35 protein-coding genes, 11 pseudogenes and 3 other annotated features are annotated in these 48,946 nt (G+C 42.1%); of the genes and pseudogenes, 19 read left to right on the forward strand and 27 right to left on the reverse strand.

Annotated features, from left to right (window positions below; genetic code table 11):
• From purU (F972_RS00495) to F972_RS00505, 3 genes are all read right to left on the reverse strand, one after another.
• Positions 1 to 791 (reverse strand): formyltetrahydrofolate deformylase (gene purU / locus F972_RS00495; RefSeq protein WP_004763065.1); only part of this gene is annotated, 791 nt, incomplete at its 3' end.
• 231 nt (positions 792 to 1,022) lie between these two features.
• A complete protein-coding gene (locus tag F972_RS00500) occupies positions 1,023 to 1,256 on the reverse strand; it encodes a hypothetical protein (protein ID WP_004763067.1) in 234 nt (77 codons plus the stop codon).
• A 170-nt stretch (positions 1,257 to 1,426) separates the two neighbouring features.
• A complete protein-coding gene (locus F972_RS00505; RefSeq protein WP_004763069.1) occupies positions 1,427 to 1,747 on the reverse strand; it encodes a DMT family transporter in 321 nt (106 codons plus the stop codon).
• Between the two features lie 254 nt (positions 1,748 to 2,001).
• Here F972_RS00505 and purU (F972_RS00510) point away from each other — a divergent pair, with 254 nt between their 5' ends.
• Together purU (F972_RS00510) and F972_RS00515 are read left to right on the forward strand one after the other, a co-directional pair.
• Positions 2,002 to 2,868 (forward strand): formyltetrahydrofolate deformylase, encoded by an 867-nt coding sequence (gene purU, locus F972_RS00510; RefSeq protein WP_004704301.1) that lies wholly within the window; start codon positions 2,002 to 2,004, stop codon positions 2,866 to 2,868.
• Positions 2,869 to 3,054: 186 nt separating this feature from the next.
• Positions 3,055 to 3,393, forward strand: a complete 339-nt coding sequence (locus F972_RS00515) for a P-II family nitrogen regulator (RefSeq protein WP_004763071.1) — start codon at positions 3,055 to 3,057, stop codon at positions 3,391 to 3,393.
• Positions 3,394 to 3,828: 435 nt separating this feature from the next.
• Here F972_RS00515 and F972_RS00520 read toward each other — a convergent pair whose 3' ends face one another.
• The 8 genes from F972_RS00520 to F972_RS00555 form a co-directional block, all read right to left on the reverse strand.
• Positions 3,829 to 4,959 carry an aminomethyl transferase family protein gene (locus tag F972_RS00520; protein ID WP_004763073.1) on the reverse strand — a complete coding sequence of 377 codons (1,131 nt, stop codon included), beginning with the start codon at positions 4,957 to 4,959 and terminating at the stop codon, positions 3,829 to 3,831.
• 62 nt (positions 4,960 to 5,021) lie between these two features.
• Positions 5,022 to 6,041, reverse strand: coding sequence for a heme-dependent oxidative N-demethylase family protein (locus F972_RS00525; RefSeq protein WP_004763074.1), 1,020 nt, complete (start codon positions 6,039 to 6,041; stop codon positions 5,022 to 5,024).
• A 15-nt stretch (positions 6,042 to 6,056) separates the two neighbouring features.
• On the reverse strand, positions 6,057 to 7,001 hold the full coding sequence (locus F972_RS00530) for a PDR/VanB family oxidoreductase (RefSeq protein ID WP_004763075.1): 945 nt from the start codon (positions 6,999 to 7,001) through the stop codon (positions 6,057 to 6,059).
• Positions 6,998 to 7,537 (reverse strand): dimethylamine monooxygenase subunit DmmA family protein, encoded by a 540-nt coding sequence (locus F972_RS00535; protein WP_004763077.1) that lies wholly within the window; start codon positions 7,535 to 7,537, stop codon positions 6,998 to 7,000. The genes F972_RS00530 and F972_RS00535 overlap by 4 nt, the downstream gene beginning before the upstream one ends.
• A gap of 240 nt (positions 7,538 to 7,777) precedes the next feature.
• On the reverse strand, positions 7,778 to 9,142 hold the full coding sequence (locus tag F972_RS00540) for an NAD(P)-binding domain-containing protein (protein ID WP_004763079.1): 1,365 nt from the start codon (positions 9,140 to 9,142) through the stop codon (positions 7,778 to 7,780).
• A gap of 127 nt (positions 9,143 to 9,269) precedes the next feature.
• A complete protein-coding gene (locus tag F972_RS00545; RefSeq protein WP_004763081.1) occupies positions 9,270 to 10,049 on the reverse strand; it encodes a PAS domain-containing protein in 780 nt (259 codons plus the stop codon).
• Between the two features lie 25 nt (positions 10,050 to 10,074).
• The gene (locus F972_RS00550) at positions 10,075 to 10,791 is read right to left on the reverse strand and encodes a response regulator (RefSeq protein ID WP_004763082.1); all 717 of its coding nucleotides are present in this window, start codon (positions 10,789 to 10,791) and stop codon (positions 10,075 to 10,077) included.
• Between the two features lies 1 nt (position 10,792).
• Complete coding sequence (locus tag F972_RS00555; protein WP_004763084.1) at positions 10,793 to 11,974, reverse strand: sensor histidine kinase; 1,182 nt, start codon at positions 11,972 to 11,974, stop codon at positions 10,793 to 10,795.
• Between the two features lie 159 nt (positions 11,975 to 12,133).
• Between F972_RS00555 and F972_RS00560 the strand changes: the two genes are divergently transcribed.
• Both F972_RS00560 and F972_RS00565 read left to right on the forward strand, forming a co-directional pair.
• Complete coding sequence (locus tag F972_RS00560; protein ID WP_004763086.1) at positions 12,134 to 14,479, forward strand: DUF1989 domain-containing protein; 2,346 nt, start codon at positions 12,134 to 12,136, stop codon at positions 14,477 to 14,479.
• A gap of 885 nt (positions 14,480 to 15,364) precedes the next feature.
• A pseudogene (locus F972_RS00565) lies at positions 15,365 to 16,594 on the forward strand (site-specific integrase); the annotation flags it as partial.
• A 57-nt stretch (positions 16,595 to 16,651) separates the two neighbouring features.
• Here F972_RS00565 and F972_RS00570 read toward each other — a convergent pair.
• From F972_RS00570 to F972_RS00585, 3 genes and pseudogenes are all read right to left on the reverse strand, one after another.
• Positions 16,652 to 17,533, reverse strand: a pseudogene (locus F972_RS00570) (IS481 family transposase); the annotation flags it as partial.
• 41 nt (positions 17,534 to 17,574) lie between these two features.
• Positions 17,575 to 18,794, reverse strand: a protein-coding gene (locus F972_RS00575) for an IS3 family transposase (protein ID WP_155756555.1) whose coding sequence is annotated in 2 segments (ribosomal slippage) — positions 17,575 to 18,518 and positions 18,518 to 18,794 — 1,221 coding nt in all. Because the reading frame shifts where the segments join, the coding sequence is not laid out codon by codon here.
• Positions 18,403 to 18,519, reverse strand: a sequence feature (AL1L pseudoknot). It overlaps the preceding gene by 117 nt.
• A gap of 48 nt (positions 18,795 to 18,842) precedes the next feature.
• Positions 18,843 to 19,004, reverse strand: a pseudogene (locus tag F972_RS00585) (helix-turn-helix domain-containing protein); the annotation flags it as partial.
• 100 nt (positions 19,005 to 19,104) lie between these two features.
• Between F972_RS00585 and F972_RS15665 the strand changes: the two are divergent.
• The 5 genes and pseudogenes from F972_RS15665 to F972_RS00615 all read left to right on the forward strand — a co-directional run.
• A pseudogene (locus F972_RS15665) lies at positions 19,105 to 20,401 on the forward strand (site-specific integrase); the annotation flags it as partial.
• Between the two features lie 608 nt (positions 20,402 to 21,009).
• Positions 21,010 to 22,287, forward strand: coding sequence for a cytosine permease (codB, locus tag F972_RS00600; RefSeq protein ID WP_004763097.1), 1,278 nt, complete (start codon positions 21,010 to 21,012; stop codon positions 22,285 to 22,287).
• Positions 22,284 to 23,501 (forward strand): PucR family transcriptional regulator, encoded by a 1,218-nt coding sequence (locus tag F972_RS00605; RefSeq protein ID WP_004763098.1) that lies wholly within the window; start codon positions 22,284 to 22,286, stop codon positions 23,499 to 23,501. The genes codB and F972_RS00605 overlap by 4 nt, the downstream gene beginning before the upstream one ends.
• 10 nt (positions 23,502 to 23,511) lie before the next feature.
• Entirely contained in the window at positions 23,512 to 24,807 is a 1,296-nt protein-coding gene (gene codA / locus F972_RS00610; RefSeq protein WP_004763100.1) for a cytosine deaminase, read from the forward strand.
• Between the two features lie 193 nt (positions 24,808 to 25,000).
• The gene (locus tag F972_RS00615; RefSeq protein WP_004763102.1) at positions 25,001 to 26,146 is read left to right on the forward strand and encodes a porin family protein; all 1,146 of its coding nucleotides are present in this window, start codon (positions 25,001 to 25,003) and stop codon (positions 26,144 to 26,146) included.
• A gap of 749 nt (positions 26,147 to 26,895) precedes the next feature.
• Here F972_RS00615 and F972_RS15670 read toward each other — a convergent pair.
• Positions 26,896 to 27,477: a hypothetical protein gene (locus F972_RS15670; RefSeq protein WP_004763104.1), complete on the reverse strand. Its 582-nt coding sequence runs from the start codon at positions 27,475 to 27,477 to the stop codon at positions 26,896 to 26,898.
• A gap of 144 nt (positions 27,478 to 27,621) precedes the next feature.
• Between F972_RS15670 and F972_RS14835 the strand changes: the two genes are divergently transcribed.
• From F972_RS14835 to F972_RS14840, 3 genes and pseudogenes are all read left to right on the forward strand, one after another.
• Positions 27,622 to 27,852: an LlaJI family restriction endonuclease gene (locus tag F972_RS14835; RefSeq protein ID WP_228127543.1), complete on the forward strand. Its 231-nt coding sequence runs from the start codon at positions 27,622 to 27,624 to the stop codon at positions 27,850 to 27,852.
• A gap of 289 nt (positions 27,853 to 28,141) precedes the next feature.
• A complete protein-coding gene (locus F972_RS15975) occupies positions 28,142 to 28,315 on the forward strand; it encodes a hypothetical protein (protein WP_004763108.1) in 174 nt (57 codons plus the stop codon).
• 128 nt (positions 28,316 to 28,443) lie between these two features.
• Positions 28,444 to 29,677, forward strand: a pseudogene (locus F972_RS14840) (IS3 family transposase).
• Positions 28,719 to 28,835, forward strand: a sequence feature (AL1L pseudoknot). Its footprint overlaps the pseudogene before it by 117 nt.
• A gap of 38 nt (positions 29,678 to 29,715) precedes the next feature.
• On the opposite strand, the pseudogene F972_RS00640 reads toward F972_RS14840, so the two are convergent.
• Positions 29,716 to 30,322: pseudogene (locus tag F972_RS00640) on the reverse strand (IS982 family transposase); the annotation flags it as partial.
• A gap of 324 nt (positions 30,323 to 30,646) precedes the next feature.
• On the opposite strand from F972_RS00640, the gene gspS2 reads away from it, so the two are divergent.
• Positions 30,647 to 31,075 carry a type II secretion system pilot lipoprotein GspS-beta gene (gene gspS2, locus F972_RS00645; RefSeq protein WP_004763116.1) on the forward strand — a complete coding sequence of 143 codons (429 nt, stop codon included), beginning with the start codon at positions 30,647 to 30,649 and terminating at the stop codon, positions 31,073 to 31,075.
• A 37-nt stretch (positions 31,076 to 31,112) separates the two neighbouring features.
• On the opposite strand, the pseudogene F972_RS14845 reads toward gspS2, so the two are convergent.
• From F972_RS14845 to F972_RS00665, 4 genes and pseudogenes are all read right to left on the reverse strand, one after another.
• Positions 31,113 to 31,580 (reverse strand): annotated as a pseudogene (locus F972_RS14845) (BREX system Lon protease-like protein BrxL); the annotation flags it as partial.
• Positions 31,581 to 31,658: 78 nt separating this feature from the next.
• A complete protein-coding gene (locus F972_RS00655) occupies positions 31,659 to 35,435 on the reverse strand; it encodes a site-specific integrase (RefSeq protein WP_004763120.1) in 3,777 nt (1,258 codons plus the stop codon).
• Positions 35,422 to 37,917 carry a hypothetical protein gene (locus tag F972_RS00660; RefSeq protein ID WP_004763122.1) on the reverse strand — a complete coding sequence of 832 codons (2,496 nt, stop codon included), beginning with the start codon at positions 37,915 to 37,917 and terminating at the stop codon, positions 35,422 to 35,424. Before F972_RS00660 ends, F972_RS00655 begins: the two co-directional genes overlap by 14 nt.
• Before the next feature lie 26 nt (positions 37,918 to 37,943).
• On the reverse strand, positions 37,944 to 38,378 hold the full coding sequence (locus F972_RS00665; protein WP_004763123.1) for a hypothetical protein: 435 nt from the start codon (positions 38,376 to 38,378) through the stop codon (positions 37,944 to 37,946).
• A gap of 189 nt (positions 38,379 to 38,567) precedes the next feature.
• Here F972_RS00665 and F972_RS16130 point away from each other — a divergent pair.
• Positions 38,568 to 38,804 (forward strand): annotated as a pseudogene (locus F972_RS16130) (multidrug DMT transporter); the annotation flags it as partial.
• A 158-nt stretch (positions 38,805 to 38,962) separates the two neighbouring features.
• On the opposite strand, the gene F972_RS00675 reads toward F972_RS16130, so the two are convergent.
• A complete protein-coding gene (locus F972_RS00675; RefSeq protein ID WP_004763126.1) occupies positions 38,963 to 39,874 on the reverse strand; it encodes a LysR family transcriptional regulator in 912 nt (303 codons plus the stop codon).
• A gap of 96 nt (positions 39,875 to 39,970) precedes the next feature.
• On the opposite strand from F972_RS00675, the gene F972_RS00680 reads away from it, so the two are divergent.
• Positions 39,971 to 41,224, forward strand: a complete 1,254-nt coding sequence (locus F972_RS00680; RefSeq protein WP_004763128.1) for an MFS transporter — start codon at positions 39,971 to 39,973, stop codon at positions 41,222 to 41,224.
• A gap of 13 nt (positions 41,225 to 41,237) precedes the next feature.
• Complete coding sequence (locus tag F972_RS00685; RefSeq protein WP_004763129.1) at positions 41,238 to 41,573, forward strand: gamma-glutamylcyclotransferase family protein; 336 nt, start codon at positions 41,238 to 41,240, stop codon at positions 41,571 to 41,573.
• Positions 41,574 to 41,700: 127 nt separating this feature from the next.
• Here the strand turns inward: F972_RS00685 and F972_RS16135 are convergent, their stop codons facing one another.
• The 5 genes and pseudogenes from F972_RS16135 to F972_RS00715 all read right to left on the reverse strand — a co-directional run bounded on the left by F972_RS16135 (position 41,701) and on the right by F972_RS00715 (position 44,939).
• Positions 41,701 to 41,922, reverse strand: a complete 222-nt coding sequence (locus F972_RS16135; RefSeq protein WP_228127542.1) for a hypothetical protein — start codon at positions 41,920 to 41,922, stop codon at positions 41,701 to 41,703.
• A complete protein-coding gene (locus F972_RS16140; RefSeq protein ID WP_034427958.1) occupies positions 41,919 to 42,152 on the reverse strand; it encodes a hypothetical protein in 234 nt (77 codons plus the stop codon). Before F972_RS16140 ends, F972_RS16135 begins: the two co-directional genes overlap by 4 nt.
• Positions 42,153 to 42,160: 8 nt before the next feature.
• Positions 42,161 to 43,127 (reverse strand): annotated as a pseudogene (locus F972_RS14855) (IS481 family transposase).
• A gap of 105 nt (positions 43,128 to 43,232) precedes the next feature.
• Complete coding sequence (locus F972_RS00710; protein WP_004763138.1) at positions 43,233 to 44,144, reverse strand: ParB/RepB/Spo0J family partition protein; 912 nt, start codon at positions 44,142 to 44,144, stop codon at positions 43,233 to 43,235.
• An 18-nt stretch (positions 44,145 to 44,162) separates the two neighbouring features.
• Complete coding sequence (locus F972_RS00715) at positions 44,163 to 44,939, reverse strand: ParA family protein (protein WP_004763140.1); 777 nt, start codon at positions 44,937 to 44,939, stop codon at positions 44,163 to 44,165.
• Positions 44,940 to 45,840: 901 nt separating this feature from the next.
• On the opposite strand from F972_RS00715, the gene F972_RS00720 reads away from it, so the two are divergent.
• Complete coding sequence (locus F972_RS00720) at positions 45,841 to 47,013, forward strand: replication initiation protein (RefSeq protein WP_004763141.1); 1,173 nt, start codon at positions 45,841 to 45,843, stop codon at positions 47,011 to 47,013.
• Positions 47,014 to 47,190: 177 nt separating this feature from the next.
• On the opposite strand, the gene F972_RS00725 is transcribed toward F972_RS00720, so the two are convergent.
• Positions 47,191 to 47,436, reverse strand: coding sequence for a helix-turn-helix domain-containing protein (locus F972_RS00725; RefSeq protein WP_004763143.1), 246 nt, complete (start codon positions 47,434 to 47,436; stop codon positions 47,191 to 47,193).
• A 234-nt stretch (positions 47,437 to 47,670) separates the two neighbouring features.
• On the opposite strand from F972_RS00725, the pseudogene F972_RS00730 reads away from it, so the two are divergent.
• Positions 47,671 to 47,898 (forward strand): annotated as a pseudogene (locus F972_RS00730) (DUF4372 domain-containing protein); the annotation flags it as partial.
• Between the two features lie 50 nt (positions 47,899 to 47,948).
• Positions 47,949 to 48,946, forward strand: a pseudogene (locus F972_RS14870) (IS3 family transposase); the annotation flags it as partial.
• Positions 48,224 to 48,340, forward strand: a sequence feature (AL1L pseudoknot). It overlaps the preceding pseudogene by 117 nt.

The following is a 48,946-nucleotide window of genomic DNA, read 5'->3' on the forward strand; positions in this document are numbered from 1 at the left end:
GCGACTGTTTCGGTATCACGCCCCACCGAGACCAGGTCATCCGGCAAATAGGCATGGTCGACCCGCTGCACTTCCTGCTCGATAATCGGACCTTCGTCCAGATCACCAGTGACAAAATGTGCCGTGGCCCCGATCAGTTTGACGCCACGTTCAAAAGCCTGGTGATAAGGCTTGGCCCCTTTAAAGCCAGGCAGGAATGAATGGTGAATATTGATGGCGCGTCCTGCCAGCTGGCGGCACAGGTTGTCTGACAGGATCTGCATATAGCGCGCCAGAATCACCAGTTCGGTACCGGTTTCATCCACAATTTTTAGCAGTTCCTGTTCCTGCTGTGCTTTGGTCTCTTTGGTGACCGGCAGATAGATAAAGCGCAGGCCTTCACGTTCTGCAATGGGACGTAAATCCAGATGGTTGGACACCACTGCAGTAATCTGGAAATCCAGTTCGCCTTTATGATGGCGATACAGCAGGTTGAGGAAACAGTGATCAAATTTGCTGACCAGGATCATGACTTTCATCGGTGCGCTGCAGTCATAGAAGGTGGCCTGCATCGCGAACTGCTGTTCGACTTCGGCAAAGCTGGCTTTCAGGCTGTCAATATCGCCACTGGCGTCATTGAAACGGAAGACAATACGGGTAAAGAAATAGCCGGTGGTCTCGTCATCATACTGTGCCATTTCACTGATATAGCAGCCGTTCTGGGCAAGGCAGCCGCTGATGGCGGCAACGATGCCGGATGCAGCCGGGCAACGGATTTTTAGAATATATTGGGCTGGAGCGTTCTGGGGCATAGGGGTGCTTCCTATAAATTCTCAATCTTTAAAATGAGTTTCTATGCGATGTTTAATTTTCTCTTTAGGAAAATTATTTTCTCTGTGAGAATTTATATAGGATTTTTTTTCAGCCGTCTACGACTTTAGGAAAGTTTTTTTATTTTTAGGAAAGTTTTTTAAATTATTGATTTTTATTAAGATGTGCAAAAGCACCAGCAGGAAATTAATCTCCTGCTGGCTAGATTTGGCTTAACATAAAACCTCTACCCGATGAAACTGCTTCAGCTGTAACAATGCCTGAAAAGGCTGGGCAGACTCCATCAAATGATTCATCTGTTCATGAAACTGCTGAACCAGACCCTGATTGCATCGAATCAGCCAGCCTTTAATATACTTTTTGTTCATATTCAGCATATACACCTCACAGGTGGTCGGTGTTAATAGGCGAATTTTCTTAATCACAAAGTGTTCCGGATAGCTCATCGCATTCTCCTTTTACAAAGTTCAATTGATAAAAAGCAAATACCGCGCCAAGTTTGCCAATAACCGATTTGGCCTGTTTGATGCCGGCTAAATCCGGTATTTATTCCTGATATGAATATTTTATGCATTAAAACTGCGCATCTGCTTGATGGCCTGCACCAAATTGCAGATCAGGAGGGCTCGGATAATTTCATCAATAGCAGTCCAGCCGTAATCAGAACGGCGGCTAAAATACGCATCAAGGTGGCCTGCTCGCCCAAGATCAGGATGCCCAGCAAAAATGCCCCGACCACACCTATGCCCGACCAAATGGTATAAGCCGTGCCTAGGGGCAGCGTACGCATGGCATAGCTCAACAGCAGAAAGCTTAAAATTACAAAAACCACTGTTATGAGGGTGGGGACCGGCTTGCTAAAACCGGCTGAAAGCTTCATGGAATAGGCCCAGATAATCTCAAAAATACCGGCCAGAACTAAAACTATCCATGCCATCTGTATTGACTCCCTGAATTGAGTTTTATGCCGGATCAGCTCAGCGTGCGGCTGATTTTAATACTGCGATGGCTGGCCCATTTTACCTATACCTCTAAAGGCATACTCATAAAAAGTAGCTGAATTTAAACAAGAAATATGGACAACGGCGTGTGTTTTTATATAAATTTTTACAAGAAATTAAATTTACTCTTAAGAATATCCATCTTGAGCACCTGAGTTTTGACTGCCTTAAATACCGGAGCAAATCGACCATGACGCAGCACACTTCAGCCCAATATATTCTAAAAATCCGTTGCCCGGCTGCATCCGGCATCGTTGCCGCCATCAGCGGCTGCCTTGCCCAGAACGGCTGCTATATCAGTGAAATGGCACAGTATGATGACGAGACCACCGGCTATTTCTTTACCCGTATTGTCTTCCGTTTCAATGACGCCAGTGGCGATATTGACAGCCTGAAAGCCAGCTTTGCCGAAGTCGAACAGCAGTTCGCGATGCAGGCCACCTTCTATGACTGCAGCGCACCGATGAAAGTCATGATCCTGGTCAGCAAATTTGATCACTGTTTCCTCAACCTGCTGTATCGCCATCATAAAGGCGAACTGGATTTCCAGATTACTGCAGTGGTGTCCAACCATCTGGATTTACGTCCCATTGCAGAACGTGAAGGCCTGCGCTTTATCTATCTGCCGGTCACCAAAGAGACCAAAGCACAGCAGGAACAGGAACTGCTGAAAATTGTGGATGAAACCGGTACCGAACTGGTGATTCTGGCGCGCTATATGCAGATCCTGTCAGACAACCTGTGCCGCCAGCTGGCAGGACGCGCCATCAATATTCACCATTCATTCCTGCCTGGCTTTAAAGGGGCCAAGCCTTATCACCAGGCTTTTGAACGTGGCGTCAAACTGATCGGGGCCACGGCACATTTTGTCACTGGTGATCTGGACGAAGGTCCGATTATCGAGCAGGAAGTGCAGCGGGTCGACCATGCCTATTTGCCGGATGACCTGGTCTCGGTGGGGCGTGATACCGAAACAGTCGCACTGTCCAAAGCGGTGAAATACTTTGTTGAACACCGCGTATTCCTTAATGATGACCGTACGGTGGTATTTAAATAAGGCCTTAGTGAAAGCTAAGCGCATCACCAGCGCAGCTGTACGGCCACTCAGCTGGAAAAACCAGACTGGCCGTACAGCTGTATCGATTGCTATTGATATGATTTTAAAATGAAAAATGGCATCATTCTTGCAAAATAACTCTTGTTCAAGAATGAAAATGAATACAATAAAATTAAGAGGTACTGTATGAAACTAATCACCGCCATTATCAAACCATTCAAATTGGACGATGTCCGTGAAGAGCTCAACAAACACAGCATTCATGGTATGACCGTGACCGAAGTCAAAGGCGTAGGCCGTCAAAAAGGCCATACTGAAATGTACCGCGGCGCCGAATACAGGGTCGATTTTTTGCCGAAAGTGAAATTGGAAGTGGCCGTCCGGAGCGATCAGGTCGAATCAGCGATTGAAATTATCAGCAAATTTGCCGCTACGGGCAAAATTGGTGACGGTAAAATTTTTGTCAGCGCACTGGAACAAGTGGTACGTATCCGCACAGGTGAAACTGGTATGGATGCCATTTAACATTGTGCTTCACCTCATCCCCCAACCCTTTGGTTTGATCACCCTCGCAAAAGTTAAACACTGAATTACCCGGCAAGTGGGGTTTGGGGATACCTAAGACTGAACTCAACGCTTTTATTGCCAGCCGGGTACAATTCTGACTATCCCTCTGAAAGCCTGTTGCAGCGTTTCTGCCCTTGTTCAAGGATTCTAAAATACCTTCTACGACTATGACCTATGCCGCTATTCTCGAGATGTGTTGCAACTTGCTACATGTCTACATCGCAGGTCATGTCCATGCGCGTCATTCAAATAAAAGGGAATAGGAAAACGGCTTCCCATCAGTTTAAAGCAGGCTCAGCTCCAGACTCATCGGCTGCTCAAACGAGTCAAATAGAACACCTAAAAAATCCTGCAGTTAGCAGGATTTTTTAGGCTGAGTGGATTGCTGGCTACTTAGCCTTTTGCGGTACGTTTTAATTTCTCGGGATCATCAAATGGCAAGGTATGCGCGATTGCATTTACCTCCAGGCTGCCTTTGACCTGCAGGGCTTTACCCTGCTCTGCATAAGGCACATCCAGACGTGCGATGGCCACGGTTTTACCGGTCAGCGGCGAATGCATACCGCAGGTAATGACCCCCACTTGCTGATTGCCGTCCCATAAGGTATCTCCCATTGCAGGCACCTGATCGCCTTCCAGCAATACACCGAAGATTTTAAAGCGTTCTTTGCCTTTTAAACGGCGATGCTCATAGCAGCCGCGGAATTCGCCTTTATGCGGTGAAACCGTGAAATCCAGGCCGAGTTCCCACAAGGTGTCGCCGCAGACATCATTCTCGAAGGGGAAATATTCTGAATTGTCATACGGAAAGAAGAGTAAATAACTTTCTGTACGCAGCCAGTCCAGCGTGGTAAATGAACAGGGAATAATGCCATATTCAGCGCCGGTACTGAGAATGGTTTCCCAGATCATCGGTGCATCGGCCGCCTTACAGAAAATTTCATAGCCGCGTTCGCCAGTATAGCCGGTACGTGAAATCATGACAGGCGCACCAAACAGTTTGGTTTGCAGATGGTGAAAATAGGGCAAATCACGAATGCCCGCGACATGTTGAGCTAAATAGTCCACGGCCAATGGCCCTTGCAGCGATAAATCATGCAGGTCATCATCAAACAGTACCGCAACCTGACGCCCAGCAGCCGAACGGATCAGCATTTCATAGCCAATGCCTGTGCCATGCACCACCATAAAGGCATTTGGCCCGGTACGGTAAATCACGCAGTCATCCACAAATTTTCCTTGCTCATTCAGCATGGTCGCGTACACAGATTTGCCGGGATACAATTTGGAAATGTCACGGGTGGTTGCATATTCCAGCAGGCTTTCCGCATGCGGGCCGACATAATGGACTTTTTTCAGGCCCGAAACATCCATCAAGCCGGCTTTGGTGCGGATGGCCGTGTAGTGATCTGCAATATCCGAATCATAGGTCCATGCCGTTCCCATGCCGTTCCAGTCTTCTAATTTTGAGCCGAGCTGACGGTGGTAGGCTGCCAATGCAGAAATGCGCCAAGAGTTTGCCATACAGGTCTTCCTTATTGAATATTTTAAAATGTGCTGATTACTTAATTTTTGAAACTGAGCTGTTATTCATCTACGTCATCGAACTGGCTGAGCCATTGCACCAGCGGTTCACGATATTCACTGATGCCCTTGTATTCTGCGATCGGCTCAGGCAAATCGCGGATTACGCGGTATAGCCGCTTGGCCCATGCCGGGTTGCGGGTCAAATCATTCAGGCTAATCAGATAAGTGCGGATGCTGAACAGTAGTGCATTGCTGCGCGCCAGACGCGGCATCGTTTGCAGCTCCACCCGCAAATGCACCAGTTCACCGGCATTTTCCGCAGTGACCAGACCGCGTTCATGTCCCCATAAATGATAGGTTTCCGAGGAAGTATCCATACGCGGATTGATGGTCATGGTCCAATTCAGACGCCGATAGGGCTGGCCAACCTGAATGTTGAGCAGGAATTTGAGTGCGCGCTCAAATACCCCCAGGTTATGTGCCAGTTTTGGTACAGGGGCGTGCCATTGCTTAAAACTCATGCCGGCATCAAAATTCAGTGACCAGTCTGCAGGGCCGGTGATCATGCCGGTATCCATAAACAGATCGCCATCACGCTGATCCAGCAAGGCAACATCGCCCTGGAACTGACGGCTGATAAATTCGAACGGCTCCATCGGCAAGCTGTCTGCCTGACCAAAAATAAAATGAACATCGATATTTAAGGGCAGGTTGACCCAGTGCCAGTTCAGGCCATCGCGCTCCAGCTGGAAATGTTCAGGGTAATCTTCCGCATAACGCAGCATGACCATTTCCAAAAAGTCCCAGCTGGCTTGACGCATGTGTGGCATGATAATGCAACGCTTCGGGTCCTGTTGCAGGGTTAAACGGCGCTCGTTCATTTCCGTTACATAATGCTCATCCACATCGAACCAATGCTCAAAAATGCTATCCGGCCTTGAAACAACAGGCTCAATATTCACCGAATACATATACTGGTCTTCGGGAAATGGAAAAGGAAAACGGGCAATCGCCTTTGCACTGTTATGGTAGTGAAACTGATCATGCATATTTTCATTGGGGTTAAATTTAACCGTCATCGTAATCTCCCAAAGCTATAGGTCTAAATGCAGGCAATGGCCTTGTTTGGCACGCGAAACGCAAGGCATCAACTGCGCCGAGCGCTCCTGCACCGTTAAATAATGATCCAGATGTTCCACCTCACCTTGGCTGTATGAGGTAGCACATTGACCGCATACACCACCGCGGCAGAGATTGGGCACCTCAATTCCTTCTTGTTCCAGTGCTTCCAGCAGGCTGAAATCGCCGGGCACATGAATACGGCGCTGGCTTTTACTGAGCACGGCATCAAATGCGACTCCTGGTGCAGGCGAAGAAAAAGCTTCCCAATGCACACGTTTTTTTGACCAGCCCAGCATTTGCGCACAGTCAACAACAGCATGAATCAGGCGCTCTGGCCCGCAAATATAGACATGGCTGCCGAGAGACTGCTGGCTCAGCAATGCGTCTATGTCTAAACGGCGCTGGGTTTTTTCCGAATAAATATGTACCTGGTCATGAAACAGCTGCATCAGCATATCTTCATAGGCATTGCTGATGCCGTCACGACAGGCATAGTGCAGTTCAAAACTGTGTCCGGCATGCAGCAGGTATTTCATATGCGACAGGAACGGGGTAATGCCGATGCCGCCGGCAATAAATACATGGTGCTGGGCCTGAGAATTGAGTGAAAATAAATTCAGCGGCGCAGAAATATTTAGGGTATCACCCACCTGAATGTTTTCATGCAGGTATTGCGAACCGCCACGCGAGTTCTCCTGCAAGCGCACCGCAATTTGATATTGGTGCTGCTCATACGGGGCATTCAGCAATGAATAGGCATTGCGGATGATGCGGCCTTCAACTGGCAACTGTACAATCACATGACTGCCGGAGGAAAACGGCTGCAAGGGGGCATCTAAAGCGGCCAAGGTAAATTCGCGAATCATCGGGGTAACTTGATGAATTCGGGTTACATGGACAGGAACGGTTGGGTTCATACGCTGAGTGCTCCCATAGGTTGATGCGCATTGGCACAGACTCCCATATAGGCGCCAAGGCGTTCAGAAAAATGACTGCGGATCAGCAGTTCGACCTGACACTGTTCACAGCGACAGAGTTCGTCTTTAACGGTGTGCTGGGTATGACCGCAGTGCACGCAGTAGACTTTTTTACGCGGGTTTTGCAGGCTGGAGCTATCCGCAATCAAGCTGATTTCTTCATCTAGGCAGCCCGTACCCACCAGGCACTGTTGCACTGTCCAAACAAAGGATTCATCACCGCAGACCACGGTACGCACGCCGGCCTTTTCCTGCTGCAGTACTGTCTCTAGTTCATGCAGCAGGCCAGCCAGGGCTGGATCTTGTTGACTGTCCAGCATCAGCTGCACCGTTTGCGGATGCTGTTTGCTCATTTCGGTTAATTGCCGAGTCATTGCCGATGCTGCATGCTGCAACACCAGCACATACTTTGGTGCATTCCAGTGCAGCATTTCTACAGTTTGATATCTGGGGGTACTGTGCATGGCTTCCATCATTTGAGAAACCTCATATAAGAACTACATAATCAGATATTTAAAGGTTTTTACGCCGCCTGGCCATTCCCTCTAAATCATACCCACTAAGGGGTAAAGCACGGTATGCAGGAGAGATTTTTAAGCTAATACGGAAATAAAAAAAGCAGCTGGAAACCAGCTGCTGCAGAAGAAACGGGCACAAGGTTGTTACTATGTGTTATCGGTCTGCCCGACAATGTTGCGAGTCAAGCATTGACCGTGCTAACCTGCCTTTTGCTGTAGGTCTGCCTCGGTCTGTAAATAGGCCTCCAAGGAGTCATCCAGGGCATCAATCCAGGGCGTATGATGCGGCGTTGCCATCGTCCCGGTCATCAATGAACGGTAGGTATTGTCACGAAAGGCCATAATGTTTTCTTGCTTGTGTTTTTTCCATTGCAAAAAGGTCAGCCGCACCGCTTCAATATCAAAGCTTGGATAATCGGTCTGATCAATCAGGCGCATAATATAGTCGCCTTGAAATTTGAACATGGCTGCTGCATCCTGCAGGGTTTTTTCTTCCTCATGCCAGGCTTGGGTGTCGGCCTGCATCTCGGCAAAACTCGGCAAGGCAATTTTACCCAGCATCACATCGCGCGCATACCAGGCCTGTGCATCAAACATATTGAAGGAATACCATTGATCCTGCATGCCTAAATAAAATAGCTGCGGATTGGCTTCCCAGACCACACCCTGATACAGGTGCAGCGGATAGAGAATGTTATCGGTTTTTAGACGCAGGCTTTCCGACATGAAAGGGAAACTGTGCAAATAGCCGGTACATAAAATAATGGCATCAATCTCGGCCGAACTGCCATCGGCAAAATAGGCATGGGTCTGATCAACCCGCAGCAGTTGCGGACGCTCTGACCAATTTTCTGGCCAGTGATAGCCCATCGGTGAACTGCGGTAACAGCTGATAATCTGCTTCGCACCATATTTATAGCATTGTGAACCGATATCTTCAGCAGAATAGCTGCTGCCGACCAGCAGTACATTTTTACCTTTAAATTCCAGTGCATCGCGGAAGTCATGGGCATGTAAAATCCGTCCGCCAAAACTGCCGAAACCTTCATATTCAGGAATTTTGGGGGTAGAAAAATGGCCTGAAGCCACCACCACAAAATCAAAAGTCTCGGTATACATCTCGTCGGTAACATGGTTATGCACCGTCACTGAAAACTGCTTGCTGTCCGGGTGAAACTCGACATGGCGCACCGCGCTGTTGAAGCGGACATATTTGCGGACATCGGCTTTTTCTACCCGGCCTTTGATATACCCCCACAGCACGGCACGTGGCGGATAAGAACCAATCGGCCGGCCAAAATGCTCATCAAAGGTATAGTCTGCAAATTCCAGACATTCTTTCGGGCCATTCGACCACAGGTAACGGTACATGCTGCTATGCACCGGTTCACCATGTTTATCCAGGCCAGTATGCCAGGTATAATTCCATTGACCACCCCAGTCGGCCTGCTTTTCAAAGCATACCATTTCCGGAATTTCGATGCCCTTGCTTTGCGCAGATTGAAAAGCGCGCAGTTGCGCCATCCCGCTTGGCCCTGCCCCAATAATTGCAACTCGTTTCATGGTGAATCTCCATGTGATCTGTTTTAAACAAAACTGCCGTGATGCCATTACCTTAGACAGACCTAGATTATTTCGAAATTCCTCAGATGGGGTATGCACAAGGGGATACTGACCTGGGGGCATGCCCTCAGTTTTGGATAAATACAGCGCCTTCCAGACCCAGCACCATGTCACTTTGCGAATATAGGCCCTGCCCGATTTCCTGTACCCGCTGTATGCTGTTCTGGGCAGTAATAATGCGGTAGTGCAAATGAAATACGCGGTGATGCTGCACAGCCAACTGGATACTGTCCCAGACATGCTGCTGGTCATCGGGATGAATCAGCTGTCCATAGCGCGGCGTATTGATCAGCAGCTCACTGTGATAACCGGTTATCTGCTGACAGCCGCTGCTGACATAGTCCATGGTCCAGTTCCAGTCATTGCGTGAGCGGTACAGCATGATTGGCAGGCGCGACAGCAAATCATGCAGACTGCGCTGCTGTGCATCCTGCAGTTCTTGCTGCCGGATTTTTTGCGTCTGCTCCGTGCCTAAAATGCACCATCCCCGTAACTGGTTTTTTCCGACACCGGCACAGATCGGCTGCAGCGACAGATCAAACCACACCAAGGGCTGTTCCGGGATTAACAGGCGCAGTGCCAGCTTGCACGGCCGTCCGTCCATGAGAGCACATTGGAAGGTCAAACTATCTTCGGAATACAGCCAGTAGCTCAAGGGTAAGTGCTGTGCTGCGGCATCCGGTGGCAGCTGTAGCAAGTTGTGCCAGGTACGGTTGCTACGCTGAATCGTGCCATGGCTATCCAGCAACAGCGCAATATCGGCAAACTGGTCAAACAGTTCAGGCCAATCCTGATTCAAGTCCATATTCAGCTCATCTTTGCTGGAGGGCAGCGCTATTTTCGACATATCAGCATTACTCGCACGGTGAACCTTAAACGGAAGACGAGGGATAAATATCAAAATCTGCAGTGTTAAGCTGCTGATGCACCCACACGGAAAGCTCCAGCCGTGAATGCACATTCAGTTTGCGTAGCAGACTTTTCACATAGACTTTTACCGTACCGTCACTGATGCCTAATTCGCGGGCAATCAGTTTATTGTTCAATCCTTTGGCGATCAGCTTTAATGTTTCCTGCTCCCGCTGCGTCATTTCCGACAGCAGTTTGCGCTGCAATCGCACCTGTTCAGAGGTTTTATGCAAGGCAGCGGCTAAGGGTGCCGTCTGCTGCCGGACTTGCTGGGCCAGCAAAGCCACCCCATCAGCATGTAATACGGTCCTGCCCTGCATGACTTGATGCAGTTGCAGCAAAATATCTTCCGGCAAGGTATCTTTGGGCAAAAAGCCATTGGCACCCAGACGAATGGCATCCAATACAATGCTTTCCTCCAGGCTGGCAGTTAAAATAATCACTTTAAGATCGACATTGCGTTCCCGGATGCATTTTAGTACCTCAATGCCGCTCATCTGCGGCATCTGTACATCCAGCAGCAGCAATTCAATGTTCGCGGTGTCCAGTGCTGACAGAAATGCTGATCCGCAGCTGTATTCCTGCTGTACATCAAAATGCTCGGACTGGCGGATAATATCCGCCACACCGCGCCTGAACAGCGCATGGTCATCTACAATACTGACTGCAATTTTATTCATCTCACTTCCCTCCAGTGCTCAGGTCTAATATCAGTTCAACGCAGGTGCCGCAGGGCCGATTCGGGCGGATACTGAGCACAGCACCAATCCGTTCGGCTCGTTCCTGCATAATTTCCAGTCCGAAACTGTCCGGCCGTTTCCACCCTGCCTGTATGCCGCGGCCATTATCTGCAATCTGAATGTGCAGCTGCTGAGTGAAATTGCGCTTTACAGAAATGACGGCTGTACTGGCGTGAGCATGACGCACAACATTGCTCAGGCTTTCACGGATGATATAAAGCAACTGTACCGACTGTCTGGCACTGACTTTCAGCTGTGGGACACGGTTATCCAGTTCAAAAGCCACACTGGACTGATGTTCAAATTCGGCAATAATTTTTTTCAGCGCAGTGAAAAAATCCAGTTCCTGATAGGTTAAGCGTGAGGCGGTAATTAATTCACGCACCTGCTGGTAAGCATAATGGGTATAAGCCGCCAGCTCCTCGGTCTGTTCCAGCAACGGTGCATAGCCAGGCTGCTGTTTACATTGCTGGTTCAGCTGCGCGGATTTCAACCTTAAGAATCCAATAATTTGCGCAATGCTGTCATGTAAGTCAGCCGAAAAATCACGCCGCTCCTGCTGCAATATGGTTTGTATGCGCTCCTGCTGTAGCGCGCGTTCCTGAAAGCCCGATTGCAAAGCCTGATCCAGCTGCTGCAGTAGCTCCGCTTCAACCGGCTGGGCTGCCGAATAGTTTAAATAGACCCGCCAGACTGCAAAATTCTGTCCGGTAAACAGCGGGAGGCAATCATGCTGCCCCAGCAGCAGCGGCACATCCTGCTGCATCACCGCTACAGAACGCGGTAGCAGCTGCTCTTGGAGTAGACGTACCTCAGACTGCGCCAGCGGTTGCGCCAAGGCATGAAAAATGAAACATTCCTGAGTGAAGGGATAGCACATCACCAGACAATATTCCGGCAAGTCCGGCACAGGAAAATGCTGTTTCAGCCATTGCAGAAAAAGTGGCAATTCGGCCTTGGTATCCTGAATCTGCATCAGCTTTAATTTGGCCTGCAGATAAAACAGCGTCAATTCACGCTGGCGAAGCAGCCGTTGGGTCTGATCTAAATCACCTGCCTGGTTTATGGCCCGCTCTGTCTCTATTTTGCCGTCATTCATCACTTCACTCGCAAGATGCGCCATGCTGCTGAATTATTCTTTACAGTTAAATTATTTGAGCAGGAATCATGCCAACATCCAGCACTACCCTATTCAGGGTATACCTCTGGAGAAATTGCTGTGCCAACAGAATATGTGTGAAATGAAGAGCATCAGAACCAGCGGGACGCTTTGGGCTCATCTATGGGAACGCTTACTTCAGCTTTAGCCACTGCAGTGACAGATGAATATATTCATCTGCAGCAGCCAATCCATGAACTGTATTTGCGCGCAGATGCACAGTGCATGCACATTTTTGACCTGGATGCGGGTGATCGCATTCAATTTGACTTACCTAAACAACAGAGTATTGATCTACTGATTTTCAATACAGAACAGCAGCTTAAGCCAGAATTGATACAGGCACTACAGGCCGAATCCCACCTGGTGGCCAATGGTGCTCGGGCTACACATGCGCAGTTAAATCAGGCCAGCGCCTCTAGCCAGCGCCTGAAACAGCAGTTAGCACAACATGTTATACAGCCTGACTGGCTAGAGCAGGCGCTGACCTTGAACAGCCCTGGAAAGAACATTTTTCAGGCATCGGCGGCAATTCAAGTCATCGTGCTGAATACCGGCCTGGACATGAATGTACAGCAGCAGTACTGCATAGATGAAGTGCCAGTGACGCTATTTAAAGCCCAGCCCGTACATTATTATTTGCCGCAGCCTTTAGCCAAACCGGTGCAGGAAATTCTGATACCGCGCGCTTCAGCACGGACGTATAGCGTTAAAGCAGGACAATGGATTCAAATTATCGACTTGTCGGGCAAGCAGTGTTCCGATTTTTTGGCCTTTGATGCCCAGGCTTTGGCCCAGGGCCAAGAACTGGGTCTGGATGCCATGGCCACCCGGACCATTTTGGGGCATGCCACCCCGGCTCCCGGGCTGCACTCTAAGTTTTTTGCTTCAGATCTGCAAGCACTGGCCGAAGTGGTTCAAGACACCGTGGGCCGGCACGATATGTTCCTGAGTGCCTGCAGTCCGAAGTTCTATAACGATTCCGGCTACTTTGGCCATATTTCCTGCACCGATAATTTTAACCAGGTTCTGCAGCCTTTTGGCATCCAAAGCCGCAATGCATGGCCTGCCATTAACCTGTTTTACAACACCTTTGTTGAACCTTGCGGTGCAATCAGCATGGCAGAACCGTGGTCCAGACCGGGAGATTATGTCCTGCTGCGTGCCCACCGTGATCTGCTCTGTGCATCATCTGCCTGCCCTGACGATATTGATCCTTCCAATGGCTGGGTACCAACGGATATTCTGGTCCGGATTTATGATCAGGATCAGCATTTCCCCCGATCCCAGCATTATCGAATTGACCCCGAGGAACTGCCGCGCATGACCCAAGCATCAGGATTTTTTCCGCGCATCCAAGCGCTTACTTCAAAAATCAGTGAATACCACGGCTATTGGATTGCCAATGAATACGATGGCTGGGGTGCCAAAGCAGAATATCTGGCCTGCCGTGAAAGGGTCGCCATGATCGATTTAAGCGCGCTGCGCAAATTTGAAATTACCGGCCCGGATGCAGAAGCATTTATGCAGTATGCCTTGACCCGCAATATCCGCAGACTGGCGGTGGGTGAAATTGCCTACTCGGCCTCCTGTCTGGAAACCGGCGGCATGGTGGATGACGGCACGATTTTCCGCATGGATGAAAACTGTTTCCGCTGGATTTGCGGTGATGAATATTCAGGAACCTGGCTGAAACAGCTGGCACAACAGCATGGCTATAAAGTCAGCATTCGCAATTCATCCCAGCATATTCACAATATTGCAGTGCAAGGTCCATACAGCCGTGCGCTGTTGCAGCAACTGATCTGGACGCCTGAACATCAGCCAAGCGTAGAAAAATTAGCATGGTTCCACTTTACCCTCGGCAAGCTGGGCGGTACAGACGGTATTCCGGTCATGGTATCACGCACCGGTTACACCGGTGAGCTGGGCTTTGAAGTCTGGTGTCATCCTAGCCATGCTGAACAGCTTTGGGATGCCGTTTGGCAGGAAGGTCAACAATATGAGATTGCTCCGCTCGGTTTTGATGCCCTGGATTTATTGCGCATAGAAGCCGGGCTAATCTTTGCACAGCATGAATTTTCAGCCGAAACCAATCCCTATGAAGCCGGAATTGGCTTCACGGTACCGATGAAAACCAAGGAAGAAGATTTTATCGGCAAACAGGCCATGAAAAATCAGACGCCGGAAAGCCGGCATAAACTCATGGGCTTGGTGCTGGAGGGCAATGAAGCCGTCCAGCATGGCGACCTGGTCTATGTCGGACGTTTTCCTGTGGGTGTGGTGACCAGTGCAGCCAACTCCCCTTTGCTTCAGCAACAGATTGCCCTGTGCCGCCTTACACCGCAGTATGCCCTAACAGACACCACTGTCGAAGTTGGACAACTGGATGGTCTTAAAAAACGCCTGAAAGCCAAAGTGGTGGAGTTACCTTTTTATGATCCGCAAAGGTTAAGAGTAAAAAGCTGATTATCCAGCCCATCATTTTTGCCTAGCCCTTGGCTGCTCTGTAAACCTGAGCCGCGCTGCATTTTTCTAGAGGGTGCGGTGCTTTAACCCTGAGTTTTTACCTGGCTATGGAAGGATCATACCAATATTTTAAAGGTGAAATCCCGGGTGGTGATAACTGCAAGCTCCCACTCGGGTCACTCGTGTGCCTTATTCAGTAAACTGATACCCTCCAGCCAGCTTCGGAATATTCAGTTGATGAGTTAGAGAAAATAGCAATACATGTTCAGGATCGAGAAAGATGTGTAGATACCTGTGTCTTTAGGTTAAGCAGAATGTCAATTTCTAATTTATTTACTGCAAGTTGTTTACATAGCAAAAGTAGAGAAAGGATGAGCCAACAATCGCTATATGTCTGATCAAATTGTAGAAATTCTTCCATATTTTAGTTTTTACGTTATTTTTTAACTGCACGTTTAAAAGCTTTCAATACTTGCTCTCTGGCGCTTGCCGCCCATTAAGCCAGATCATAGTTCAGGCTAGCTCCTTCCCCATCTATCTAAGCCAGCTGATTTTTGTTTCCACGTTTTTTTAACCAGGGGCTAAACACACCAGATGATGGCTTGCACAACGTTCCCGCTTCTAAAGCCTTTTTTCTATGTAAAAGGTGGCATTCTGCGTAATTTAAGCATCAGTTTCTTTTAGCTTAGGCTATTTTCAGCAGTCCAGTGAATGAAAACAATAATTTTGGCACCCATTTTGCTTAACCAGTATTACGTTTTATAAAAATTGGGCTTTGTTGCATAAAGATTTTGTAAGCTTCTGATTTAAATAGGTTTGTATGAATTTCAGCCTAAAAATCAAATGAACAAAATCAGTTGGTTATGTATTTATGCAACAAAGCCCACCAGAAATATTCGTAACGTACATCAAAATGTTAAGGATTATTTGGAGATTATTTTTAATAAACTTCAGTTACCATTTACCTTCAAAACTTATAAATTATTACGTAACTATGCCAATTTCAACTGGATGCAACTCCCGAACGTTGACATTGATCCTGCACTCTCACAATGTCTGATTGAAAACACTGCAACATGTGGATTATCAGAGACTGAATTTGAACGATTTCTTCAACCAAAATTCAAATATCAGCAGGATCCTATTAATGATGTCGATATAGAAAAATCGCCTTCTATACTGAAGCAGTCCTACTCTGATGATACTCAACAGGCCTTAGACAATGTCATCAAAATTCATAAAGATCTTTTAAAGCTTATTCGTACTGCACAAACCGATAAAGGTATTGATATATTAATTATCGAATATTGTATTGAAAATGCCGAAAAATTTAATGAATATAGCAAACGTATGGTCTTATGGCTTATTAGTCTTTATAAACCTGCTCCGGAAAAAATCCTGCCTATCGCTGAAATTTTTAAATTTTGCGTGATTCAATTTGAAAAGGCATTTCAGGAAAATCAACGTTTAACTGATAGCTCGATCTACACCTACTACACCCGGATTGCTGAACCTTGGTTGACTCATTCATTACAATATCTCGATGCAGAAGATGAACTGAATACGACTCTGAATAAAATCTACGAACAAATCATTACGAATACTCGACTAGCAGCTGAAGCAAATCAACCTGATTTCAAAAAATCAAAAGGTCAAACGATCAGGATGTTGAAACGCTTCCATGTATTCCAACAAAAAGTCTTCAATGCAGAGTCATTTGACTTAGAATTCATCGCTACTCAAAGCAGACCTAGAGCCCGCATCATAGGCCCTTTAACTTATAAGGCTTTCATGCACAAGTTGGATGCACTATTCACAAGTGCTTGTATCCATAAACACCATTATAAGACATTGAAAATTATTTATATTTTAGCTTACAGAACAGGTATGCGCATTAATGAAATACTCGGATTGCGTGTACGAGATATTGAGGGTTTAACCAATATATCAGTATGGATTCAACCGTACGGTTCTAAAAAACAAGGGAATCTACATGAACTCAAAACAGATAGTGCTGAACGAAAAGTACCTGTACATTGTTTATTAAAAACTGATGAATATCAGCTATTCCATAGTCATGTAATCGAGCAACGCCTACTCAAACAAAAAAACTTATCTGTACTAGCTCAAACCTGATCTGACAGTTACCCATTTTTTATTGTGTCTGTCAGGTTAAATTTGAGCTAAATTCTTCTCAGCCCAAATCCGTTTTCCATCAAGTAAAGTTTCAAATGGTGTGCGACCACAACACATTTTTCCTTGATGAGTTCGTTCAGTATTATAGAATTTCAGCCAATCGTCTAGATCAACTTGTAATTCATCCAATGAGCTATAAAGCTTCTTCCTAAACGTAATTTGATAGAACTCCTGTAATATTGTTTTATGGAAGCGTTCACAGATCCCATTTGTCTGTGGTGATGCAGCTTTTGTCTTCGTGTGATCAATATCATTCACTGCTAGATATAACTCATAATCGTGTTGTTCCACCTTACCGCAATACTCAGTGCCTCTATCTGTAAGAATGCGAAGCATTGGTAAATTCTGAGATTGATAGAAATGTAATACACGGTCATTCAGCAAATCCGCTGCGGTAATCGGTGTTTTAGTTGTGTAGAGCTTGCAATGAACAACCTTGCTATAAGTATCAATAAATGTTTGTTGGTAGATCCGTCCAACACCTTTGAGATTCCCAACATAAAAGGTGTCTTGTGCTCCTAGATAACCAGGATGAGCTGTTTCTATTTCACCACAAGCAACGTCATCCTCATGCTTGCGTTCAAGCGCTGCTATCTGATGATCATTTAACTCAATTCCTTCTTGAGCCACTTTCACTTCAAGGGCTTTTAATCGCTTTTTAAAGTTTTCTAAATCATGACGAAGCCATATAGAGCGAACCCCACTCCCTGAAACGAATACACCCTTCTTGCGTAATTCATTACTAGTACGGTGCTGACCATATGCGGGATATTGAATTGCGAAATCAATAACAGCCTGTTCAGTAGTATCATCTACACGGTTTTTTAAATTTGGTACTCGACGGGACTTATTAATCAGTGTGAACCGTACCGGGTTTGTCGGAGACTTTTTTATTTAAGTTAGGCCACCTGACCTAACGGGTTAATCTTATCATAGTACATTGCTTCAAACTCAAAAGGTGGCACATAACCTAGTGCACTATGTACACGCTCTTTATTGAACCAATCTACCCAATTTAATGTCGCAAGTTGTACATCCGCTAAACCTTGCCAATCTGCTTTTAAATATTCAATCACCTCTGTTTTGTATAAGCCATTCACTGTTTCAGCCAAAGCATTATCGTATGAATCACCGGTCGTACCGACTGATGCTCGTAAATTTGCTGCTTCTAAACGATTGGTATAGCGAATGGAAAGATATTGAACCCCTCTGTCACTATGGTGAATCACATTCTTTGGCATGTCTCGAGCATGTAACGCTTGCTCAAGTGCATCGAGCACCATATCTGTATTCATCCGTGTCGATACTTTCCATCCAACAATTGCTCGTGAGAAGACATCAATAATAAATGCAGTATAAACCCAGCCTGAATTTGTTTGAATATACGTGAAGTCAGCGACCCATAGCTGGTCAGGATGATCAGCACTAAAATTGCGTTTCACCAAGTCATCTGCTCGTTTTTGATCCTCTCGGCTACGGGTAGTTTGTTTATTCTTACCACGCCAAACACCTTGTATACCTAGTTTTTGCATCAATCGAGCAACTGTACAGCGAGCAATAACATAGCCTTCACGTTTCAATTTTTGCCAAACTTTACGCACACCATATCGACCTGAACTTTCCTTCCAAATTCGTTTAATTTGTTCAGCATGATGCAAGTCATGTAGATCTCGCTTTGCTCGATGTTCTGGGTTTTCAACGAAATCTAGTGTTCGATAATAGGTAGAAGCCGCGATCGGTAAAATCCTGCAAATCGCCTCAACACCATATAACGCCTTATTGTTATGGATGAAATCTACCATTATTTGTGTGGGCGGTCGAGCTCCGCCTGGGCGAAAAAAGCGGCTGCTTTACGTAGAATTTCGTTAGCACGTTGCAGTTCTTTATTTTCACGTTCGAGTTGTTTAATACGTTCTTGATCTGAAAGTTGCTGTACTTTAATTGGGTTTTGTTTATCTAAATATTTTTGATACCAAACACGTAGAGTTTCAGGAGTACAACCTATCTTGGGAGCAATAGCGGTGATCGCAGCCCAATTCGATGGATAATCTTTCTCGGATTCAATCAATAATTGAACCGCTCTTTCTCTGATTTCAGGGGTATATTTTACTTTTTTCATCGGGACATTCTCTCAGAAAGCTTGGTCTCCGACAAACCCGGTACGGTTCAGTGCGTCAATATCACCAGACTTCACTAATTCCTGATAGCGATAAAATGTATCTCTTGAAACCCCCATCACTTTGCATGCTCTGGATACATTCTGAAGCTCTTCAGCTAAATTAAGCAGACCTACTTTGTGTTTAATGATTTGATTGTTAGTATGCAACATAAGAAAGTTACCTTTGTTTGATTAAGATTTCGACACCTTTATCAAAATGGGTAACTTTCTCTTTTTCAAGAAGAATGTACGATCAAGTCTGAACTAATACAACTTATCCTTATTTCGCAATTGGAATGAGAACACAAAACTTAACAAGCATACAGTGACTACACCTTTTAAAATGATTATGAATGAGCTTTTTGATTATCATGATTATTCTTTCCATTCGTTCCGACACACTGCAGCAAATCACCTATCAGTTCTTCTCAATTCTGATTACACTCCACTTGTAAAAAATCTGACGGATTACACCGAAGAAGAATATCAATCTATTCGAGCAGAGATACTCCGCAATTCACATGGTCAACATCATTGGTTTATTATTGCCCATTTACTAGGCCATATTGATCCTACTGAGACCTTTAAAAGTTATATCCATTTAAGCTACCTGATCGCTGGACGTAAAATACTGCAATATCACCCAGACATTGATAATCAATTGGCGAAGAAAATACTGGGATATCAACCTTCTTTCAAGTTTTTAAATACAGCGAAAGATTCTGCTAAATTTAGTTTCGAAAAGCATTCTAATGATTTATGTCAGCGTTTACTCAACGATCAAACTGGCTGGTTAAACAGCAATGTAGAAGATATTCTGGATGAAATCGCTTCGTTTAATTCTCAACCCCCATGACTTTTTTAAATATTTCGCTGGAACAAAGGAGTCTAAAATTTCATTTAAATTGTTTTACAACTGTCTTAATTTACTAGAGATTCATCGTGACCCACAGCGTGTATCACTAGAAATGAGTTTACCCATCGAACTCGTTAACTATTGGTATGAAAACGCCAAAGAATTAAGCAATCTTAAGTCTCAAAAAAATAACCCCCGATTATTTGATCTTAACAACATAAATCATCAGTCAACTCCCCTCAAACCTGCCATGATCGACACCGCTGAAGAACAAACAGCAATGATCCATTTTTTTGAGAAGATTCAAAATTTATTTAAAAAGAATCCAGATCAAATTAAAGCAGTGCTTGAAATATTTTTAAGTCGTGTCACCGCCTCTCATACAGGTATTCACTATCGATGGGGCAAAATCGATCAATTGGAATCATTTTATTCCATGGTAAAAGACTTGTTTCCACGTCAATTTTGGCATCTTCTCGGACAAAACTTAATCAAATCATTAGATACTAAGAAACAGCCTTTATTAATGAAACTTGCTCAATCACACAGTAAAACTAAAGGTTATCCAACAACGCAGGAAGATTATGTTCGCCTTCAACTTTACTCAATAAAAGATGGCAGAGCACTTGCAGCGTTTAAATTTTGTCTGCATCTAGCCTGTATTGGCCGGCCACAAACTCTTGAACTTAATCCACAAAAATGGGAGCCTTAAGCTCCCATTTTTACTTTGGAGAAACCGGACATTTCTATTTTGGGCTTACAACCCAATTTTGTATAAGAGATTTTACGTCAAATGACCAAAACATGGTCTTTTACTTCATTCCTCTCTTGCGCAGCCTAAATCCATGACTCATTTTTAATTTTACCTTTTCTGCAAATGCGTTATTAGAGGGATTTGTTTCGCACTAAGAGCTTACTCTATAGTAGGTTTTAGGTAATGCCTCTAATGGGAAAGTCGGAGGATTAATCTGAATAGCTACCAAAATTCTAGACACACATAACCATCTTTTGGACTGCCACCACTCTCCTTTGCAAAAAGAATCGACGAAACATATCCAGAAGGGAAATTACATTCAAGTGTTTAGGTATCAACCAATAAATCTTCGTGATATTTACTCCTTAGAAATTGCTCGAAATCAACTCATTTAATCAACAACATGCACAAAAAACTGGCATAGAAATGTATTAAAAATATCTGTAAATGTGCATGTTGCACATGTTTTGAAGGGCGTATTGCTTAAAAGTAACCCAATTTTAAAGCGGCACGGCTCTTGCAAAGTCAGATGTATTCAAAAATAGCGCAAGAGACTGGAGCTAAAAATGAGTACACATGAAGAAAGTCCACTGACCGAAACACCCCAAGCCAATCGAAAAGGATTGTTTCCGATTGCAATGGTGCTGTTTAGTTTTACTTTTTTTACCGGCACTATGTTTGCTGGCGGCAAAATTGGCGTCGCATTTGATTTTGTTGACATCCTCTGGATCACGGCAATTGGTAATCTGTTACTGGCTCTCTATGCTGCATCACTCGGTTTAATTTCTGCTCGCAGTGGGTTAAACACAGTACTAATGGGACGTTTCTGCTTTGGCAATTTAGGCAGCAAACTCTCCGATTTTTTACTGGGGTTTGCCGAACTGGGCTGGTATGCCTGGGGAACTGCAACACTGGCTATTTCGCTGGTGAAAATTGTTGGGATGCCAGAAAGCTGGATAATCCCGTTAATGGTTGCGTTTGGTCTACTCTTCTCGGTCACCGCACTGGTTGGTTTTAAAGGATTGGAGTACCTGTCACGGGTTTCAATTCCTTTGATGTTTATCCTGCTCATTACCTCAATTGTATTGGCCACCAAAGAAATTGGCGGCTGGACGGGCTTGACTGCTGTTAAGCCAACGGAAGCCATGACGTTCTCTACCGCTGTGACCATCGTATTTGGTACGTTTGCCAGTGGCGCAACGCAAATCACCAACTGGACCCGTATGTCGAAAAACGGCAAGATCGCAGTATGGGCATGTCTGATCAGCTTTGTCATTGGTAACGGCTTGATGGTCTTGGCGGGTGCCTGGATGGCGATTGTTTACCAACAAGCAGACATTGTAGAGGTTCTAGTATTGCAAGGCCTATCTGTCGCAGCAGTGATTATGCTGTGCATGAACTTGTGGACCATTCAAGGCCCAACCATCTATAACGTGTCCGCAGCAGCATGCCATTTAGTACGTAGCGAACGCCGGAAAACCATGACGATCCTGGCTGCAATTGTGGGGATTGTGCTGGCTGTCGCAGGCATGTATGAGTTGTTATTGCCATTCCTGTTGTTACTCGGTGCGATCATTCCACCTGTAGGTGGCGTCATTATGGCGGATTACTGGGTTCGCTACAAAGGTCAATATCCGTTGCTGAATGATGTAGAGCTGCCGAATTTTAACTGGAATGGTCTGATAGCCTATAGCATCGGTGCGATCGTGGCGTATAACTCTCCCTGGATTGCCCCGATTGTCGGAATTGCGGTTGCTTCCGTATGTTATGTGGTGTTGATCCGTTTATTTCCAGCAAAATCGGCTGAAAAATCAGCACAAGTGATGACAGGGCCATCAGTATGAGTATGACGGTGCACGAGGTGCTGGAACTACCACAGTTGTATGAACTGCGGTTGCGGGCAGGTGCCGACCATGTGCACCGTCTGGTTCGCTGGTTCTATGTCGCTGAGAACGAAGGAATTTCAGACTGGATTGAAGGTGGTGAGCTGGTATTTATTACAGGTATCAACCAGGTACGTGATGAAGCCAACCTGCTAGATCTATTAGATCAGGCGGCTGCCAAAAAAGTAGCTGGTATTGTGATCCTGACCGGTACCGATTTTATTCGTGAGATTCCGGCCACAGTACTGGAAAAGGCCGATGCAATTGGATTACCCCTGATTGAACAGCCTTACCACCTCAAGCTGGTGGAACTGACCCATGTGATTGGAACCCGCTTGGTTCAACTGTCACAAATCAAGAAGTCTGCAGAAGATGTGATGAGCCAGCTTTTACTGGGCCAGTTTCCATCACTGGAAACCATTCAGTTGCGTGCACAGCAGTTGGGTTTACCCTTGTTAGGGCAACATGTGGTGGCAGTGGTTCGTTTGAGTAATGTGCAAGAATTTTTTCAGGATAGCGGTGCACAGCACAAAACCAATGATCTGTACCAGAAAAAACAGGCTTGTTATGAACATCTGGAAAGCTGGAGAAAACAGCATGAACAGGTTTTCCCTATTGTTCCGCAGGGAGAGCAGTTTAGTTTGGTTCTATCTTTGCAGGATCAGGATCTGAATTTCTGGTTCCAGGCTCTGTCGGCATTGGTCTCCGGTTTGCGCGAGTCTGAATCCGATCTCAAGTTGTATGTTGGACTATCCACCGAAGTAAATTCTGCCATCGCCTTTCAACGTGGCTACTGGGAGGCCTGTCAGGCTCAAGAAATTGCCTCGGATTTAAAAACCAATTCGGGTGTCTGCCTGTATAACGAATTGGGTGTATTAAGGTTGATCAAGGCTATTCCGAACAAGGCCGTTACCCAGCAACTGATGAATGAAACGTTGGGCTGCTTGATTGAACCTGAAAAAAAACAGCCCTATGTGCTGGTTGAAACCCTGGATGCCTGGTTAAAGGAAAGTGGCAATGCCGTTCAGGCCGCTGCCCGGCTTGGCATTCACCGGAATACCATGAACCAGCGTATCCAAAAAATTGAAGCATTAACCGGACAATCATTGGGCAATCCCAATTTCCGTTTGAATGCTTCCGTTGCCTTATTAATTTGGCAAATATCCCACGATTAGAGAGAAAAATATGAAAGTTATTAATGCAACCTTACGTAAAAAGACCGGTTTGTTCACGATCAGCTATCACAATGGGGTAATTGATGCGATTGAGCCACAGGCCGGGTTGCTAACCCTCGAAGGACCTGACGTTATTGATGCGAAACAGCAGTTGCTGATGTCGCCACTGGTTGATCCGCACATTCACCTGGATGCGGTACTGACCGCAGGTGAGCCAGAATGGAACATGTCCGGGACGCTGTTTGAAGGCATTGAACGCTGGGCGCAACGCAAGGCCAGCATTACCTTTGAAGATACCAAACAGCGTGCCAAACAGACCATCGACATGCTGGTAGCGCATGGCATTCAGCATGTGCGTACCCATGTCGACATTACCGATCCGCAATTGACCGGATTGCAAGCCATGCTTGAGGTCAAGAATGAAGTCAAGGATGTGGTGAATCTGCAGATCGTGGCATTTCCGCAAGAAGGCATTGAATCTTATAAAAATGGCCGTGAACTGCTAGAAAAAGCCTTGCAGATGGGGGCTGATGTGGTCGGGGGGATTCCTCATTTTGAATATACCCGTGACAAAGGCGTGAGCTCCGTGCATTACTTGATGGACTTGGCCGAAAAATACAATGTACTGGTTGATGTTCATTGCGATGAAATCGATGATCCGAATTCACGTTTTCTGGAAGTATTGGCCGATGAAGCATTGGTCAGAAACATGGGCGAGCGTGTCACGGCCAGTCATACCACAGCCATGGGCTCTTATGATAATGCCTACTGCTATAAACTGTTCCGTTTGCTGAAGCATTCAAAAATCAACTTTATTTCCTGCCCGACCGAAAGCATCCATTTACAGGGCCGGTTTGACAACTATCCAAAACGTCGTGGTCTGACCCGCGTGGCGGAGATTGACCGTGCTGGCATGAACATCTGCTTTGCGCAGGACTCGATCCGTGATCCATGGTATCCGGTCGGCAATGGCAATATTTTACGCATTCTGGATGCCGGTTTGCATATTTGTCACATGCTGGGCTATGAAGACCTGCAGCACTGTCTGGATCTGATCTCGGACAATTCTGCCAAAACCATGTGTCTGGGGGATCAATATGGCATCGAAGTAGGAAAACCGGCGAGCTTTATCCTGTTCAATGCCAAGAATGATTATGAGGTTGTCGCTAATCAGGCCAAGGCGGTGCTAAGTGTGCGTCATGGCAACATCATCATGCAGCGTCAGGAAGATCAGGTGCAATTATTGTCTGTTGCAACACCTTCCCAGCAGGATGCTGCAACTCAGCGTTTAGCGATTGGCGTCTAATTCAATACGTAAAACAACACACTGAAAATATCTGATCCGAGTGAAAGATATTTTTCGATGAACTGATCTAGCGGGTAGGCAAAATCCGGATGTATAAACAACCGGCATTGTCCTAAACCGGATTTACCTGACCCGCAATCCAAATCACTAAATCAAAAAATTGTCTATGTTCTGCATAGATAAGGGGTTTCTTATGCTTAAAAAAAATGTGTTACACCGTATGACTATCCCTTCAGGCCTAGCTTTTGCTGTTTTATCCACAATGACTGTAACTCATGCAGAAGAACAAGCCTGGTCGGTTTCTGGTTTTGTACGAGGTAATTATCAATATAAAGAATATGCTGAAAGCGAAAAGAGTAAAGCGCAGATCAGTGATATCCGGCTCAATCTTAATTATCAGAAAGATCAGATAGATGGCAAGATTACGGCACGCTGTGTCCAATTTAACGAAATGTGTGATTTGATTACATTGTCAGATGCTTATCTGGGTTATCAACTGGATGAGCAGCAGAAAATCACCGTGGGCTTACAACCGATTCCATTCGGGATTGGAACCTATTGGGATAGCAGTTTCTATGAAAGCATGATGTATACAATCGGCATGCAAGATACCCACAATATTGGGATTCGCTATGACCTGAGTCAGGATCAGCAGTCTTGGAGCTTTGGCTATTTTCCAAAGGATGGCGGCAATTATAAAGGGGATAGCAATGATGCATCACGTTATAGTGCCAATTTTGTTGAAGGCGTATCAGACAATGCTACCCAGATTGATGAAAAGAATATGCTGATGATGCGTTATGCATATCAGGGCCAGAAGGATACAATTGGATATACGCTGGGTTCATCAGTTTGGTATTCGTTCTTGGACAATAAAAATAACAACAAGACCGGCAGTCGCATGAATGCCAATGTGTTTGGTCAGTGGGCTACACCAACTTATGACACAACCTTAACTTTCGGTTATCAGGATATCGACAACAAGCAAGCTGGAGTGGACTATTCGACCTTTGGTTCTTTTGATACGGAATATCACGTAGCGAATAAAGCCTACTATTATGTTGCTGATCTGGATTATAAAACTTCGTGGAGTTATAAGGATTGGAAAGGATTTAAACCGTATCTCGTATTCAGTGGTCTGATGAAACAGGATGGGCAGCCAAACTCCTACCGTAATATTGCTGGACTACAGGCAGATTACAAAAACATTACCATCAATGCAGAGTATATTTTGGCGAAAAATGATGCCTTTGTCGGTGGAAATACCAATTCCTTTACCAATTCAACTGACAGGGATTGGAAAAAGTTACTTTATATTACCTTTGCATATCAGTTCTAATTGATTTAGCTCACCCAAGATTGATCACGCAAATCACGTTTAAGTCGACTCTCTAATGTAAAGAGTCGACTTCAAATTAGTGATTTTTCCATTTTTTACCAATAGTTTCTTTTTTACATACATGTCTAAGACTATGATTTTGTTTAATTTATTTTTGGATCAAGACTTAAGTAAATCCTTAAAAATCAGCATCTTGAAGAATATTTTATGCAAAGAAGCCGCGAAGAAACATCAGCTTAGTGGGCTACAGCCTATTCAATAAACTCGCCGGGCTACAGCAAAATGAAGTGGTTGAGAATCAATGATTAGGCTCAGTCGTGGCGTATATTCAACAGCAGCATCAAGAGTTAGAAACACAAAATAAACGTTTCTGGGCCGGTATTGGCTATTCAATACGGACAAGTTTGTGCAACAAATCCCCTCCCAACCAAAGAATAAAGACCAATCACTCATCGATGCATTTGACTATTGCTGCTTGCCAAATCCAGGACCCCACAGCTAAAAAATTTTTATCAAAAGGTAAAAAATATAAATTATAAAAAACAGAAGCGGGTTTTATGTTGGTTATTATTGTTGAATTTATATAAATTTAAAAGTGACCAACTTTTGCTTACCCTACCCTACCTTAAACTACATTCCAAAATTCTAAAAACCCAAGTATTTGTTTTATATATATTTAATTTAATGACATTTAAATAGATTTAACATCATTTATGTCGGTGACTATTGCCAAGGTTGGGGTATCAGACTTAATTTGTTGCCGCTGTTGCTGCTTCTGCTAATGCTGTTATTGCTACGTCTAATTCAGCTTCAGCTTTTGCTATTGCTTCAGGTTCTGCTTTTGCTTTTGCTTTTGCTTCTGCTAATGCTAATGCTGCTCGTTTATTTATTACTACTTCTGCCGCTGCCTCTGTAACTAAATATAGGTTTGAATTAGTTTCACCTGCACAATTTGTTTTAATTGCAAAATACTCAACTAATTTGAGACTTGATATTGAGTTACTAATTTCTTGATCAGCCATAAAATTAAGAAAATTCTTTATGTGCATATTCATATAGGAACTTAATGCTTCTTTTGCTGGCTTTAGACATTCACTTACTTCAGTAGTTAGTAGATCACGTTTAACTTCTTGCAATTGCGATACAGGAGTAGCTAAAGCAATTCGAGAAGTTGATGATGCTAAGTCATAGGTATCAACCCAACGATTTTCTATATTATTTAATTCCTCGACGCCTTTATCTTTTGCTTCTACTTCTACTTCTTGTTGATTCTTACATCCGATTAGTAGTGTAGAGCAGATAAGCACAGGTAAAACAAATTTGAACTTCATAGAATGCAATCTTGTTGTAGGTGCAGATAAATAATGCCACAGATAAAAATTAAATATAAACAACAATTTAAATAGTATCTATGATCATTATACTAAGCAATAAATGAGGAATAACCTCTTAAGTAAAAACTATCATTAACTGAAATCTCAACTCAGAAGGGCATGCGTTTAGATATACTTATTAAAGATGAGAATCGTTGCTGGGTCATAGATAGTAAATACTATACGACCACAGGAGCAACTGATGCTCCAGGATGGTCAGATTTAGTTAAGCAATTTTTCTATATTAAATCGATTAAACTCATTTATCCTGAGCTTAAAGAAATCAAAAATATTTTTATATTTGAACGGCTTTGTTGCATAAACCTAGTCTAGAAAGATTATTCAGTCCTATAATTTCAATAGGCTTTGTTGCATAAACATTCAAAAGCCGACTTTGAATAATCAACTGTTCCGTTGATAAATACAACCTTGCGGAACAGCTAAATTAAAGCGATCCAGGTCTAGTGCAGAACGTTCCGATTATGTATACCCTATAGACACATTTATTTAATTGATTTTAGTGCGTCATTTGAAGTCGCAAAGAAGTGGAAACCGCTACTTTCTGCATATGATTAGAAGTTTACAGCTGTTATATTAGTTCCATATATTTGAGGGTGGCTAAATGACTAATAAGGATTATGATGTGGCTTTAGAAACTCTGGCTGAGTTGGTTAAAGATGTATCTAAAATAGTTCATTCTGAGGCTGTAGATAAAGCTCTAGTTAAGCCTACAAAAGCTAATATTGAAGAGCTTAATAAGTTAAAAGAGATCGTTGATCATGCTGAAGATTTATAGTGCTTTATATTTAATAAATGATGAATGAGGGGAATGTATGCTAAAAAAAATGTTGTTGTCTTTATTAATTGCTGTACCTGAACCGTACCGGGTTTGTCGGAGACCACTTTTCTTGAGAGAATGTCCCGATGAAAAAAGTAAAATACACCCCTGAAATCAGAGATAGAGCGGTTCAATTATTGATTGAATCTGAAAAAGATTATCCTTCTACTTGGGCTGCAATCACCGCTATTGCTCCCAAGATAGGTTGTACTCCTGAAACTCTACGTGTTTGGTATCAAAAATATTTAGATAAACAAAACCCAATTAAAGTACAGCAACTTTCAGATCAAGAACGTATTAAACAACTCGAACGTGAAAATAAAGAACTGCAACGTGCTAACGAAATTCTACGTAAAGCAGCCGCTTTTTTCGCCCAGGCGGAGCTCGACCGCCCACACAAATAATGGTGGATTTTATCCAGAACAATAAAGATCGATATGGTGTTGAAGCGATTTGTAGAATTTTACCGATTGCAGCTTCGACCTATTATCGGGCTTTAGATCTCGTTGATAACCCAGAACATCGAGCGAAACGGGATCTGCATGACCTGCATCATGCAGAGCAAATCAAACGTATTTGGAAAGAAAGTTTAGGTCGATATGGTGTGCGTAAGGTCTGGCAACAATTGAAACGTGAAGGTTATGTTATCGCACGTTGTACAGTTGCTCGATTGATGCAGAAGCTAGGTATACAAGGTGTTTGGCGTGGTAAGAATAAACAAACCACCCGTAGCCGAGATGATCAAAAACGAGCAGATGACTTAGTAAAACGCAATTTTAATGCAGATCATCCTGACCCTTGCGAAGCAATGCTTCTCAGGTCGCTGACTTCACGTATATTCAAACTCATTCAGGCTGGGTCTATACCGCCTTTATTATTGATGTGTTCTCGCGAGCAATTGTTGGATGGAAAGTATCAACACGTATGAATACAGATATGGTGCTCGATGCACTGGAGCAAGCATTGCATGATCGAGGCATGCCAAAGAACGTGATTCATCATAGTGACAGAGGCGTGCAATATCTTTCCATTCGTTATACCAATCGTTTAGAAGCAGCAAATTTACGAGCATCAGTCGGTACGACCGGTGATTCATACGATAATGCTTTGGCTGAAACGGTGAATGGCTTATACAAAACAGAGGTGATTGAATATTTAAAAGCGGATTGGCAAGGTTTAGCGGATGTACAACTTGCGACACTAAACTGGGTAGATTGGTTCAATAAAGAGCGTGTACACAGTGCACTGGGTTATGTATCACCTTTTGAGTTTGAAGCAATGTACTATGATAAGATTAACCCGTTAGGTCAGGTGGCCTAACTTAAATAAAAAAGTCTCCGACAAACCCGGTACGGTTCAGTTTCTTTCAATGGTTGGCTAATGTAGCCTCTATCACCATAGACCGTTGCTGATAAGCCATTCACTAAATCCTCAACTTTTTTAAAATCAGCAATATGTCCGTTTGATAAATCTGAATTTAAAATTTCACCCTCTTGATTCATCAGCAAGTGTAGTTTGCAACTATAAAACCAGCCCATCGTACTTTTACCACGAGAAGCAATCTCATCTAAAGCATGATGACCTTTAGGGATTCTTTTATTTTTACAAACAGGTAAAGGTGTTGAATCAATCCATAAATATGAACTTTCATCTTTTTGTCTCAACGCATAAAGCAAAGCATGAATAGCAAGTTGGTGCTGATTGATGAGGGTAATCAGGTTTTTATAACAAGGCAAGTCTTTAAAGAGTTTGCTTTAAAACTGACAAAGCAAGTTAAAAAACATCTTAAAATTATGTACTTGAGATGTTTTATAGTAGATGGAGATAGCCACAATTTCTGATAAAGATAGCGTTGTTTGTCTGATACGTTGACGTTTGTTTTCTTGCTTGAGAAATTGCTAATAGATGGGTTCAAATTTTTGAAAAATCATCAACAATACAAAAAATTTCTGTAAAATCGTACATGGTAGTTAGAGCCTTTAGGTTGTGTCGTAACTTTCTAAATGGCTCTAACTACCTTTTTTTCAAGGGCTTTTCTTATCCGTAATTCGGGTTACTATAGTTCTGTGGGTGCCATTAACCCAAAATAGTGAGCATTGTTGATTAGATATACTTCACCCTAAAAATGCCTATCATAGAAGGGATTCATAGGCTACACCTTTAGCTAAAACTGGGTTAGCTTATCATTCTAGGGGGCAACGGTGCCTTTTCAAACGCTTCTTCAAGCTTATTTCTTATCCGTAATCCAGGTTAATTAGGTCTTTCATGCGAGAGTTATAAGGTATTAATATGAAATTTTCTAAAATTATATTTTTTATATTTTTTTCTTTTTTAGGTAGCTATTCATATGCTTTAGATGCTAATGGAAATTTTGAATCTAAACAAGAACGTGATGAATTTCTTATGATTCTTTTTAAGAAGCTTGCTAAAGAATTGAATGAGCAAACCCCGATTCTTTTGGATGAAGAAACAAAAATGATGAGTGTAATGGCATTGTATAAAACAATTACAATTAATATGACTTTAGTTAACTATGCGTCTGATCATGTTAACCCACATATTCTACAAGAATATGCAAAAGAAAATATAAATTATAATGTATGCCAAAGTCAGGCAACCAAAATGCTTATTGATGCCGGTTTTAAATATACTTATACATATACTGGAAACGATGGGAGAATTATTACTAGAGTAGTTGTTGATAGTTATAATTGTTAAACATTTTCACCTACTCTTTGGTACGGCTTGAGTTCCACAGACCTGATGTCACAAGTTTTTCTGAACCTTTGGTCACTTGAAGTTCTAAGCGGTACAAACTCAGCATGCCTTTGTTACTGTGTAATGGTATGCAGGAAGCTTGGTTTCGCTGGACCATCTGAAATTAGTCCAATACCACCCTGCTCTTTAACCGAAACAAAATACTCTTCAAACTTGTCATTATCAATGTAGCTTAAATGCACGCCATAGAATTCTATGCCACTAATCTTCTTCCGCTGTTCCCGACTACGCGCAAAAGAACCTGTGGTCATATAGTCCTTCATAATCTTTACACCATCTTTGTACTTAAAGGGATACCAGCTACTTCATCAAAGGCAGCTATACCCCAAAGTACGAGTAGGCTAATACGGCGACCGCTCATGTTGTATAACAAGTTGGCGACCATTGTTTAACCACCCGAGACCAAAATACTGTTCGATGAGTATTCTTTATAAATATGACTCTTTCTAAGCCTATGCTTGGTAAATCCGATTTTTATAAAACAAAGGCTTGAAACGCTTAGATTGAAAGATATACGCTTAGGCTATTCGCACAAGGAAGGATGCTGTACGGCTACTAGTAGCAAATCAAATGCAAGGAATGAAGTAATATTTTGTTGGCTTTGTTGATCCATAAAACACACCTGAATCTCACGGCTTTTTTTCGTGTGATCAACCGGATAGTTCTCATATTTCAATTGCACATCTTCCGGTAACAACAGTCGCATCCCCTCAATAAAGGTCTGCATATCCCAATCCATTTTTGGCTTTTTCTCGGCATCAAGACGACATTGAAAACTAAACTTATTTCTTCTGAGTTTACCATGCTCAATCAAAACCATTAAAGCCGACAGCACTTTCTGCTCTTTGAAATGATCCTTAAATGCAGTAAATTGCTGTAATATCTTGGGCTTTACTTGGCTGTTGACCTGTAGATCATAAAGCTTACGTAAATTATTGTCCGGGTTCGATAATTCACAATCCAGTTTCCAGTCTGACTGTTGGAATCGACGGACTTGCCATTTCGCAGCCAACCAAAGCGCATGCTTAACCCAAATATGTAGGTGATCCGCTGTATCAGATGCTTGATTTTCTACATTTTGATATGTGTTGAGATACTGGTAGACAACCTTGTAAGACAATGGCTTCAGCTCGAATTGCATTTTGGGTATTGGATACGATTGTACCTTCTGATCAATACCCAACACTTTACCATCAGGCTTAAATTCCTGTAGGTATTTGCGGTCTCGATTCAGATCCACTACTTCTGTTGCTTTACGATTGAAATACCTATTGAAAATAGAGGGATGAACCTCACAGGGCGTATCGTAAATTCTATCAATCGCCAGCAGATCCAGACTATGTAAATAGTGAGAGGCCGTTTGTTCAATAGAGCTATGCCCCATCCAGTCAGCGAGTAAACGCCATTTATGCTGAACCACCACTTCATGCTTCATTGCTGCTTCTCCAAGCAGATGTTTCCGCATTGAGTTGGCTTGCTGCCAAGTGTAATCGGTATAGGTCATCACCATTTTTTTTGAACCCAACCAGACAATTGCCAGATGATTTGCAGCACTATGACGGAAACTGTGGAAGGTAAAACCATGAGCTGGGCCAATAATTTCATCAAACAGCAGTCGGGTCATTTGAGTGATATACGTCTCGCTGAGAATTTCTCCGCCAATCTCAAAAACCAGCTGCCTATTTGCCTCCTTAAGATTCGGCTGCTGTAAACAATGCAAAAGATAGCATTTCACTGCTCGCAGTTCATCATCCAGTAATACAGCGTTCAGGTCGAGTTGACGCTGTGCATTTTGGCTTTTCAATCGTCGATAAACATTGTTTTTTAAGCTGATGCGAATAGCGACCTCTGCATGAAGCGGATCATCTCTCCACAGCAGTTGCGGACAAATAATTTCCCCCAATGTCAGACAGCGAATTTCATTGAGACGACATCCTAAACGATAGGCCAGCACATACATCAGTAACAACAGTCGCAGATGGACTTTTTCTTTTTCAGTAGAAAGGGTCTCTATTTTCTTGATGAGCCGTTGTTTAAATTGATTAAACAATCGTGGACTGATGAGCTTGGCCTGGCAGAACTGGATACGCTGAAAATCAGGGTATTTAAAACTGTCGACTATTGGTACAACACCCTTATATTTTTCCTGACAAAAAGCATGAAAATCTTTTAACCGATCAAGAGCAAATTTTGCCCGTCCCTGGTTACGCGATTCTGTCGATTCACGCTGTGCTTCAGCTCGTTCATCTATCCCGTTCAAGATAGAAACATACAATTGCTCATAGTCCTCGGCATTCATCTGTTGCAGATCATCGTCATATAAATACAGATGAAAGAAATAATCTTTCGCAAAACTGTTCAGATAACGCTTGATGCTGCTCAATTTGACGTTTCTTCTTTGCAAATGAAAGATCCAAGCCAAAATTCTCAATTGCGCTTCAATGAGGTTTTTTTCTTTGTAATTGTCACCCGCTAAGACATTCTTTTCCTGCAGTCGGGTTCGAATATTGCGCCATTGCTGAAACTGCTGCTGATGACGTTGTCTTTGGTTTTGCTGATCTTGTTCTATCCTACCTCGTTCCTTTTCAAAAAATTCCAACTCAAATGGTATTTCTTTCAGTTGCTGGTGGGCTGTGATGGCCACAGCTTTGGCTGTTTCAGTCTCTAACGGTAGAAGCTCATGTTGCTGTTTAGAACGATCATCCGCGGATATCAATGGATTGAACCAGGAAATCCCCTGGTCAGTTGCGGTTAAAGATACGGTCTTCAAGTGATTGCGTAACACTTCACTTAAACACATATCCAGGCTCAGGTCCGAATTGATTTCCAGAGCCAGATTGACATGCTGAAAGGGTTTTAGTGCCGTGATCTTCAGGAGCTCCTGATCCTGGCATCGCAATAGCTTTTTTAATGCTGTAATCTGTTCAGACAACTTGAGCTGTTTTTTCAGATCCTCAAAGATACTCAGAATCGCTTCCAGCACCGCACGCGGACACTGCGGTTGCAACACCACTCCTTGCTGTTCGATGACGTATAAACACATTTGTGCATAAGGATTAAACCAGACATGCCGCCACTGATACATCGTCTTGCCTTCAATTTCATTGCCGTAATACCGGTGTTGCATGCGATAAGTGAGAATGAGCGGATTAATGGTTTTTTTATAGTCATTGCGATAGAGTGTTGAATAGGCTAACTGAGGCTCGCAACCGTTCTCTAGCAAGCGATTCCCGATCGCGACTAGCTGAGTCAGATCACTGCAACCGGAACAATAAATCAGGCTTAAATACAGATTCCCCCAACACTGTTGTGCTGTTTTTAACTGCAGTGCATCGCTACGCCAATAGGCCTTCAGTCCTCTGACAATATGAAAATGCTGCTGCCCCAAACGCAATCTGGCTTCACTACTAAGAAGCTGTCGCGGTGGCGGATCAGAAAAAAGGGTCGTCGGACGCAGCTTAATTGGATAAGGCTCTTTTTCCTGCTTCTGATACTGCTCCAAACACGCTACAAAACAAGCTTCACTATGTTTGATATACGGCTTGCGCTGGGTACGTGTTGTGAAGTTTTTATTCTTTAAGAATGCATCTAATCCTTTGGAAAAATTTCCCCAGATTCGGACAATCTGGTCATCGATCTCAGGCTTACTCTCCGTCTGTCCTTCAATGACCGTCTCGATGTTTTGAAAAATATAGCGTACCTGTAGGGTAATCTGGTGATAAACGGTTGCAGGGATCTTAATCAGATAAGCCTGTTCCGAAGCATTCTCGTAAGCTTCTTTACGCTTAACCAAACAGTCTTCAGCCCATTGCAGATAAGGAGCTCTCAGTGCCACCGTAGCAATCTTTTTGTCCTTTAAAAACTGCTGAAGTTCTTCCTGAAAACTTGCCCAGATTTGCTCAATTTGACTGTCAATCTCAACCAGATTACCCTGATGTTGTGAAATCACCTGCAACATCTGTTGAAAAGTTGTATCAACTCTCTGGTTAATCTCATCATAGATCAGAGATGGGATTTTGATTGGATAGGCCTGTTTTGACGCACTCAGGTAATCCTCTTTTAGCTGAAAAAAATAGGCTTCACTCTGCTGTAAATATGGAGCTCTGAGAGGAGCTGTTGTCAGATGATTCTGTTTAAAAAAGTCTTTCAGATCTACCTGAAAATCTAGCCAGACGCTCTCAATTTGGCGATCAATCCCTGGCGAAGATGCCTTGCGACCCGCTATAACCTTAAGCATTTCCTGAAAAATAGATTCGACTAGCTCACGAATCTGCGTAGCAATTACCTCACTCTTGGCCATGTGTTTGATCCTTTTCTGCCTTCGGACTGGATACATGCTCAATCTGCAAACTCTTGATCATCTCATCAATCCCCTGAGTGACATGACGCATATATTGAGACAGGGAAGCCGAGGAATAACGATAAAACAACTCCTGATCACGTTGATCATGCCCATATAAGGCTTGAATGACGTTAAATGCTACGCCCTGATCCATCAGCATATTCATCGAAAAATGACGCAGCCAGTTATTATAAATAAGCTGTACGGAATACCGGGACAGCTCTTCATTCACCCAAGCACGACTCAATGACCTGATCCTTATTTTAGGACTAGCCCATGCTTGAGCTGTCACAGGCAGGCTTTCTGGATAGACCACCACCTTGCCAAACAGATCCTCGAGGGTAATCTGTTTCTTGAATACAAATTTCAGCAGTTCAGCATAGCGGCTAACAACACTATTTAAGAACTCTAGATAATCCTGGAGGGCATGGATAAAAAACTTGGCTAAAGGAATATAACGTCCATCAATCCGGGACTGACTATTTTTTTTATCATTGATGTACAACAATTTTAAATCCAAATCGTAAGCACTGAACGCCCCTAGTAAATCTTCTTGCGGTCGTCTTGTTAAACATAACAAGCTGATATGCCATATCCACAAACTGTAGGCATTGATCCGTTCAATCAGATGCTGATGCAACTGAATTTTCTCATGACAGACATTGCGCAGTTGCTGAAAGAAATTGCGGACAAAATCTGGGGTCAGGGCCAACTGACTACCCAGCCGGTCACTAGCTTCTGCTTCAGTCAAGGTTTCAAACTGCTGCTCAATGATTTTGATCTCGGTATTTTCTTTTTCAGGTCTGTTGAGGGTCTTCAGATAAATCCGGTACTTCTCATTCAATTCCTTTTTGGCAACGCCACCATAAAAGCTGCCGGGAAGATAATGAAAACTGTCTTTGCGTGACAGTACATGAGCTATATATTCATTAAATGTTTGATGAAAAACATGGAAATACAGCTGTGCCTGTAACTTTTCCACGGTGATCGAACCGAGCTGTTGTCCTGCTGTGCATTTTTTTAGATATTGATTGATTTCTTGCACTGTCACAGCTGCCGTATCATGATAAAAATGCAGATAATCAAACCAGCTGCTCGACAGGTAAAGCTCATGAGACACGCTATGATTCAACTGATAGGACTTTAAACTTTCAATCTTTTGCTGACTAATATCTAAATACAGTTTCACCCGATATTCAGGGTTCTTGTCACTTCCCGTTTGTAACACTATGCCTTGTTCGATCAGTTGTTCATAGTTGAGCAAAGCAATCGGTGACAAGCCACTACTTAAGCTAAGCAAACAGGCGGCAGCCAAAGCTGCATCACCTTGGTCTTGGCTATTCAGTTCACCATTCAACAGGTAAAACAGATGCTTGATGACATCCTGACTCATATAATAAGTATTGGTCACCAACGGTTGCAGACGACGTTGGCGATGTCGCACCATATGTGTCGTACATTCGTTCGTGGCCATTAAAAAGCGAGCTGTCCCTGGATCAGGGGTGTAGATCATCCACCCCTGCTCAATCTTGGTTGTCTCGCCCTCATCATCTAATACGTCCTCAGGGTCAGCGCTAAGATCAATCGGAATATCAGGCAAGTCTATCTCTTGCTTCAGTTGATATTGCGCTTCGATTTCTTGATCAGAGGGCCAATCAGGTATAGGTTTTAACTTTTTAACTCTCCGCTTTTTGAACTCTGGATTCTTAAATTTTTTAGCTTTAATTCTTTGCAGTCTTCGCTTTCTTTGTGTTTTCTTTTTGATTTTCCGATGCACAATTTTTTTATCAGCCAAACGCTTAAAAATAATAGTCAGTGCGCGCAAGTAACTCGTGAACTTACTTCCTGTTAAGACAAATCCCTGAATAAATTCCGTCCATTTTTTATAGATTGACCCATCAGCTTCCACCGGTTTCAACATAAAATCTAAACAACATTGCAGTAAGCGTCGACTGTCACTTGCTTCAGGACTTTCCTCTTTCTTTTTCGCATCAGGCTCCACCAACGGCTTAGAAATGTAACGCAACAAATCACAGATTTCTTTTTGTTTGGCGTTTGAACCTTCTAACTGACACATCGCTAAGTATTGCGTGTAAAAGAAATAGCTAACTTGTAAGTGTAAATAGTTGGTTTCATCCAACTCTTTAGACCCTCGAGCAGCAAAATAAGTAAACGCAGCAAATAGATAATCAGTGCCCAGTTGTCGAGCATTCACGATCGAGCTATAAACTTGAGCGGCATTGATTTTCAATTGTTCGATCAAGCGAGTTTCATCGAGATTCAAGGCAGAAAATTCTGTGCCTATCACCGTGTGCTGCAATTGCAAATACAAGATAGCGAAATTGATCCGCAGCTGCTCGTTCAAATTAGGATTCACTGTATTTAATTCTGCAACTGGATGCGATTGCAAATAGCTTTTTAAAGATTGTACTTCTGCCACGTTTCATGACTCACAATGTAATATTTTTATTCAATACGAGAATTCACCTGATACTTCATTTCTAGGATTTCTATCACTTGTTGTTTAGTATCAGTATTGCGTAGCCCAAATAACGTTGTAAAAAAAAATCCACTAAAGGGTCTTGCTTGCCCTAGAGCGTCTGGCTGCACTTCTGGATCAATATAGCTATCAAGCTCACGAATCAGCTGCAGTTGCGGTATGTAATGTACAGATGCACGTAGCGCCCAATCTGTTTTTAAAATCTCAATTATCTGCTTCCAGATCTTGACGTAAAGTTTTTTAAATTCCTGCTGTTTGCCCTTGTGCTTGCCCGGCTTCTGTTTGAGTAGGCTCTTCACCTGCTGTTTGAGCCTGATCACTTTTGCAGTTTCAGTTGCAAACGGAAGTATAAATTGATACACGAAAAGAGCGGTATTACTTGCGGACTGACCAAAAATCATGCTAAAAATGACCAACAACTAACCTACAAGTAGTTTTATCATTTTTTTATTTTACTTTTCAAGTAATTTATATTCCAATAGAAATTAATTTAAAAAATGTTATTATTCAGATAAATAGTATTCTTAATGTGTGTATAATTCTGTAGAATATTTTCATAAATGTGTTATTCCACTTTTTTTATATTTAGTGTTATTAGTGCATCGGCTTTAGCATTTCAATCCTTGTCTGCCCCGCATTTGAACTTAAGCTTATTTGGGCTGTTGGTTTATGTTGAACCGATATTGTTAGTGGCGGTTTCAATCGCCTTAGGGGAACGCATTACTTCAGCAGAATGGCCAACCTATATCGCCATTTGGCTCGCAGTTTTTACCCTCATGCTTGAAGGATTACGCAGCTTTAAAAAGAATCGTAAATTAGTGATATAGGCATTTTTTAGCATACTTTCCTCTAGATTACTTAAATTTAGCCGTCTAGGCATGCTTTGGTGCTGAATCGAGAACTGACTTTCTGTTCTTATTTAAATGGCTATTTGACTCCGCGAGTTAGGTGCTGACACTTCATATTTAAAATGACATAGAGTGAATTACAGTGAACCTTTTAAATGATGATGCTGCCTCACAATACTATTCAATAAACTGGAAAAGTTGATTACAGGTTGGCTATGCAAATCCGCCTTGAATGCAATACCGAGTCCAATCGTAGCGGTCTTATTCTTCAGGTATTTATATTTAATCCCTTCAATTTTGAGCTGTTGGGTGGACTCAGGCACCAAAGAAATGCCCAAATTCGCCGCAACCAACGATAAAATTGAAACAATCTGAGGGGCTTGCTGTCCAATTTTAGGCGAGAAGCCATGCTGTTGACAGCTATTTAAAATCGCGGCATACAGCCCCGCACTCACCTCTGGTGGAGAGACAATGAAGCTCTCATGCTTAAATTCTGCCAAATCTACCACCTCATCTTCTGCTGGATATTGAATCGGCAAGGCAGCAATCAATTTTTCATCGATCAAATTACGAATCGTAATGGCTTTAGGATACTGTGCAGGTGGTCGTACAATTGCAATGTCTAATTCATTATTCAATAAACTTTCAATCAAAATCAAAGAATTGGCTTCTTTTAATACCAAATTCACCTGAGGATATTGCTGTTGAAATGCTTGAATGACAGTTGGAATCAAAGAGTTTAAAATTGAGGTGCCTGTAAAGCCGAGTCTTAGTTCTCCCAATTCGCCATTGGCCGTACTTTGGGTCAATTTCACCGCATTTTTCAGTTGGTTCTGAACGGGCAAAACCATTTTAAGAAAAGTTTCTCCTGCTGGTGTCAGAGCTACACCATGCGAATAACGATAAAAAAGTTCTACACCGATTTCCCTTTCCAATTTTTTAATTTGCATACTCAACGGCGGCTGACTTATGCCAAGACGCAAGGCTGCTTTAGAGAAACTTTGCTCTTCCGCGATAGCAATAAAATATTGAATATTGCGCAGTTCCATATATTAAAGCTATACCATTATTGATTTATATATATTATACATATACAAGTATAGTTCTTAAAATAAAGCTTCTCTCCATTTTAAATCAGCCAAGTCATGAAACTGAGCTCTTCATTAGAAGCAGATTGGTCTACCCCTCAACAGCCGATTCCGCAGACCATTAGCCAAGGTACAGTTGAATATAAAAGAGCGGGCATGGCGCTATTTTTGTTGGGCTTTGCCAGTTTTTCACTGATTTATTGCGTACAACCCTTACTACCGAACTTAAGTCAGAGCTTCCATATTGCACCCAGTGCAAGTGCTCTAGCACTGTCCTTAACCACAGGCTTTTTGGCTATGTCGATCGTGCTATCCAGTGCCTTTTCACAAACATTGGGCAGAAAAGGCCTCATGTTTTTCTCTATGCTTTTGGCTTCTATACTCAATGTGGTATGCGCGGTTTCACCGAGTTGGCATGTTCTCATGCTTTCAAGAAGCTTAGAGGGTTTTGTTCTAGGTGGAGTTCCCGCTGTTGCCATGGCTTGGATTGCAGAAGAAATTAGTCCTAAAAATTTAAGTAAAACCATGGGGCTGTATATTGCAGGTACAGCATTTGGCGGCATGATGGGACGTGTTGGCATGGGTATTTTGACCGAGTTTTTCTCATGGCGTATTTCCATGACCATTCTTGGCGGTATCTGTCTGTTCTGTGCGTTTGGTTTTTTGAAACTCTTACCCAATTCACGAAATTTCATTGCCCAGCAAGGTCTCTCTTTTAAGTTCCATCTACATGCATGGTATGCACACTTGAGTCATATCCGCTTGCTAAAAATCTATGGGATTAGCTTTTTACTCACCAGTATATTTGTCACTCTGTTTAATTATGTGACCTTCAGACTGTTTGCAGCACCGTATCATTTAAGCCAAACCCAGATTAGCCTCATTTTTTTATCTTATAGTTTGGGTATTATTTCCTCTTCGATTGCAGGCAATATCGCAGACCGAATAGGCAAAAAGCAGATGATGATCCTGGGCTTTTCATGCATGCTCTTAGGCGTGCTACTTACCCTTTCTGCCTCGTTGTTTTTGATTATTCTCGGGATTGGCTGTGTGACCACTGGCTTTTTTATTGCCCATGCCATTGCCAGCAGTCGAGTTGGAGAACTCGCGACATCCAATAAAGGTCATGCCACTTCCTTGTATCTGCTTTTTTATTATTTAGGTTCAAGCATTGTAGGTGCGTATGGCGGAAATATCTGGCAAAGCCATGGCTGGAATGGCATCGTTATATTAAATATTTTTCTGATTCTAATTGCACTCATCATTATTTTTTCAATAAAACCGCTTCATTCTCCATCTGTTACCCATTAGGAACATCTACATCATGCAACAACACTTATTTGTCTACGGTACTTTAGGGCCAAACAAACCCAATGCTCATATTTTAGAAGTGATTGCTGGTACATGGAGCAAAGGCTCTGTGAAAGGTTTGCTTAAGGAAGCAGGTTGGGGAGCAGAACTTGGCTTTCCTGGGCTGATGCTGAATTCAGATGGACAAACTGTTGATGGATATATATTTAGTTCAGAGCAATTAAATACGTTGTGGAACAGCTTAGATGAGTTTGAAGGAAGTGAATATCAGCGTGTTTTAACTGAAGTCACTTTAGAAAATGGGCAAATACAACAGGCTTATGTTTATGCGTTAAACCCAAATACATAAAAAGCATGACATCATATCGTTAGCGTATAAATGTTGTGCATACATCGAAAAATTGTGCGGTATTTGAATGTTATTCCTAATATTCAAGTACCGCTAATTTTTGAATCCTTGATATGCATTATCAAATTCATGCAAAGTTCTGTTTTTCTAACCATGCCTGCAATCCAGACCAACTTTTAAAATCATCTACCGCACGTACGATACAATTTGGATTGCGTTCTAATAGCATTTTACTTAAGGCGCTGCCCGGCCCAATTTCTAACACGACATCAGGCTGATTTTCTTGTATTGCACTTAAACAGGCATCCCAATTAATCGCATGATTCATTTGGTGAATTAGCGCGTTCACTGCATCTGTGGTCTTAAAAACTTATGTCCACCCGAACCACTAATCATGGCCGTGCATAAACGAGCAAAATCTTGCTGCTGTAAAACTTGCCGATACGGCTGAACTGCAGCATCCATACATACGGTATGCGATGCAATAGTAACATTCAAGCGTTTAACAAAACGTGTTCCTCGCAATTCGAGTTGCTGAGCAAGCTGCTGTAAATTAGCATCATCCCCCCCCCACGACAAAACTACTATCACTCAGTTTGATGAAAAGTGTTTAGTCCCGGCATTTGATGGATCGGATCAATCTTAAAAAGTTCAGGTTCATCTGTCCACTGTTTGCAGATGAATTCGTAGGGAGTCAGGCCCCTGAGTGTTTTGAGTCTGCGGCCGAAGTTGTATGCAGCAATAAAATCAGCAAGGTGAATGCATAGCTGAGTGTGATCGTCGTAATGGAACCGTTTGACAGTAGCTTCTTTAATCGTTCGGTTCATCCGCTCGACCTGTCCATTGGTCCATGGATGCTTAACCTTGGTAAGACGATGTTCAATGCCACATTCAGTACAAACCCGATCAAAGATGTGCTCAGAGGCGTAGCGATCACAGGTGCGGTTCGTGAACTGGATGCCGTTATCTGTTAGCACCGTATGGATTCTATAGGGCACAGCCTTAATCAGATTGCGTAGGAACTCCGCGGCTGCCATCTTACTGGCTTTAGTATGCAATTCAGTGAACGCGAACTTGGAAATGCGATCAATGGCAACGAAGAGATAAAGCTTACCCTGTGCTGTTTGCATCTCAGCGATGTCGATATGAAAGTAACCAATAGGGTAGCTCTTGAAGCGCTTCTTGACAACGGCGATCACCTTGTACCTCAGGCATTCGTGAAATACCATGCCGCTGCAAGCAGCGGTGTAACGACGAGCGTGTCAGATAAGGAATACTCGGCTGCAATGCATAAAGGCAATCGTCTAGCGGCAATAAAGTGCGTTTTCGAAAAGCAACAATTGCCGCCTCATCTTCAGGCGATAACACGCTTGAGCGAGGATTCTTTGTCTCGGTTGTAAGATCATCTACTGAAGTACGTTTCTTCCATTTTGCGACGGTCTTTTGATTGATGCCGTAACGCTTGGCTAGCGTTCTTAAGCTCTCCTGACTATTTTGTATTGCTCGACGCACTGCCTGTGTCGTTGTGGCGCTGCTGTGTAGAACTTGTCCCATAGTGCTTCCTTCCATTTATCTGAGAATATTGCACCATTAAAATCTGGGCTAAAAACCTATATAATTTTTCCCAATTACAAAAAAATAGTGTAGCAAATTGCTACACTATTTTTTATTATATTTTTCTAACATTCGTTTTAGGAACGTTTCTAATTCTTGTAAATTTTGATCATCAAATTGTCCGATTTTCAAAGATACCTTTAATGTATTATGGTCAAATTTGATATTACCAGCAACTTTCCCATCATATTCAATTTTATGTACAATTGAAGTTTGAATAACATCTTTCGTTTCTCTTGACTTAAAGATTTTTTCAGCTAGTGATGCCAATTTTGTCTGTTCAACTTCTTTTTTAAGCAGATATGACCAGGCTTCGAATAATGCTTCTTTAGCATATTCATGGTTTTCTTCATGATCTGATAGAAACTTTTTCACTGCTGTAGCAGCAGTCCGTGCTAATAATGACGGCTGTTTTTCCAAATCTTCAATTAACTCTCCAGGTAATTTTTCAAAAGATAAATATTTATACATATCTTCACGATTCATACCTAATGACTTTGCTAACTTCTGCTTATTTTTTTTTAATTTTTCATCCAAAGAAGTTAATCCAACATATATTTCATAATCTGTCAGGTCTTCTCGCTTTAAATTTTCAGCTAATGTTAATAAAGCAACTTCTTCATCTGATGCATCAATAATGATTACTTCAATGGTGTTCTTATTGAGAAATTGGTGAGCTTTCAATCGTCTTTCACCAGCAATCAACTCATATTTATCATTTATTCTACGAACCGCAATTGGTTGTAATAGCCCTATTTCCTCAATTGATGCTGCTAAATCTTCAATATCTTGTTGATTAAAGAGTTTTCGAGGCTGGTTCGGACTAGCTTGAATATCTGTAATTTGTACATTACGTCTTAGCTCTTTGACATCTTTTATATGCTCCTTTTGGGCATTTTGATGCTTTTGAGTATTTTGCTGAAGACGTTTAGCCAATAGCTCTTTATTACTTACCATAGTATTTCCAGAATTATATTATCCGACACGTTGAACAATTTCTTGTGCTAAATTTTCAAAAGCTTTTCTAACTTTTGAGTTTTTATCAACAGATAATAAAGGTTGTTGCAAAATTGCAGCTTGATTAACCTTAGTGCTCATTGGAATTGTGGTATGCAATAATTCTCCAACTTGATTAAAAGCTTCATCTTTTATTAATTTACATACATTATGACGCTCATCATGTTTAATTAATAAAGCACCTAAGAGTTCTAATTTAGGGTTAACTCTTCTAATTTTACTTAAATGATTAATTAAATCAGTAACACCATAAAGACCGTATTGTGAACCAGATTCAATTGGGACAATAACATGTGTCGAAGCAGCTAAAGCATTGCTAGTTAGTAATTTTAAGCTCGGAGGGCAATCAATAAGAATGTAGTCATATAACCCTTCTAGAATTTCCAATTTATTTGAAAGTTCCTCGGATGGTCTTGGTATATCATCTTTCAATTGATCTTCAGTTTTACCAAGAGTTAATGAGCCATATATTAAGGAAACATTCTTAAATTTTGTTTCTTCTTCTAATGCTTCCGATAATAGACTTATATCACCAATAAGTAATTCAGCTGATGTAGTTTCAACTTCGCTAGGGTGTCTTAATCCTATATGTAAACTTGCATTTGCTTGTGGATCAAGATCAATGACTAAGACTTTATTTCCTAATTCAGCAAGTTCTGAAGCAAGATGTACTACGGTAGTTGTTTTCCCGCAACCACCCTTATGATTAGCTACAGCAATGATTTTAGTTGACATATTTGTATTAAGGAATTTACTTTGATTTCATTTAATATAAAGTTATTTTTAGCAACTTGCTACAGTTCCTTTGTCATATTTTTAAATTTAAAAGAAGTGGAAAAAAATTTAACTTTTTTAAAAATATAGCTAGCTAATTTTAATTAGTATTAATTAGTATTAATTAGTTAATTATAATTAGACATATTTTATTTGTTTAAAAACAAATAGATATGATTTTTAAAGTGGAAGACATGTCACTAATAAGTGGAAGGTCTGTCATTGATAAGTGGAAGGTCTGTCACTGACAAGTGGAAGGCTTGTCACTAATGAGTGGAAGGTCTGTCACTGATAAGTGGAAGACTTGTCACTATGGTGGAAGACTTGTCATTATGATTTATTTTAACGTGGATTTTTTAGTTTAAAATATTATAATTCAATTGTTTATGGTGTTGATAAGTTTGCTTTTCTTAGAATAAAGGTGGAAGGCTTGTCATTAGATGTTTTTGATTCTGTGGATAAACTATTTGTTTAAAATTTAATTGATAACATGATGTTTGATAGTCAAGAATATCTGAATGGTGGAAGGTTTGTCACTTGAATGGTGGAATATTTATGGAGTAATTCCACTTTAGATATGTTATAGGCTAGTCCTACTTTCAAGTTAATTGCTTTATCGACAAGGATGAACTATCAAAGGTGGAAGAATTGTCACTTATAAGTGTTTAATTCTATATTTATTCCACCATAAGATTGAATAGTATCTAAATTGCACTTTTATAGTGACACTTCTTCCACTCTTAGGGTGTTTGATGGTCATAAACTGAGTAAACTTAATATAAGAAAGTGAAAATAGTGAGCGGTTTGCATCTTCTTCCACTTTTGTGTATAACATATAGAAAATATTTTAATCTTTCCACTTATGAGTAATCACAACGAACCAGAAGAATTAGAACATCTACCTTATTGTATTGGTAATATTCGACATAATGGAGTAGTCAGTACAAGTAACCGTCTGATTAGACCCATTGAATTATCATCTAATGAGTATAAAGCTCTACTTTATGCAATGGCTGTTGCAAATTATGGTGAGAAGAATAATCAAGATCGTGAAATTACAGAGCAAACTTATATTTATTTGCATAAAGATGATTTAGGTGAATTATTAGGATTAGACAAAAAGAATTCCATTAATGTTGCTATTGATCGTATTTATAAAGAATTATCATCACGAGTAGCTCATTTTGTAATTGAAGAGCCCGTGGATGATAATAAGCGTAAAGTTAAAAAAGTACACTCAGTAGTTCCAATTATTCGTGAACTCCGTTGGGAAGATGATGCTAAAAATGCTTTGCAGATACGTTTCACCAGTGAAGTACTGCCATATTTTACTCGTTTAGCAAATGGAAATTTTACGACTTATCAATTGAAAGATTTATTTGCTTTGGACTCCGTAACCAGTATGAGTTTGTATTCATACTTTATCAAAAATGAATTTAAGTATGCTAATCAAGATTCTTATGAGGTTGAACTTTCACTGGAGAATATCAAAGCATTAATTGATATTGGGGAGAAAAAATATGATCGTTGGGTTGATTTTAGACGATACGTTTTAGACAAAATTATTGAAGAAATTAATGATAGGACTAGTCTTCAATTACAATACGATACCATCAAGAAAGGTCGACCTATTGTCGGAGTTCGATTTAAAATTCTTAATAGGCACGCCACTGAAGTCATTGCATCTAATACTAATGATAAGACTCAAATCTATTTAGACGTCAATTTTGATGATAATGCGCTTGTTAAAGAATTAGGTGCGAAGTTCGATATGACTGTAAGGTCTTGGTACATCTATGCAAACGACCCAAATTATAAACAGTTTAGTAAGTGGTTTAAGACAGAAGGGTGCTTAACTGAATCTCAAGCAAATGTGATAGTGAATGATATTATGTTCCAAATGGATTTTGCTGTAGCTGGCAGTTCAATGAGTGAATTTAAGCGAGAAATGAAATATAAACTAAAAAATAATCCAAATTTTGTAAAAGAAAATAGAAAACGTTTGAATGAAATATTTGGAAAAGACGTTATATGACTGTGTAGCAACTTGCTACACTTTTCACTATAAGGTGTAAAATAAGATTGATATCAGTTTACTTCATATTTTGATAGCTAATTATTAGACCTATGAACAAATTATTCATCCATTAAGGTAGAACATGAAAACTAATCCTTACATTCCTAACCACACACTTACGAAGACAGATCAAGGTTATGTTGTTAATTTTATCGTTAAACAAAATAAACCGATACCCGTATTTGAGAATATGTCACTTTCTAAGGTCATGTTTACTTTACGGGTAGTTCTATTTAGTAATCTGACACCAAGTTCATCTTCAAGCTGCTTAATGGCTTTAGAAATAAGTGGACGATGCAAACCTAATGTTTCAGCAGTATGAGTAAAACTCTGTGTTTCGACTACAAGGACATATATCTGTAGTTTCTGCAAATGGTCCATTTAATTTAGCCATTAATTTATTATAGAAATTATAACAAATGGCTTATTTAGACGTCTTATTCCAAGTACATATATTGTAGAGCTTCTAAAATTAACATAATACACGTTATACGAAGTTGAAAAAGGGAGCTTTAAGCCACTGCTGTCCCATAGTTTGCTTTAAATAAAAAAACCTGAGTCCTAACAGTTAAAATATGAGTGCAAACAAACACTTTAACGACCAGGATTCAGGTTTTGTCACATCAGAATACCGTATTTCATGAGCTAATTAAACCTGTTGTGCGACAGGATTTTGAACAACTTGCTAAAGTACACCATGTTGGACAGAAATTTAGAGCGGCTTCCCGGTGGGATCAGTTTATTGCCATATTGATGTCTCAATTCTCTTGTAGGCAAAGTCTGAGAGATATTCAATCCAATTTGGAGTGCCAACAGGAAAAGCTAAGTCATCTCGGAGCAAAGTGAACCGTACCGGGTTTGTCGGAGAGTCAATATTCTGAAAGACTATCCCGATGACAAAATTAAAATATACCCCTGAAATCAGCGAAAGAGCGGTTCAATTATTGATTGAATCTGAAAAAGATTATCCTTCTACTTGGGCTGCAATCACAGCAATTGCGCCTAAAATTGGCTGTACTCCTGAAACACTACGTGCCTGGCATCAAAAGCATTTAGATCAGCAAAATCCTGTCAAAGTACAACAGATATCTGATCAAGAAAAAATGAAGCAAATGGAACGTGAAAATAAAGAACTGCAACGTGCGAATGAAATTCTACGTAAAGCAGCCGCTTTTTTCGCCCAGGCGGAGCTCGACCGCCCACACAAGTAATGGTGGATTTTATCCATAACAATAAAGATCAATATGGTGTTGAAGCGATTTGTAGGATTTTACCAATCGCACCTTCAACCTATTACCGGACTCTAGATCTCACAGTAAATCCAGAACATCGAGCGAAACGGGATCTGCATGACCTTCATCATGCTGAACAAATAAAACGAATTTGGAAAGAAAGTTCAGGTCGATATGGCGCACGTAAAGTCTGGCAACAACTGAAACGTGAAGGCTCTGTTTTGCACGTTGTACAGTTGCTCGATTGATGCAGAAGCTAGGTATACAAGGTGTTTGGCGTGGTAAGAATAAATAAACTACCCGTAACCGAGATGACCAAAAATGGACAGATGATTTAGTGAAACGGAATTTTAGTGCTGATCATCCAAACCCTTGCGAAGCAGTGCCTCTCAGGTGAGTGACTTTACATATGTTCAAACAAATTCAGGTTGGATCTATACCGCATTTATTATTGATGTCTTCTCACGAGCAATTGTTGGATGCAAAGTATCGACACGGATGAATACAGATATGGTGCTCGATGCACTGGAGCAAGTATTGCATGACCGAGGTATGCCTAAGAATGTGATTCATCATTCAGATAGGGGTGTGCAATATCTTTCGATTCGCTATACCAATCGTTTAGAAGCAGCAAATTTACGAGCATCAGTCGGTACGAC

Source organism: Acinetobacter sp. CIP 102529 (assembly GCF_000368325.1).
GTDB classification, from domain to species: domain Bacteria; phylum Pseudomonadota; class Gammaproteobacteria; order Pseudomonadales; family Moraxellaceae; genus Acinetobacter; species Acinetobacter parvus.

Bases quoted from the DNA above. Each gene is read 5' to 3' on its own strand.
- F972_RS00500 (WP_004763067.1), bottom strand. From the start codon at position 1,256: ATGAGCTATCCGGAACACTTTGTGATTAAGAAAATTCGCCTATTAACA.
- F972_RS00505 (WP_004763069.1), bottom strand. From the start codon at position 1,747: ATGGCATGGATAGTTTTAGTTCTGGCCGGTATTTTTGAGATTATCTGG.
- purU (WP_004704301.1), top strand. From the start codon at position 2,002: ATGACGCAGCACACTTCAGCCCAATATATTCTAAAAATCCGTTGCCCG.
- F972_RS00515 (WP_004763071.1), top strand. From the start codon at position 3,055: ATGAAACTAATCACCGCCATTATCAAACCATTCAAATTGGACGATGTC.
- F972_RS00520 (WP_004763073.1), bottom strand. From the start codon at position 4,959: ATGGCAAACTCTTGGCGCATTTCTGCATTGGCAGCCTACCACCGTCAG.
- F972_RS00525 (WP_004763074.1), bottom strand. From the start codon at position 6,041: ATGACGGTTAAATTTAACCCCAATGAAAATATGCATGATCAGTTTCAC.
- F972_RS00530 (WP_004763075.1), bottom strand. From the start codon at position 7,001: ATGAACCCAACCGTTCCTGTCCATGTAACCCGAATTCATCAAGTTACC.
- F972_RS00535 (WP_004763077.1), bottom strand. From the start codon at position 7,537: ATGATGGAAGCCATGCACAGTACCCCCAGATATCAAACTGTAGAAATG.
- F972_RS00540 (WP_004763079.1), bottom strand. From the start codon at position 9,142: ATGAAACGAGTTGCAATTATTGGGGCAGGGCCAAGCGGGATGGCGCAA.
- F972_RS00545 (WP_004763081.1), bottom strand. From the start codon at position 10,049: ATGTCGAAAATAGCGCTGCCCTCCAGCAAAGATGAGCTGAATATGGAC.
- F972_RS00550 (WP_004763082.1), bottom strand. From the start codon at position 10,791: ATGAATAAAATTGCAGTCAGTATTGTAGATGACCATGCGCTGTTCAGG.
- F972_RS00555 (WP_004763084.1), bottom strand. From the start codon at position 11,974: ATGGCGCATCTTGCGAGTGAAGTGATGAATGACGGCAAAATAGAGACA.
- F972_RS00560 (WP_004763086.1), top strand. From the start codon at position 12,134: ATGGGAACGCTTACTTCAGCTTTAGCCACTGCAGTGACAGATGAATAT.
- codB (WP_004763097.1), top strand. From the start codon at position 21,010: ATGAGTACACATGAAGAAAGTCCACTGACCGAAACACCCCAAGCCAAT.
- F972_RS00605 (WP_004763098.1), top strand. From the start codon at position 22,284: ATGAGTATGACGGTGCACGAGGTGCTGGAACTACCACAGTTGTATGAA.
- codA (WP_004763100.1), top strand. From the start codon at position 23,512: ATGAAAGTTATTAATGCAACCTTACGTAAAAAGACCGGTTTGTTCACG.
- F972_RS00615 (WP_004763102.1), top strand. From the start codon at position 25,001: ATGCTTAAAAAAAATGTGTTACACCGTATGACTATCCCTTCAGGCCTA.
- F972_RS15670 (WP_004763104.1), bottom strand. From the start codon at position 27,477: ATGAAGTTCAAATTTGTTTTACCTGTGCTTATCTGCTCTACACTACTA.
- F972_RS15975 (WP_004763108.1), top strand. From the start codon at position 28,142: ATGACTAATAAGGATTATGATGTGGCTTTAGAAACTCTGGCTGAGTTG.
- gspS2 (WP_004763116.1), top strand. From the start codon at position 30,647: ATGAAATTTTCTAAAATTATATTTTTTATATTTTTTTCTTTTTTAGGT.
- F972_RS00655 (WP_004763120.1), bottom strand. From the start codon at position 35,435: ATGGCCAAGAGTGAGGTAATTGCTACGCAGATTCGTGAGCTAGTCGAA.
- F972_RS00665 (WP_004763123.1), bottom strand. From the start codon at position 38,378: ATGATTTTTGGTCAGTCCGCAAGTAATACCGCTCTTTTCGTGTATCAA.
- F972_RS00675 (WP_004763126.1), bottom strand. From the start codon at position 39,874: ATGGAACTGCGCAATATTCAATATTTTATTGCTATCGCGGAAGAGCAA.
- F972_RS00680 (WP_004763128.1), top strand. From the start codon at position 39,971: ATGAAACTGAGCTCTTCATTAGAAGCAGATTGGTCTACCCCTCAACAG.
- F972_RS00685 (WP_004763129.1), top strand. From the start codon at position 41,238: ATGCAACAACACTTATTTGTCTACGGTACTTTAGGGCCAAACAAACCC.
- F972_RS00710 (WP_004763138.1), bottom strand. From the start codon at position 44,144: ATGGTAAGTAATAAAGAGCTATTGGCTAAACGTCTTCAGCAAAATACT.
- F972_RS00715 (WP_004763140.1), bottom strand. From the start codon at position 44,939: ATGTCAACTAAAATCATTGCTGTAGCTAATCATAAGGGTGGTTGCGGG.
- F972_RS00720 (WP_004763141.1), top strand. From the start codon at position 45,841: ATGAGTAATCACAACGAACCAGAAGAATTAGAACATCTACCTTATTGT.
- F972_RS00725 (WP_004763143.1), bottom strand. From the start codon at position 47,436: ATGGACCATTTGCAGAAACTACAGATATATGTCCTTGTAGTCGAAACA.